Annotated in this window: 52 protein-coding genes and 3 pseudogenes (1 of these 55 only partly in view); 20 read left to right on the forward strand and 35 right to left on the reverse strand. The window is 56.6% G+C overall.

Features of this window, described 5'->3' with window-relative positions; genetic code table 11:
* The first annotated feature begins 293 nt into the window (after positions 1-293).
* From L6D80_RS22990 to L6D80_RS23005, 4 genes and pseudogenes are all read left to right on the forward strand, one after another.
* Positions 294-812 carry a hypothetical protein gene (locus L6D80_RS22990; protein WP_173891255.1) on the forward strand — a complete coding sequence of 173 codons (519 nt, stop codon included), beginning with the start codon at positions 294-296 and terminating at the stop codon, positions 810-812.
* 116 nt (positions 813-928) lie between these two features.
* Positions 929-2,428: an IS21 family transposase gene (gene istA / locus L6D80_RS22995; RefSeq protein ID WP_166525001.1), complete on the forward strand. Its 1,500-nt coding sequence runs from the start codon at positions 929-931 to the stop codon at positions 2,426-2,428.
* Positions 2,421-3,221 (forward strand): IS21-like element helper ATPase IstB, encoded by an 801-nt coding sequence (gene istB, locus L6D80_RS23000; protein ID WP_064328547.1) that lies wholly within the window; start codon positions 2,421-2,423, stop codon positions 3,219-3,221. Before istA ends, istB begins: the two co-directional genes overlap by 8 nt.
* A 333-nt stretch (positions 3,222-3,554) precedes the next feature.
* Positions 3,555-3,674, forward strand: a pseudogene (locus L6D80_RS23005) (glutaminase); the annotation flags it as partial.
* A 105-nt stretch (positions 3,675-3,779) separates the two neighbouring features.
* Here the strand turns inward: L6D80_RS23005 and astE are convergent.
* The 13 genes from astE to L6D80_RS23070 all read right to left on the reverse strand — a co-directional run bounded on the left by astE (position 3,780) and on the right by L6D80_RS23070 (position 16,313).
* Complete coding sequence (gene astE, locus L6D80_RS23010; RefSeq protein WP_176516031.1) at positions 3,780-4,784, reverse strand: succinylglutamate desuccinylase; 1,005 nt, start codon at positions 4,782-4,784, stop codon at positions 3,780-3,782.
* Positions 4,785-4,952: 168 nt separating this feature from the next.
* Positions 4,953-6,416, reverse strand: coding sequence for a succinylglutamate-semialdehyde dehydrogenase (astD, locus tag L6D80_RS23015; RefSeq protein ID WP_176516029.1), 1,464 nt, complete (start codon positions 6,414-6,416; stop codon positions 4,953-4,955).
* A gap of 14 nt (positions 6,417-6,430) precedes the next feature.
* On the reverse strand, positions 6,431-7,453 hold the full coding sequence (gene astA, locus L6D80_RS23020) for an arginine N-succinyltransferase (RefSeq protein ID WP_176516027.1): 1,023 nt from the start codon (positions 7,451-7,453) through the stop codon (positions 6,431-6,433).
* Positions 7,450-8,487 carry an arginine/ornithine succinyltransferase subunit alpha gene (gene aruF, locus L6D80_RS23025; protein WP_176516024.1) on the reverse strand — a complete coding sequence of 346 codons (1,038 nt, stop codon included), beginning with the start codon at positions 8,485-8,487 and terminating at the stop codon, positions 7,450-7,452. The genes astA and aruF overlap by 4 nt, the downstream gene beginning before the upstream one ends.
* A complete protein-coding gene (locus L6D80_RS23030) occupies positions 8,481-9,713 on the reverse strand; it encodes an aspartate aminotransferase family protein (RefSeq protein ID WP_176516022.1) in 1,233 nt (410 codons plus the stop codon). The genes aruF and L6D80_RS23030 overlap by 7 nt, the downstream gene beginning before the upstream one ends.
* 176 nt (positions 9,714-9,889) lie before the next feature.
* Positions 9,890-10,720, reverse strand: coding sequence for an ABC transporter ATP-binding protein (locus tag L6D80_RS23035; protein WP_176516020.1), 831 nt, complete (start codon positions 10,718-10,720; stop codon positions 9,890-9,892).
* 97 nt (positions 10,721-10,817) lie between these two features.
* On the reverse strand, positions 10,818-11,171 hold the full coding sequence (locus L6D80_RS23040; RefSeq protein WP_176516018.1) for a RidA family protein: 354 nt from the start codon (positions 11,169-11,171) through the stop codon (positions 10,818-10,820).
* A gap of 21 nt (positions 11,172-11,192) precedes the next feature.
* Positions 11,193-12,569, reverse strand: coding sequence for an NAD(P)/FAD-dependent oxidoreductase (locus L6D80_RS23045; RefSeq protein ID WP_176516016.1), 1,377 nt, complete (start codon positions 12,567-12,569; stop codon positions 11,193-11,195).
* On the reverse strand, positions 12,562-12,876 hold the full coding sequence (locus L6D80_RS23050) for a (2Fe-2S)-binding protein (protein ID WP_176516014.1): 315 nt from the start codon (positions 12,874-12,876) through the stop codon (positions 12,562-12,564). The genes L6D80_RS23045 and L6D80_RS23050 overlap by 8 nt, the downstream gene beginning before the upstream one ends.
* Positions 12,866-13,993: an NAD(P)/FAD-dependent oxidoreductase gene (locus L6D80_RS23055; RefSeq protein ID WP_176516012.1), complete on the reverse strand. Its 1,128-nt coding sequence runs from the start codon at positions 13,991-13,993 to the stop codon at positions 12,866-12,868. Before L6D80_RS23055 ends, L6D80_RS23050 begins: the two co-directional genes overlap by 11 nt.
* A 37-nt stretch (positions 13,994-14,030) precedes the next feature.
* Entirely contained in the window at positions 14,031-14,873 is an 843-nt protein-coding gene (locus tag L6D80_RS23060) for a lysine/arginine/ornithine ABC transporter substrate-binding protein (RefSeq protein WP_176516011.1), read from the reverse strand.
* Positions 14,874-14,919: 46 nt separating this feature from the next.
* A complete protein-coding gene (locus L6D80_RS23065; RefSeq protein WP_176516009.1) occupies positions 14,920-15,603 on the reverse strand; it encodes an ABC transporter permease in 684 nt (227 codons plus the stop codon).
* The gene (locus L6D80_RS23070; RefSeq protein WP_219824824.1) at positions 15,603-16,313 is read right to left on the reverse strand and encodes an ABC transporter permease; all 711 of its coding nucleotides are present in this window, start codon (positions 16,311-16,313) and stop codon (positions 15,603-15,605) included. The genes L6D80_RS23065 and L6D80_RS23070 overlap by 1 nt, the downstream gene beginning before the upstream one ends.
* 186 nt (positions 16,314-16,499) lie before the next feature.
* Here L6D80_RS23070 and L6D80_RS23075 point away from each other — a divergent pair, with 186 nt between their 5' ends.
* Positions 16,500-17,462 carry a LysR substrate-binding domain-containing protein gene (locus L6D80_RS23075; RefSeq protein WP_236183070.1) on the forward strand — a complete coding sequence of 321 codons (963 nt, stop codon included), beginning with the start codon at positions 16,500-16,502 and terminating at the stop codon, positions 17,460-17,462.
* A gap of 528 nt (positions 17,463-17,990) precedes the next feature.
* Here the strand turns inward: L6D80_RS23075 and L6D80_RS23080 are convergent.
* The 3 genes from L6D80_RS23080 to L6D80_RS23090 all read right to left on the reverse strand — a co-directional run bounded on the left by L6D80_RS23080 (position 17,991) and on the right by L6D80_RS23090 (position 21,713).
* Positions 17,991-18,302, reverse strand: a complete 312-nt coding sequence (locus tag L6D80_RS23080; protein ID WP_223998009.1) for a hypothetical protein — start codon at positions 18,300-18,302, stop codon at positions 17,991-17,993.
* Between the two features lie 262 nt (positions 18,303-18,564).
* Entirely contained in the window at positions 18,565-20,412 is a 1,848-nt protein-coding gene (herA, locus tag L6D80_RS23085) for an anti-phage-associated helicase HerA (RefSeq protein ID WP_173891254.1), read from the reverse strand.
* On the reverse strand, positions 20,409-21,713 hold the full coding sequence (locus tag L6D80_RS23090; protein WP_173891253.1) for an SIR2 family anti-phage-associated protein: 1,305 nt from the start codon (positions 21,711-21,713) through the stop codon (positions 20,409-20,411). Before L6D80_RS23090 ends, herA begins: the two co-directional genes overlap by 4 nt.
* Before the next feature lie 461 nt (positions 21,714-22,174).
* On the opposite strand from L6D80_RS23090, the gene L6D80_RS23095 reads away from it, so the two are divergent.
* Entirely contained in the window at positions 22,175-22,510 is a 336-nt protein-coding gene (locus L6D80_RS23095; protein ID WP_176516007.1) for a P-loop NTPase family protein, read from the forward strand.
* Between the two features lie 134 nt (positions 22,511-22,644).
* Here the strand turns inward: L6D80_RS23095 and L6D80_RS23100 are convergent, their stop codons facing one another.
* Positions 22,645-23,625, reverse strand: coding sequence for an IS5-like element ISPa26 family transposase (locus tag L6D80_RS23100; protein ID WP_024086516.1), 981 nt, complete (start codon positions 23,623-23,625; stop codon positions 22,645-22,647).
* Here L6D80_RS23100 and L6D80_RS23105 point away from each other — a divergent pair.
* Complete coding sequence (locus L6D80_RS23105; RefSeq protein ID WP_236183071.1) at positions 23,567-25,576, forward strand: metallophosphoesterase family protein; 2,010 nt, start codon at positions 23,567-23,569, stop codon at positions 25,574-25,576. The two genes, L6D80_RS23100 and L6D80_RS23105, sit on opposite strands and share 59 nt — an antisense overlap.
* Positions 25,577-25,737: 161 nt before the next feature.
* Here L6D80_RS23105 and L6D80_RS23110 read toward each other — a convergent pair whose 3' ends face one another.
* The 6 genes and pseudogenes from L6D80_RS23110 to pncB all read right to left on the reverse strand — a co-directional run bounded on the left by L6D80_RS23110 (position 25,738) and on the right by pncB (position 33,902).
* The gene (locus L6D80_RS23110) at positions 25,738-26,241 is read right to left on the reverse strand and encodes a hypothetical protein (RefSeq protein WP_173891251.1); all 504 of its coding nucleotides are present in this window, start codon (positions 26,239-26,241) and stop codon (positions 25,738-25,740) included.
* Entirely contained in the window at positions 26,238-28,349 is a 2,112-nt protein-coding gene (locus tag L6D80_RS23115) for a site-specific integrase (RefSeq protein WP_173891250.1), read from the reverse strand. The genes L6D80_RS23110 and L6D80_RS23115 overlap by 4 nt, the downstream gene beginning before the upstream one ends.
* Entirely contained in the window at positions 28,349-30,775 is a 2,427-nt protein-coding gene (locus L6D80_RS23120) for a tyrosine-type recombinase/integrase (RefSeq protein WP_173891750.1), read from the reverse strand. The genes L6D80_RS23115 and L6D80_RS23120 overlap by 1 nt, the downstream gene beginning before the upstream one ends.
* Positions 30,776-30,777: 2 nt before the next feature.
* Positions 30,778-32,040, reverse strand: coding sequence for a tyrosine-type recombinase/integrase (locus L6D80_RS23125; protein ID WP_173891249.1), 1,263 nt, complete (start codon positions 32,038-32,040; stop codon positions 30,778-30,780).
* A 128-nt stretch (positions 32,041-32,168) separates the two neighbouring features.
* A pseudogene (gene nadE, locus L6D80_RS23130) lies at positions 32,169-32,693 on the reverse strand (NAD(+) synthase); the annotation flags it as partial.
* A gap of 3 nt (positions 32,694-32,696) precedes the next feature.
* The gene (pncB, locus tag L6D80_RS23135) at positions 32,697-33,902 is read right to left on the reverse strand and encodes a nicotinate phosphoribosyltransferase (protein ID WP_054900214.1); all 1,206 of its coding nucleotides are present in this window, start codon (positions 33,900-33,902) and stop codon (positions 32,697-32,699) included.
* Positions 33,903-34,370: 468 nt separating this feature from the next.
* Here pncB and L6D80_RS23140 point away from each other — a divergent pair, with 468 nt between their 5' ends.
* The 6 genes from L6D80_RS23140 (at position 34,371) to L6D80_RS23165 (ending at position 40,841) form a co-directional block, all read left to right on the forward strand.
* Positions 34,371-35,507 (forward strand): branched-chain amino acid ABC transporter substrate-binding protein, encoded by a 1,137-nt coding sequence (locus L6D80_RS23140; protein ID WP_176516003.1) that lies wholly within the window; start codon positions 34,371-34,373, stop codon positions 35,505-35,507.
* Between the two features lie 155 nt (positions 35,508-35,662).
* Complete coding sequence (locus tag L6D80_RS23145; RefSeq protein WP_054900212.1) at positions 35,663-36,577, forward strand: ABC transporter permease subunit; 915 nt, start codon at positions 35,663-35,665, stop codon at positions 36,575-36,577.
* Positions 36,578-36,579: 2 nt separating this feature from the next.
* The gene (gene livM, locus L6D80_RS23150; protein ID WP_054900211.1) at positions 36,580-37,881 is read left to right on the forward strand and encodes a high-affinity branched-chain amino acid ABC transporter permease LivM; all 1,302 of its coding nucleotides are present in this window, start codon (positions 36,580-36,582) and stop codon (positions 37,879-37,881) included.
* Positions 37,878-38,753: an ATP-binding cassette domain-containing protein gene (locus L6D80_RS23155; protein WP_054900210.1), complete on the forward strand. Its 876-nt coding sequence runs from the start codon at positions 37,878-37,880 to the stop codon at positions 38,751-38,753. The genes livM and L6D80_RS23155 overlap by 4 nt, the downstream gene beginning before the upstream one ends.
* On the forward strand, positions 38,750-39,466 hold the full coding sequence (locus L6D80_RS23160) for an ABC transporter ATP-binding protein (RefSeq protein WP_176516001.1): 717 nt from the start codon (positions 38,750-38,752) through the stop codon (positions 39,464-39,466). The genes L6D80_RS23155 and L6D80_RS23160 overlap by 4 nt, the downstream gene beginning before the upstream one ends.
* 607 nt (positions 39,467-40,073) lie before the next feature.
* The gene (locus L6D80_RS23165; protein ID WP_054900208.1) at positions 40,074-40,841 is read left to right on the forward strand and encodes an SDR family oxidoreductase; all 768 of its coding nucleotides are present in this window, start codon (positions 40,074-40,076) and stop codon (positions 40,839-40,841) included.
* Between the two features lie 36 nt (positions 40,842-40,877).
* On the opposite strand, the gene L6D80_RS23170 is transcribed toward L6D80_RS23165, so the two are convergent.
* From L6D80_RS23170 to L6D80_RS23180, 3 genes and pseudogenes are all read right to left on the reverse strand, one after another.
* Entirely contained in the window at positions 40,878-41,975 is a 1,098-nt protein-coding gene (locus L6D80_RS23170) for an AGE family epimerase/isomerase (RefSeq protein WP_176515999.1), read from the reverse strand.
* 107 nt (positions 41,976-42,082) lie between these two features.
* Positions 42,083-42,715, reverse strand: coding sequence for a TetR family transcriptional regulator (locus L6D80_RS23175; protein WP_054900206.1), 633 nt, complete (start codon positions 42,713-42,715; stop codon positions 42,083-42,085).
* Between the two features lie 134 nt (positions 42,716-42,849).
* Positions 42,850-43,110 (reverse strand): annotated as a pseudogene (locus L6D80_RS23180) (phage infection protein); the annotation flags it as partial.
* 342 nt (positions 43,111-43,452) lie between these two features.
* Here L6D80_RS23180 and L6D80_RS23185 point away from each other — a divergent pair.
* Positions 43,453-45,519, forward strand: coding sequence for an AsmA family protein (locus L6D80_RS23185; protein WP_176515995.1), 2,067 nt, complete (start codon positions 43,453-43,455; stop codon positions 45,517-45,519).
* A gap of 128 nt (positions 45,520-45,647) precedes the next feature.
* Here L6D80_RS23185 and L6D80_RS23190 read toward each other — a convergent pair whose 3' ends face one another.
* Positions 45,648-46,178 carry a ferritin-like domain-containing protein gene (locus L6D80_RS23190; protein ID WP_176516740.1) on the reverse strand — a complete coding sequence of 177 codons (531 nt, stop codon included), beginning with the start codon at positions 46,176-46,178 and terminating at the stop codon, positions 45,648-45,650.
* Positions 46,179-46,226: 48 nt separating this feature from the next.
* Complete coding sequence (gene osmE / locus L6D80_RS23195) at positions 46,227-46,568, reverse strand: osmotically-inducible lipoprotein OsmE (RefSeq protein WP_054900202.1); 342 nt, start codon at positions 46,566-46,568, stop codon at positions 46,227-46,229.
* Positions 46,569-46,692: 124 nt separating this feature from the next.
* Between osmE and L6D80_RS23200 the strand changes: the two genes are divergently transcribed.
* Entirely contained in the window at positions 46,693-47,583 is an 891-nt protein-coding gene (locus L6D80_RS23200; RefSeq protein ID WP_054900201.1) for an esterase/lipase family protein, read from the forward strand.
* On the opposite strand, the gene L6D80_RS23205 is transcribed toward L6D80_RS23200, so the two are convergent.
* Positions 47,564-48,457: a DMT family transporter gene (locus L6D80_RS23205; protein ID WP_176516738.1), complete on the reverse strand. Its 894-nt coding sequence runs from the start codon at positions 48,455-48,457 to the stop codon at positions 47,564-47,566. The two genes, L6D80_RS23200 and L6D80_RS23205, sit on opposite strands and share 20 nt — an antisense overlap.
* Before the next feature lie 126 nt (positions 48,458-48,583).
* On the opposite strand from L6D80_RS23205, the gene L6D80_RS23210 reads away from it, so the two are divergent.
* From L6D80_RS23210 to L6D80_RS23220, 3 genes are all read left to right on the forward strand, one after another.
* A complete protein-coding gene (locus L6D80_RS23210) occupies positions 48,584-49,372 on the forward strand; it encodes an AraC family transcriptional regulator (RefSeq protein ID WP_176516736.1) in 789 nt (262 codons plus the stop codon).
* A gap of 62 nt (positions 49,373-49,434) precedes the next feature.
* The gene (locus L6D80_RS23215) at positions 49,435-49,719 is read left to right on the forward strand and encodes a PsiF family protein (protein ID WP_054900198.1); all 285 of its coding nucleotides are present in this window, start codon (positions 49,435-49,437) and stop codon (positions 49,717-49,719) included.
* Between the two features lie 70 nt (positions 49,720-49,789).
* Positions 49,790-50,797 (forward strand): AI-2E family transporter, encoded by a 1,008-nt coding sequence (locus L6D80_RS23220; RefSeq protein ID WP_176516734.1) that lies wholly within the window; start codon positions 49,790-49,792, stop codon positions 50,795-50,797.
* A gap of 98 nt (positions 50,798-50,895) precedes the next feature.
* Here the strand turns inward: L6D80_RS23220 and L6D80_RS23225 are convergent, their stop codons facing one another.
* On the reverse strand, positions 50,896-52,167 hold the full coding sequence (locus L6D80_RS23225) for an Hsp70 family protein (RefSeq protein ID WP_176516732.1): 1,272 nt from the start codon (positions 52,165-52,167) through the stop codon (positions 50,896-50,898).
* Between the two features lie 163 nt (positions 52,168-52,330).
* Here L6D80_RS23225 and cbpA point away from each other — a divergent pair, with 163 nt between their 5' ends.
* Together cbpA and L6D80_RS23235 are read left to right on the forward strand one after the other, a co-directional pair.
* Positions 52,331-53,281: a curved DNA-binding protein gene (gene cbpA / locus L6D80_RS23230; protein WP_054900195.1), complete on the forward strand. Its 951-nt coding sequence runs from the start codon at positions 52,331-52,333 to the stop codon at positions 53,279-53,281.
* Positions 53,282-53,283: 2 nt separating this feature from the next.
* Positions 53,284-53,589, forward strand: a complete 306-nt coding sequence (locus L6D80_RS23235; protein ID WP_054900194.1) for a chaperone modulator CbpM — start codon at positions 53,284-53,286, stop codon at positions 53,587-53,589.
* Between the two features lie 84 nt (positions 53,590-53,673).
* On the opposite strand, the gene L6D80_RS23240 is transcribed toward L6D80_RS23235, so the two are convergent.
* The 5 genes from L6D80_RS23240 to urtB all read right to left on the reverse strand — a co-directional run.
* Positions 53,674-54,189: a GNAT family N-acetyltransferase gene (locus tag L6D80_RS23240; RefSeq protein WP_054900193.1), complete on the reverse strand. Its 516-nt coding sequence runs from the start codon at positions 54,187-54,189 to the stop codon at positions 53,674-53,676.
* Between the two features lie 31 nt (positions 54,190-54,220).
* Positions 54,221-54,919 (reverse strand): urea ABC transporter ATP-binding subunit UrtE, encoded by a 699-nt coding sequence (urtE, locus tag L6D80_RS23245; protein WP_176516730.1) that lies wholly within the window; start codon positions 54,917-54,919, stop codon positions 54,221-54,223.
* A gap of 63 nt (positions 54,920-54,982) precedes the next feature.
* Positions 54,983-55,840, reverse strand: coding sequence for an urea ABC transporter ATP-binding protein UrtD (urtD, locus tag L6D80_RS23250; RefSeq protein ID WP_156358064.1), 858 nt, complete (start codon positions 55,838-55,840; stop codon positions 54,983-54,985).
* Positions 55,837-56,916, reverse strand: coding sequence for an urea ABC transporter permease subunit UrtC (gene urtC / locus L6D80_RS23255; RefSeq protein WP_176516727.1), 1,080 nt, complete (start codon positions 56,914-56,916; stop codon positions 55,837-55,839). The genes urtD and urtC overlap by 4 nt, the downstream gene beginning before the upstream one ends.
* Positions 56,916-57,087, reverse strand: the end of a protein-coding gene (gene urtB, locus L6D80_RS23260; RefSeq protein ID WP_371263296.1) for an urea ABC transporter permease subunit UrtB. It continues 1,349 nt past the right edge of the window; only the last 172 of its 1,521 coding nucleotides appear in the window; its start codon lies beyond the right edge, outside the window — the gene reads right to left on this strand; its stop codon occupies positions 56,916-56,918. Before urtB ends, urtC begins: the two co-directional genes overlap by 1 nt.

Below are 57,087 nucleotides of genomic sequence, written 5' to 3' on the forward strand. Positions count from 1 at the left end.
AACACGGAGAACCGGTCGAAAAAGCTCTCCGTACATGATTTTTCGGTCACTTTTCGTCCAATGACGCTGTAGGTGCCTGGAAAATTGCAACTTGCCGCGGCTGCACGACAAGTTGATCGGAGCATCCCCAGACGCTGGCTTTTGTTGGGCCTTTGAAAGCATTAATTGCTTGGATGGGCAGCGCCCAATAGATATGACTACAGATCAACAGTTTGAAAAAGTAATACTTTACGTAAATGAACTTATTTCTAATCAGGCAGTAGCCAGTTCGTAATCCGCCATCAGGAGCAAGTATGCAAGCCCCCCAGTTGATTCTTGCAAATCACCAGGATGCGGTTAAAATCGCAGTGGACAGACTCAACAAGCTGTGGAAGGTGAGAGATCGATCGCCTCTGTTTATGCTTCGTAGTATTATTTCTTCGCCTAGGCTAGCTGACGTATACGTGAAGGGCTTTTGTCCTGATGGACTCCGGAGGGTTGCGGATAGCTACCTTTGTGATCATACCTTATTGGGGGATCTTCCCCAGGCAACCTTCGGCATTGAATTGAGTAGTTGGCGGAGTCTAAATTTGCCGACACTATTACCCAATGAAATTCGAAATCATCATACTGACATTATTCGGTTACAGATCTGGCCATTCGACCCCAACAGTTTAAGCGAAGAACAAATGCGTTTGGCGGTCGCTGTGAGCTTTACTGATCTTGAGTTTTTTGAAGAGTCAAGACTCTCCGGCTCGGTGGATTACCTCCTTGAGGCATTCAAAATCGACAGTGAGTTTAATTACAGGGCTCGCCGATCAGAGCTTGTCTGAGTGTTGCCGCTGACCGAAAACTGACCCAGTTTCGCCCATTGTGCTGACTGAAAACTGACCCAGGTGTTCCACTGTACCTGCTCAATTTTTGAGCAGGAGAACACAGGGTGATCAGCATGGAAATGATGGGCAAAATTCGGCGGATGTATTTCCGCGACAAGCTGTCGTTGCATGAGATAGCCAAGCGCACCGGCCTGTCGCGCAACACCATCCGAAAATGGGTCAGAGCGTCGGAGTCCAAGCAGCCGGTTTATCAGCGTCGAGCCGTGTTCAACAAGCTCAGTCCCTTTCACGAGATGTTGGAGCAGGCGCTGCGGGCTGATGCCTTGAGGGCCAAGCAACATCGTCGCAGTGCCAAGGCGCTGCTGGCCATGATCCGCGCTGAAGGCTATGACGGCGGCTACAGCCAGCTCACTGCCTTCGTTCGTCATTGGCGCGGAGAGCAAGGCAAGGCGGTACGGGCATTTGTGCCGTTGGCGTTCGCATTGGGCGAGGCCTTCCAGTTCGATTGGAGCGAGGAAGGCCTGCTGATTGGCGGTGTTTTCCGACGTGTCCAGGTCGCGCACATGAAGCTATGTGCCAGCCGAGCCTTCTGGCTAGTGGCCTATCCCAGCCAAGGGCATGAAATGCTGTTCGATGCCCATACCCGCTCATTCGCCGCCATGGGCGGCGTGCCGCGTCGCGGCATCTACGACAACATGAAAACGGCGGTCGACAAGGTCTCCAAGGGTAAAGGCCGCACGGTCAACGCTCGCTTCATGGTGATGTGCTCGCACTACCTGTTCGACCCGGACTTCTGCAACGTAGCGTCCGGCTGGGAAAAAGGTATCGTCGAAAAGAATGTCCAAGATAGTCGGCGCCGCATCTGGCTGTCTGCCTGCGACAATACTTTCCATAGCTTCGAAGAGTTGAATGCCTGGCTTGCCCAGCGCTGTCGGGCTCTGTGGCACGAGCTGATCCATCCGCAGTACAACGGCCTCACCGTTGCAGAAGTCTTAGAACTGGAGCGCGTCGAAATGATGCCGATGCCGACGCCTTTCGACGGTTATGTAGAGCGCACGGTTCGCGTTTCCAGCACCTGTCTGATCAACGTGGCCCGCAACCGCTATTCAGTACCCTGTGAGCGTGTTGGCCAGTGGGTCAGCAGTCGGCTCTATCCCTCGCGAATCGTCGTGATTGCCGATGATGGTGTGATTGCCAGCCACGAGCGCCTGTTTGATCGCGATCAGGTCAGCTACGACTGGCAACACTATATCCCCCTCATTGAGCGTAAACCGGGAGCCCTACGCAATGGTGCCCCGTTTGCCGACCTACCCAAGCCACTACGCCTGCTCAGGCGCGAGCTGCGGCGGCATCTACAGGGTGATCGGGTCATGACCCAGGTCTTGGCCGCCGTGCCCGTCGCTGGCCTGGATGCTGTCCTCGTAGCGGTTGAGCTGGTTTTGGAATCTGGCAGCCTGAGCGCTGACCACATCCTCAATATCGTGGCCCGTCTGACCGCCCGTGAAGCACCACCCTCGGTCGAAACCAACCTGCAACTGAAAGTTACCCCTATCGCCAATACCGCGCGCTATGACCGGTTGCGCAGCACAGATGAGGAGGTGCGCAATGCGTGATCTTACAGAGGAACTCAAAGACTTACGCCTGCACGGCATGGCCACTGCCTGGGCAGATCTGGCCGCACAAGGTGAATCCACCACCGCCTCATCGAAATGGCTGATCGAGCATCTCCTCGATCAGGAACACGCCGACCGGGCAGTGCGCTCGGTACATCATCAGATGAATATGGCGAAACTGCCCATGCACCGCGATCTGGCTGGCTTCGACTTCGGTGTATCCAGCGCTGATGCCCGGCTGATCAAGGAACTGTCCACTCTGACCTTCACCGACACAGCTCAAAATGTGGTGTTCATCGGCGGCCCTGGCACCGGTAAAACGCACCTCGCCACCGCCCTGGCGGTGGCCGGCATCACCCAACACAACAAGCGTGTACGCTTCCACTCCACGGTCGATCTGGTCAACCTGCTGGAGCGTGAGAAGCACGAGGGCAAGACAGGGCGTATCGCCCGAGGACTACTGCGTGCAGATCTGGTAATCCTTGATGAGCTTGGCTACCTACCTTTCAGCCAGAGCGGCGGGGCCTTGCTGTTCCACTTGCTCTCTAAGCTTTACGAGCACACCAGTGTGATCATCACCACCAACCTCAGCTTCGCCGAATGGTCGAGCGTATTTGGCGACGCCAAGATGACCACGGCCTTGCTCGACCGATTGACCCACCACTGCCACATCGTCGAGACGGGGAATGAATCGTACCGCCTGCAAAACAGCACCTTAGTGGCCAAGACCAAGATCCAGGCGAGGGAGCGCAGGCGACAGGATATCGAGGAGGCGGAGGACGACCCGTTTTGACCTCTTTGGGCTGGCCTTGCTGAGTGCAGGGTCAGCACTTTTACGACGCTGTCGACTGCTAGGCTTATCCACAATTGCCGGGGTCTAAATCGGCAAGCAGCCCTGGGTCATTTTTCAATCGGCAGGGTGGGTCAATTTTCAATCAGCGCCGACAGTCTGAGCATCCTAGCTACCAAGCTATTACCTGCCGGAGGTATGGTTCATCTACGTTCCTAGGCTTGCTCCAAGGTGATCTCCCCCGGCTTTTCATTCGCAGGTGTGATCTCTGTCTGTCAAGATTCGTCAAGAATGCTACCCCGAGCCGTCGTCTTTGGGCTGATAACAGGGCCTTACATGCAAACGCTGTTGAACGAGACTTTCGACGGAGTGCGTCCCTTGATTGGCAAGGGCAAAGCGGCTGACTACATACCTACGCTGGCTGACGTGCCAGCGAACCAGCTGGATATTGCAGTCGTCGCGCCATGATTGTCATCTGGGGATATTGTCTGAGAGCAATGTGTTCATCGCCTTACTAGCCGGATTACAGCTCAGCTACCCGAAGTGCATCCTCTGGATGCCTCAGCGCTCTTTATCGGCCTGGGGGATAATTATGAGTCCAGCCCTCAGCCCATTTTTGACATTTGGATTCGGGAAAATGATATGTGCGTTTTCTTCATCGATGACCCATCTTTCGCCATCAGCGTCTTCCGCCAGTACGTAGCCAATGGGCAGGTGGGTGAAGTTCTGCACTGAGTCCGCTAGGTTAAGCTTGAACTGGTCGCTCAGCTTGATGATCTCCCTAGAGACCTCAAATACCTTCAGAGGCTGGGCAGCGTCCGGTACATCGCAATAAGTACCGTCTACCAGCGAGCGTATTACGCTTTCTATCGTTGAAAGGTCCAAGCTTTGATTCTGGCCAAAAGGTCGAGCCTTGCCCAACTCTATGGTCAAGGATTCCGCTCCTAGAGAGTTGTATGTATATGAGCTGAAGGTGACTCCGACCTTGCGCTGAAGCAGGACAGCCTCGATTCCACAGCGGCTGAGTCTGCGTAGCTCCAGCGTGGACGGGGTCCTGCCTCTTGACCAAGGATAGAGTGCGAACTGCTCTATCTTTGAGCCGCGAATAGCCGTGTGCAGATCGTAGTGAAGCTTGGATCGCGTATTGTTTGTAAAGAAAGCCTCTGCGGTGCTTTTCAATAGCTTTGCACGCCGCGCCTCCGAGCTTTGGCTCGATGTGTCACCAGCGGTAAATAGGCGATTAACATCTTCTCCTACAAACCGAACACCCTGGCGCATTGCCTCGGGATTTCCGAACATTACTAACACTCGGTTTCTGGCTCTCAACTCACCGCAAGTAATTGACTTTACCAAACGGTCCAAAAGCTCAATTGGCGCAGTCTCGTTTCCATGAAGACCGGCAGATAAGAGTAGATCAAGGTTGTGGTCTCTGCCCTTTGGTGGGGTTATTTCAAGGATGCCTTCACCCAACCATCTCAGCTCAGTTCCATCCGAGGTCTGCTGTGTGACTTCGGTGGGCGTATCATCAGCCAGCGTTAGCTCCAGCAGGTTTCCAAGCGTTTCCACTCGCACCTCTCCTCGGCAATGGCTGGTATTGGCACATTGCCGCCTAAAACGGTTACGTGAACCGGGGGAATAAAGCCGTGTTTCAGGCGCGTTCAAAGTCTAATGACAGCCCACCATGGTTGTGGGGCGGGCCGACAAGAGCATCGAAGTTTTTCTCGAAGGCGGGCATCATAGGGTTACTCCAGGGGTGAGGTGTTCAGGCAGACCAAGACGCTCGCTTTCCAGCGAGGCAACGGGATAGGAGCAGTAATCAGCGGCGTAGTAAGCGCTCGCGCGATGGTTGCCGGAGGCACCAATACCTCCGAATGGGGCACTGCTTGCAGCGCCAGTTAGAGGCTTGTTCCAGTTCACAACTCCGGCGCGACTTTCCAGCAACAGACGCTCAAACTGTGTACGAGCGTCCGAAAGCAGCCCTACGGCTAGGCCATAGCGAGTTCGGTTAGCCTCCGCAATTGCAGCATCAAAGTCCTCATATCGCACCACTTGGAGCAGCGGGCCGAACAACTCTTCGTCCACGCGATTAGTCACGTCTGTGACATCCAAAATACCCGGCGATAGCAGTGCAGAGCCAACTTGCAATTGGCTCATCGGGAGTAAAGCACGCGCGCCGTTGGCCAACAGGTCGGATTGAGCTTTCAGCAGATTCTGCGCGACATTCAACGATACAACCGCACCCATGAAGGGGGACGGCTCCGCATCAAATCGACCTACCAAGAGTTGAGAGCTGACCGACACAAGGCGATCCAGCAGTGTATCTCCCCAAGCACCAACAGGTACCAACAGACGGCGCGCACAGGTGCAGCGTTGGCCTGCCGAAATAAATGCCGACTGTACGATTGTGTAAACCGCAGCCTCAACATCTTGTACGTGATCGACGATGAGCGGGTTGTTGCCCCCCATCTCCAGGGCAAGAATCTTCTGCGGCTGACCGGCGTACTGGCGGTGCAACAGGTTGCCCGTACCACTCGAACCGGTGAAAAATAGCCCGTCGATCCCGTCGTTTGCGGCCAGAGCAATTCCCGTGTCTCGACCGCCCTGAACCAGGTTGAGCACACCTGCTGGCAGGCCTGCGTCTTGCCATGCCAGAACCGTCAGCTCGGCAACCTTGGGGGTCAATTCGCTGGGTTTGAAAACCACGGTATTGCCTGCCAGCAGTGCTGGAACGATGTGGCCGTTGGGGAGGTGACCAGGGAAGTTATAGGGGCCGAACACGGCAACCACACCATGTGGCTTGTGCCTTAATACCGCTGAAGCGTCTGCGAGCTTGCCTGACTTTTCACCGGTACGTTCCCTGTAAGCCTGCACCGAAATAGCTATCTTATTGACCATACTGGTCACTTCGGTTTTCGCTTCCCATAGGGGCTTTCCGGTTTCCTCACCAATAGCAAAGGCGAGTTGATCCGAGCGCTCGGCAAGGATGCTTGCGAATTTCTCGAGCAGGCTTACTCGGACCTCAAATGGCTGCCTCGCCCATGATGGGAATGCCACACGAGCTGCGCTGACTGCATCGGCAACTTGATCCTGAGATGCTGATTTACCTTGCCACACGGTGGCTTGATTAACAGGATCAAGGGAAATTAGCTCTTCGCCCGCTCCGGCTAACCACTGCCCGGCAATGAAATGAGTGTTCATAGTCTGGTCTTCTCTCAACTGCGCTTGGGAGGATTAAGGGGAACTGCGCGGACCGAAGCGCCTGGTTTGAGTTGAAGGCGATCAGCAGTTTGTTGATTTACGATGAGTGATCCAGCGGCCACACGGGCTGGCGCCGCAGTAATGCGAGCCTTCTCACATTGGCGGTTGTGAATAAGAAATGGTTCAGTCTGGTCGCCAGGGGTACCAACCGCGAGGACCAGAACCTGGCTATCTGCGACAGCACGAATAGACTGCGTTGTCGCTTCGATAGTCGCGCCTCCATCGAAAATGTCGACATAACCTTGGTAGCTGAAACCTTCCTTTTTCAACATCGCGAGCGCTGGCTCAGTGTTCGGGTGTACCCTGCCGATCACACTACGCGCCTCTTCTGAAAGGAAGCAGGTGTAAACAGGAAAGCGGGGCATAAGCTCGGCAATGAAGGCCTTATTGCCAAGCCCTGTGAGGTAATCCGCGCGATCAAATTCCATCTGGAAAAAGCGACGCCCGAGATTTTCCCAAAAAGGCGAACGACCATCCTTATCGGATACACCTCGCATTTCGGCAATTATCTTTTCGCCAAAGAGTTCGCTGAACTCGGCCAAGAACAGGAATCGCGCTTTGGAAAGCAAGCGGCCATTCAATCCAACTCGGTGATCGGCGTGCAGGAATAGCGAGCAAAGCTCGGAATGCCCAGAGAGATCATTGGCCAAAAATAATGTGGGATTGCGTTTGTGGATACCCAACTCTTGAGAGGCGCTGACGGTCATCCCCACCCGATAGCTGTACCAGGGCTCACGCATGCCAATTGCCGCAGCAATCGCGCAGATGCCAACGACTTCTCCGCCGTCCCCTTCCATCACGAATAGGTAGTCTGCGTCCGCAGGTTCTGCTTCGCCGCGAAACGTCTTTATTGCCCAATTTACTCGATGCCCCAGGCGCACTTCGTTTGCGGGCAACGTTGTGAGTCCTGAGCCTGTGCTCTTCGCCAAACTGAGTAGTGCTGGAAGGTCAGATTCACGAACGGGACGAACAATCATGGTTGTACTCCAGTGCTCCAGAGCGGAACGACGCGCACCGAGGAACCCTCAGACACGGCGAGTGCGAGAGCAGCCTCTGGGGATAAAACTATTGGGGCGTCTGGCACCCATTCAACTTGCACAGTGATGGCCCGGAAGCCTCCAAGGCCAAGGTTGCTAATCAAATAGCTTGAAGTGCCTGAGGGTTGCTCGCTGATGGCTACAGTCGCCAGGTGACTATGTGCGACAGTCTGGATGGACGCTAAATCCGCTTTGAGAGTGGGTCCACCGTCGAAGATGTCGATGTACCTGTCGCTTTCAAATCCTTCACGTAGAAGCACGTCATGGCTGAGGGCTGCCTGAGGGTGTACAGCACCCATTACCTCTTGGGCATCGTCCGGGAGTAGCGAGACATATACGGGGTATGATGGCATCAACTCGGCAATAAAGGTGCGACTATGTAAGCTGCATAGGCGCTCTGCTTCGTCGTAGCTCACATCGAAGAAATGGCGCCCGATAGCATTCCAGAAAGGTGCCTCACCTGCTTCGTCGCTATGCCCAATAAGCTCGGCAACAACATGGCTGGCAAAACGTGCAGGATGGTTGGCCACAAACATTAGCCGAGCGCGCAGAAACCCTTCTCCTACTGCGCTATTCCTCAAACCAGGCTCGATATAGAAGCTAGTCAGTAACGTGTAGCCAGTAAGGTCGTGACACAGCGACAGGACGTGGGCCTTGCTGTGAATGCCGAATTCGCGAGAAGCATGCACAAAGGAATCATTTCGGTAGCTGTAAAACGGTTCAGAGAAGCCAGCCGAGGCTACGATCCCAGCACAACCATGTAATCGACCTGTGTCACTGTCCTCCAGCACGAAGAAATAGCTTTCTTCGCCATGAAAAACGACATCAGCCTCCAACGATGTCATTGAAGCGATGATTTTCTCGCGCAGCTTTGCCGTATCAGTAGGTAGAGAGGTCACCCCCACATGGCTCTGATCTGCCAAGCCACAAATCTGAGGCAAATCCGCAAGCGCTGCTGGTCTCACAACTAACATGCTGCTGAATCCTTGGTCAGAGCTGCCACTGTGGCCTCTAACCGATCCAGACCTTCATCGATTTCCTCATCGGTAATCACCAAGCTCGGTGTGAAACGAACCACATCCGGGCCTGCCTGCAACACCATCACACCGTGCTCTGCCGCAGCCGTAAGCACCTCCTTCGCTCGTCCCTTCCATGGTTCGGAGAGCACTGCACCGATGAGCAGTCCTACGCCTCGCACCTGGTCGAATATTCCGTAGCGTTGGCCGATTTTCTCCAGTCGACCTTTGAACCGCAGATGCTTGAGGATCACACCGGACAATACTTCGTCAGTGTTGATGACACCCAGTGCCGCGAGGGACACCGCGCACCCGAGAGGGTTACCGCCGTATGTTGTTCCGTGGGTACCTGGACTGAGATGGGAGGCGATGGCAGCAGTGGTCAGCATTGCACCAATCGGGAATCCACCGCCCAAGCCCTTGGCACTGGTAAGTATATCCGGCGTCACCCCATAGGCCTGATAGGCATAGAGATGACCTGTACGTCCGAAGCCGCTTTGGACTTCATCGAATATCAGCAGTGCATTATTGGTATCACATAGCTTACGTACGCCTTGGAGGTAATCTTTGCTAGCGGGAACGACACCGCTCTCACCCTGGATGGGCTCAATGATGACTGCGCAAGTCCTCTCGGAAATGGCCGCCTTCAGCGCGTCCAGGTCGTTGAACTGGACATGGGTAATGCCCTTGATTTTGGGTCCGAACCCATCGGAGTACTTAGGTTGGCCACCGACGTTGACGGTAAACAGCGTTCGGCCATGGAAGCTGTTTACCATCGAGATGATTTCGAATTTCTCGGGGCCATACAGATCGTGCGCATAACGCCTCGCGAGCTTGAGGGCAGCTTCGTTTGCCTCTGCGCCGGAGTTGGCAAAGAACACTCGATCTGCGAATGTCGCTCCAACCAGTGCCTTTGCAAGCTTTAGCGCAGGCTCGTTGGTAAGCGCGTTAGAAACATGCCAGAGCTTGTCCGCTTGCTCCTTGAGCGCGTTCACCAAAACAGGATGAGTGTGCCCTAGTGCATTGACTGCTATACCGCCTGCAAAATCGATTCGCTCTACGCCTTGCTGATCCCATACCCGAGCGCCGATACCTGTTACAGGAATATATGAAGCGGGAGAGTAGCTGGGAACTAAATAGTTATCAAAATCGGCGCGACGCACGTATTCAGTGACATTAGTCATGACTTTTTCCAGGCATAAGCCAAACTTGGGTAGCTATCTTGTAGCGACCAAATATTTAAACGCTGCGTGTGCAGCCATGCATTTATGAATACTGGCACTACATCTTGCAGTTGCCATTGCTAACAGAACTAGCAGCCTGCTTGAATCAGCTACTTATCGGTCTATGGTCCAAGGAGTTATTTTAGGCAGTTAGATAGGAACTTTTTAAGTCGCTCGCTCTTTGGTTGGTCCAGAATAGACGGCCCGCCTTCCTCTTCGATTAGTCCCTGATGCAAGAAGACAACTTTGCTGGAAACCTGACGAGCAAACTCCATTTCATGCGTAACCATCAACATGGTTCGTCCTTCCTCGGCGAGTGATTTGATGACCTTCAGTACCTCTCCGACAAGCTCTGGGTCCAGCGCTGAGGTTGGCTCGTCGAACAGAAGGACTTCGGGCTCCATTGCCAAGGCCCGAGCAATAGCAACCCTCTGCTGCTGGCCTCCTGATAGGAAGGATGGATATTGCTGTGCCGTTCTGGCTGGCAGGCCCACTTTCTCAAGATACCTCTCAGCGCGGGCGACAGCTTCCTGGCGGCTTATGCCTAAGACCTTCTGGGGGCCGAGGCAGACGTTGTCCAGGACAGTCATGTGGTTCCAGAGGTTGAAATGCTGGAAAACCATACCTAGCCGAGAACGCAATTTTTCCAGTTCTTTAGCTTTGGGCATATTAGGATGGTTGCCCGTACCGATATCTAGGCAGTAATCATCTAACTGAATCCGACCGGCATCTGGCTGCTCCAGAAAATTTACACACCTAAGGAGCGTGCTTTTACCCGAGCCACTAGCGCCGATGAGCGAGATAACGTCTCCTTTGACAGCATTGAGGGAGACCCCTCGCAATACCTGATGCTCGCCATAATGCTTGCACAGTCCGGAGATAATGAGTTTTGCGGCCACCGGGCTTTTGATATTTTCTACTTTCCGCCCGTCATCCTTGTGGGTCGCAGCTTCTGAAGGTATGGACATAAATTACCCTTTCTATTATCTCCGCGCCCGTGACTTCTATCAGGCGCCGATCAGGCTATAAATGAAGGCCTTGGAAAAGTTATAAGGCTAGGAGAAATTAATTACTTACAGCTGCCGTTACAATGACTTCGATCAGTAGATCTGGATCGTCGAATGCGACCTGGCAAGTTGCGCGGGCTGGCCGACCATCAGTCCCGAGCCATTCGGCCCAAATAGCGTTCATTGCATCAAAGTCCCGCACAATGTTCGCCAACCATATCTGCACAGAGAGAGCATTCGCTTTATCACTACCAGCCTGGAGCAAGCGATCCTGAATAGTCGCCAAGACCTGCCGAGTCTGGCCTTCAATATCCTGAGAGCAATCAGAGGCAGTGATACCGGCCAGGTATACCGTTCCGTTGTGCACCACGGCACGACTCAGGCGGGCGTTACTATCAATACGTTCAATCATTGTCACTTTGAGTTCCTCCACTCATTCTTCACGTGCCAGCTCAGCCAACGTAATTGGCTTCAGCGGCGGTCTGATTCTGTAGTACCCGACCTCAGCCGGAGATACGCCTCGTGCACCAGCAAGGACCTGCGTGACGGCCAAGCCGCACTGCCGCCCTTGGCATGGCCCCATTCCACAGCGGCCAAAGGCTTTGGTCTGATTTGGTCCGAGGCAGCCCAGCGCTGCGTATTGGCGTACGGCTCCTGCCGTAACTTCTTCGCAGCGACAAATAATCGTTTCATCCGAGGGTAGCTGAAGCTCAACCACTGGACGATACAAGCGCTCAAGCATGGGCCGGATACAGTGGAATTTCTTCCAAGCCTGCCGCACAGCACTGGCTCGTTTTGCAGCTGCGTCCGCAGTTAGACCACCAATTGAATGGGCAATACCTGTGGCAGCCAAGCGCCCCTGCAAGGCAGCTGCTTCGGCACCATTCACCCCAGCACCATCGCCAGCGATGAAGAAGCCAGGGACGCTCAGCTCGCCCCAATGATCCTGCTTTGCAATCCAGCACAATTGCCCCTCATCCCAACGGTGCTCAGCGCCGATAGCGAAGGTTGGATGAGTGTTAGGCACGATGCCTTGATGGAGCAGTACCAATGAGCAATCCACATGGTGCTCAATTCCATTGCTGGTGAAACTGATCCCCTCAGCCTGGGATGTTCCTTGGATAGCGATGTTCGAAACGCCTTGGTACCACTCAATGCCTGCACGCCGGATACGTGCCATGAGCAAGATACCTTTGAGCAACTGTCGCCATGCAGGAAGCGCGGCGGGCAGATAGCGTGCGGCCTTGAAAGTGTCGGAGCGCTTGCTTGTGTCCACGAGCGCTTTAATCCTCACACCAGCTTGTAGGTACTGAACTGCCAAGAGGTAAAGGAGCGGGCCGGTACCTGCTAGCACCACTGGCCCGTTGGGCACAGTGGCTCCGGTCTTAAGTAGGATTTGGCCTGCTCCGGCTGTCATGACCCCTGGCAATGTCCAACCCGGTACGGGCATCGGACGCTCATAGGCGCCGCTACAGAACAGGACCCGATCCGCCGTTACAGCCCTTGTCTCACCAGCCACGCGGTAGTGGATTTCCCGCTCAGGGCTCACGAACCAAACGGATGCGCCAGGGACATAATCAATCCCGCTGCGCAGGAAGTCGGTAACGAGCTGAGCACCAGCCGCATATTCTTTGCCGAGCATCGCTTTGCGCTTGGAGGATGCCAAACTCACCTCGCGGTAAATCTGACCGCCAGGCGTAGCCTGCTCATCCAGTACGCGAACGCTGATGCCGTCAGCATGGAGCTGAAGGGCAGCGGAAAGGCCAGCTGGGCCTGCGCCAAGGATTACAACCTGTACGTGCTCAGACATTGGACTCACCATCAGCCGAACGAGAAAAATGAGTCTCCACTTTCAATCCCGATTCCGTCCGTACTTGGCAGGCCTGGCGAGTGACACCATTGATCTGAACCAGGCATTCAAAGCAGACGCCCATCATGCAATACGCGGATCTCGGAGCACCGCTCACTGGCGTGCGCCGGGTGCTGGTAACTCCAGCTTCAAGAAGAGCTGCGGCAAGATTGACGTTGTTCGGGACTTCTAGGCGTTTACCATCGAACTCGATCTCAACCAGGGTGTTATGGTCATCCAGCGCTCGAAACAGTGGATCAGTGCGCATGGTTGTATACCTCGCGGACAGGATTGAGGAATCGCTGGCTGTTAAAGGCTTCAAGCTCCAAGGGAGCCGGACCACCACAAATCCAAGGTGCCACTTCGTAGGCATGAACAGCTGCAAGCGTCACACCGCTATGGCAGGTCAATGCATAAACCCCAGGGAAGGACTTGGATTGTTCGTAGATAGGAAAGCCATCCGGCGTGAGCACGCGAAGTGCTCCCCAAGCCCGAACCAATTGCACATTCGCCAGATGTGGAAAGCACGCGACCGCTTTGCTCGCGATACTAGACATGATTGGAGTGCTGACCCCGTCATTTAGACCTGTAGCTTCCCCTGAGTAACCCAGTTGTACAGTGCCCTCACCGGTTTGCCGCACATAGTTGGTGGGGTAGTCCAGAAAGGACGGAACACGCTCTGTGATTAGGATTTGACCTCGGTTGGGCTCAAGGCCGAGAGAAATTCCCACCTGTTCAGCCAACGACTGATTGCCAAGCCCTGCCGCCAGAACCACTCGATCACAGCTCCAGGACTTACCCGCACCGACCAACCGATAGCATGATCCGTCACGCTCGATTGCAGAGATGTCACAACCTGTTTCCAGCATCACACCACGTTTCTGAACCGCAATGGTCAGCGCCCGTAGTAACAGCAACGGATTAGCATGACCATCGGCTGGACAATAGAGAGCCCCAACGACATCAGTACCTACGGATGGCAGGCGACGACGCAATTCGGAAGGATCAAGCTCCTCGAAGAGATAATCACCGCCTAACGCTTCGCGAAGCCAATGAAGGATTCGAGTTTCTTCGGCCATCTCCTCATCGCTGAGGCAAAGGGTAAAACCTCCAGGCTGCCGCAAATGAACATCAATGCCGGTCTCACTGAGTAAGTCATGAGCGAAGCTTGGCCAGCCTGCCGCAGAGCGCATGGTCAGTCGTGCGTACGCAGGAAGGCCATAGCCTTTTCCTTGCACCCAAACCAGGCCGAAGTTTCCACGGGCTGCTCGCAATGCGACATCGCCCTGATCCAACAGCCGTACAGATACGCCTGCGCGCGCTAAGCCATAGGCGGTCGCCAAACCGACCAAGCCTCCGCCAACTACGATTGTTTCGCTACTCATCACATCCTGCTCCGGTCAGCCTGGAAGCCGCACGTACTTATTCCGATGGGGTTACGTCGACCGAGAACCATTTTTCCGAGAGCTTCTTGATCGTGCCGTCCTTAACCGCAGCGGTAATCGCTGCATCGAATTTGGCTTTCAAAGCTGAATCAGACTTACGCAGTCCAACGCCAATGCCAGGGCCAAACACACCGCCCGAGAACGTAGGCCCCACCATTTTCGCGCCTTGCATTGACGGCTCTTTCATGGACTGTTTCAGAACCACCGCATTGGCCAACACCGCGTCAATACGCCCGCTCATCAAGTCCATATTGTGCGCATCGACGGTCTTGTATTCTCGAACCTCAACCACGTTGGCCAGGTACTTTTCGGCAAATGCAGAGGCTGTAGTCGACCCCTGCACGCCCAGTACTTTGCCCTTCAGTAGTGGGGAAATTTGTTTCACGAGCGCTTGGGCAGCGGCCTCATCGGTGTCCAGATTGATGCTCTGGCCTGCACCAGGAAGCGAGGCAAGGCCGCTGTCACCGGGGACCAGCAAGCTATTGATGGGGGCGGCATACGTACGGCTGAAACCGATGACTTCTTGCCGCTTCGCAGTGATGCTCATGCCTGCCACGATGGCGTCGGTTTGGCCTGCATTCAGGGAAGGAATCAGACTGTCCCAATCGTGTGCTGTGATTTCGCAACGGACCTTCATGCGGTCGCAGAGATCTTTTGCGAGATCAATCTCGAATCCATCGAGTTGGCCATCCGGCTTCACGAAGTTCCAAGGGGCATAACCACCTTCAGTGGTGATTCTGACCACGTCTTCTGCATGTGCAATACTCGCGCAAGTAGAAGCGACTATGATGGTACTCATCATCAATTTCTTGAATGTCATCTCGGGTTTCCTCATTTGTGATTTTGGCAGATGCACGACTATCGAGTTAGCGCCGTAGTCCCCGTGTAATCCGGGTTTCAATAAGCTGTACGATGCGGGTTACCACAAAATTAAAAATCAGATACAGGACGCCTGCGCATATAAAAACCTCTATGGGTCTGTAGGTTTGAGATACAAGCTTTGCTGCGACTCCTGTTACCTCCATGAGCGTTACGATTGACGCCAGAGATGTCGATTTGATTTGCAAGATGATCTCGTTGCCATAAGCAGGAAGCATTTGGCGCCAGGCTTGAGGGATGATGATATTCGTCCATACCTGGTCTTTGCGAAGTCCTACTGATAATGCAGACTCGATTTGCCCTCGTTGAACAGACTTAATTCCGCCACGCAGAATTTCGCAGGTATACGCTGCTGTATTGAGAGCGAGCGCTAGCAAAACACACCAGTATGCCTCTCGGAGATAAGGCCACAAGAAGCTATCGCGAACGATATGGAACTGGCCTAGTCCGTAATAGATAACAAACAACTGCACAAGCAGCGGGGTGCCACGGAAAATGCCTATGAATGTACGCGCGGGGTAGTCCAGCCAGGTATTATTTGAAAGCCGCATTGCACAGAGTAATGAGGCCAGTACCAATCCGGCAGCGCATGAAAATACCGAAAGACTCAGAGTCAGGGGGACTCCTGCCAATAGCTGCTTGAAGCAATCAAGCATAAATGCGAAATCCATTATGCTCTCCTCATTGGCTTGTCGAGCTTATGTTCGAGTCGACCGATCATGTGGCTGCTGATAGCGCTGATCAGGAAATAAAGCGCCGCTGCTGTGCAGTAGAACAAGAAAGGTTGATGGGTTGCGCCAGCCCCCATTTGCGATTGGCGCATGAGTTCTACTAGTCCTACAACACTTATGAGTGCGGAGTCTTTAAGCACTAAAAGCCAAACATTGCCAAGCCCAGGAAGAGCAAGTCTAAGAGCCTGAGGGGCGATAATGAATGCAAAGAGCTTGAGTTTTGGAAGACCAAGTGATTTCCCGGCTTCAATGCTTCCAGTAGGAACATTAATAACCGCTCCGCGAAGCACCTCTAGTTGATAGGCTCCACTGATTACAGAAATGGCTACAACGCCGACTAAGAATCCAGGAAACCCGACGAAGCCGTTAAAGCCAAAATATTGAGCAACTTGGGTTAGCACCATGCTGCTGCCAAAGTAGAACATATAGATGATCAACAGGTCGGGTATGCCACGGAGTACAGTCGTGTAGATATCCGCCAGCCACCGAAGGACTGCATATCTGGAAAGCTTCGCCCAGCAGCCTAGGCAACCAATGACAGATCCGCCAAGGAAACCGGAGACTGATATTGCACAGGTCATAAGGGCTGCGAGCAACATATCTGCCGCCCAACCCTGTTCACCAAAGCTCATGATTTGGAGGGGATTCAAGGTTCTACTCCACAAGCGGCATGCGCTTATAGCTGATGAATTTCGGGGGCAGGTGTTTCGAAGGGGCGCTAGGCTGGTGCATTTTTATTGTTCTGTTTTGGTTTTGTTGCAATTTCGCACAGCGGAGGCATAATTCAAAATCAAGATTCACCCTGTCCAGTATGTCAAAATGTTATAGGAGGTCTCATGCGGATCAACCAGCGGCAGGTTGAAGCCTTTCACGCGGTTATGCGTACGGGATCGATGACAGGTGCCGCGAACCTGATGTCAGTTACCCAACCCGCTGTAACGCGTCTAGTCCGAGACTTTGAGGAAGCAATCGGGCTGCCACTATTCGAGCGTAAAGGAAGTCAGCTCATTCCGACCCCTCAAGCGGTCGCATTGATTCCTGAGGTTGAGCGGTCTTTCATTGGGCTAGACCGCATAGGTCGACTGGCCGCCGGGATTCGTGAGCACACCGCAGGATCGCTAAGGATTGCGGCGATGCCTGCCGTTGCTAACACGCTGCTACCTCGATTCTTGTCTCAATTCCTACCGGATCGACCAAATTTGCAGATCAGCATCCTCGGTGTTCCATCGCACCAGGTTGTTGAGATGGTATCCGCAGGTCAGGTTGACATTGGCTACGCAGAAGGGCCCTTGAACCCTCACGGTGTAGAGATGGAGGCCGTGGAAATGGATGCGGTTGCTGTAATGCCCACCGGCCATCCAATGACCAAATTGGAAGTAGTGAGCCCATCAGACTTTGCAGGAGAGCGATTTATCTCCATGCGGCCAGGGTCCTTGTTCTCATCGGGGGTGCAATTGGCTCTTGCCCAAGTGCCAAGGGTGGCCCGCCTTGAAGCGAGCTTGACACACACGGCATGCGCTCTTGTGTCGCAGGGTTTGGGGGTCAGCATCGTTGACCCGCCAACGGCTATAGACTTTGCAGGAAAAGGACTGGAGGCTCGACCTTTGTCCGTAAAAATTGACACGGGCTTCCTTGTGATCAGATCCAGCAACTCAGCTCAGCAGAGCCTTACCCAGGAATTTTCTGACCAGTTCCTCAAATTTTATAGAAGTACAGACATGCTGGATCTAGAGGGATCAACGAGCGCTAGGGATTCTCCGATCAAGTCAGCACAGGCCGTTCGGCCTGTGCTGAAATAGCCCTCCGTTCAACCCCCCACAAGCCTTTTCCATGAGCCAGATGAGCTTTTCCGATTCCGAGTACGCCGGTAATCGCAAGCAAACCTGCCGTGAGCGTTTCCTTGCCTAGATAGAGCAGGTCCTACTGTAGAGCGGTTTGGTGGCAATGATCGAGCCGCATTACCCAAAGGCCGGTGGCGTTCGCAAGCCGTAGTCATGACTTGCGTGTGTAAATGTCAGTAATCACCGCCTGCGACTGATGCAGTAAAGTTTTGCAGTCGTGAGGAAATTTTTGTCCGTGGACGAATGAGGGGCGAGAGACATCTCGTTCAAAGCGGACTTTTAGCGAAAGCCCTGCCCTTCATAAATGGTACGCGGGGCTTTTTGCTTCAGTCCTAGAAATATGGACTTAACCTCTGTAGTGGGTGTTGATGTGTAAGCGGCCAGCCAAGTCATCTTCCGAACTCCAGCATTAAGGGAGATGGTTTCCGCGTATCTTCAAGCGGACGCGATCATCTTTATCATCAGGATTTCCATGCGCCAACGAAGCTATCGGCCCCCGGCGTCACCGAAATAATCATCCTTTGCGACTAGACCGAGATTATCGGTGAGATCCTGGTCGTCCTCGCTGAACAGATGTTGAGTTCGCCGTTCCTGCCTTAGGTAAGCCAATGTTTGGAAGAAGCAATTCTCGCAAAGGTGTAGTTCGTAACGCTGCCCATCATGGGCAGTGTCATAGCCCCAATGTGCTTGTAGGGTGCCGAACTGATGCCCGCCAGTATCCAAGCGGGTGGAGCAAAGGCATACATCGCACACGACGTCTGTAACGGCCTCGACTTCGACTCTTCCGGTTATTTTCATAGCTGACTCCTACAAACGCCTCTCACCTTCACTTTCAGCATACATCCTCTAGGTCGGAGCGTAGGCTAGCCATTGTAGTATCCACTGTGTGAATCCCTAGCCGATCTCTACCGGTCATGCTCATGAAATGTGGTGGTCAATTCCATGCCAATGGCTAGTCAGATCGAATGCAATTGGATGGTCGAGTCTGCGCAATACCCCAACCACGCAAGTGAGTTGGCGGAACGCTTACGTTGATGTCGCTGATGTCGTCCAGCACCTCCTAAAAGGGCACATCATCGTCAAAAGCGGGTGCTGTTAATGCATTCCATGGCGGTGGTGTCGGAACTGGATGAGTTGGTGGGGGCGCAGCGGGAGGTGGCGGTTCGTCAGGTCTTTGGGTTGCCCAGCCACTGAAGTCAGCATCACCCGAATGCGGAGTTGGTGACGCATCAGCAGCACGAATCAGCGTTGGCATGGAGATGCTCCCACCAAAAACGATTGCCGTCTGCCGGGGCAAGCCCGCTATACGGCGGATTTCTCGCCGATCGGCCCACTCACTGGCTGACTGGATCGCCGCAAGGTCCTTTTCAGAGGTCAGTCTGAAGGACACCCAGTTATTGCATTGAGAAAGAACGGTCGGGGAAATTTCAGAGGGTCGTTGTGTGCTCAGCCACAGCGCAAGGCCGAACTTCCTGCCTTCTTTGGCGAGTCGTTCGTAGGCCAGTGAGTTTTCACCTGCATCGTCACCAGAACCGATGGGGCGCAGGTAATGGTGTGCCTCTTCCAGAACGAGGAGGGTTGGGATTTTGTTTTCCTGTCCTCTGCGGAAAAGCTCGTAAGCGTAAAGCTCCAATAGCGACCCCAGGATAAATGGGGTTAGATCATGTGATAAATGACGGAGGTTAATGATGTGCACCCGCCATGGCACATCCCGGCCACCAAAGATCTGTTCAACCAGGTTAGTGGATTCTTGCGCCCAATCGAGCGTTGTCCCGGTCCCCCTACCACCCTCTACATCAACTACGGCGCGGAACATGGGATCTTCAGCGAAGCGATTGATTCGTGTGATGAGTGGTGAGACGTTCGAGTAACTGAAGGCGTTTCGTTCTGGGCCCCTGGCAGTGGGTTGAATCCCGTGACTTTCTGCTACCAGCGCAGCGAGGGCGGCCATATTGGGCCACTCCGTAGCTGTGCCCGCTTGGCCACTGCGGATCTGCTGAATCCGGCCATCAGCATCAGCGGCGCCTCCTTGACGGCAATCATCGAAGAGATAGGGCACCGTGTCGCTCGCTAAACCTGCCCCTTTGAGTTGGGGAAACCAGCGTACTTGGTGGAGGTGTTCCAGAGCGAAAGTTAGCGCTGGTCTCTGCGTTTTTTCGCTAGGAATTAGCAACCTATTGAGGCCATGGCGCCCCAGTGCGTAATAGGGGATTTTGAAGGCGTCTGCCCCTGGCCCACCGATGGTTGTACATCTAACGGAGCCTTCTGGAAGCTCAGGAATGTCGAGAGCAGCTTCGTACTCACCGTTGATGTCGAAGACAACGATCCTCGCACTGGGTAGGTTGACGATCTGCTGGAGTACTGCCGCTGTGAAGCAGCTCTTACCTTGGCCAGAGCTGCCCAGAACTGCGACATGCCTGGAGATCAAGTTTTTGAGCCCCACATTCAAGCTCCCGCCGCCACGTAGGTCATCACCAAGCTTAATCGGAATGTCGTCTTGGTCGTCACAGCACAGGATTGCTGCTAACTCTTCAGTACTTAAAGGGAAGGCTTCAGCTCCGAGTGGAGGGGTGGCGAGTGAGTCGCTGGTGAAGCGCGCCTTGCCTTGCTCTCTGGAGAGGCGCCCAACAACTGCGCCTGAAATGTTGCGCAAAGGTTCGGTTTGATGAGTGCTAGAACCTATCCCCAACCGATGCGCCTCACGAGGCTCATCAAAGCTGAGAGATACGACCTTCATCACCAAAGCGCGACTACCTGCATCCAGCACCAACAGACTACCGACCTCAGTCACTGACGATATGCCTTGAGCATGCGACGCTAATTGGCCTCGGTGCATATCGAGTAAATTAAGTGTGACATCTGAGCCTTCAATCCGGACCACATACCCAACAGGAAGGCGCCCTCTCATAGCTCCCCCCTCTGTGCAGTTACCTGCTCTTGAGGCTCTCGCTCGTCCCTAAGGGCTTTCTCAAACTTGCGCATGTCCTCGTCGTAGATGAGAGGGTCGGGGAGATGGCGTGCCAAGGAATCGATATACGCGAAGTCCGCACCACCGCCCACCACGGTGATACGTGGATTCTTAAGGGAAAGTAATTTCCGCAATGCCGGGGGCAGACGCTCATCAGTTGGATCACCATTAAATCCGGATGAGTAAATAACCAATTGGAGCGTGGGGTTGAGAAGCGCCGACCGAATCAGCCGGTTGATATGCTCATCTCCGAACCCATAGCCACACAAGATCAAGCAACTCTGTGGCTTGGACATAAACTCCGCAAACCTGCGGAAAAGCTCGCCCAGGACGTAGCCAATGGTGTCCATGTACTTCGCGGCTCTTGGCATTACCATCAGGCCGAGGTCCGAGCCATCTCGTTCGTTCATGAACGCTGCAATGCGTTGATGAGCAAGGGGCGCAGACACCTCAAAGACTTGGCCACTTTCCTCCTTCCAGGTCAGTGAACCATGCAATTTGGCGAGATAAACGTTGTAGACGCCGAATCTAGCCTCGCCCCTAGCTTGGGTGTTTCGAAAGCCTAGGTCGAAGCTCTGCGGAGAGAAGCGCCTGGTGTGCGTACCTAGGAAGCCATTTGAGACCTGAAGATCAATGGACTCAGCTGCCCACTCGATAGCCAGGTCGTAATTTGTGGTGAACACCCAAGGGGACGATTGACCCGGTTGCCGAGCTGAAACTAGCTTCTGGAGAATCGTGCGCTGGCTTGCGAGACCCTCGTCGTTTGACTCAACCCCACTAGGAGAGAGCCACCACTCCCGGTGGAGCAAGGCCGCGCTGACGACAGATCTGAAGAGCGCTGCTTTTACGTTCTTAAGCCTACTGAGTTTGCCCTCCAACTCTTGCTCACCCGGTTCGTAGTCAATTGGATTATCTCCGAACATACCCATCTGCCTGGTCCAATCGGACAGGGCGATTTCGAGGCTATCGATCAGGTGCTCGAAGTTAGGTGTGGCGGGCTTAGGAAGGGCGGTAGCATTCTCAGTGATGAATCCATGCTCAACCATCCAGGCTGCTTCTTCAGGCGATGTCCTGATGAAGTCAGCCCATAGCGCGATCATCGTGAGACCGCCAGCGGCTACTGATGATCCTGCGCCTAGAAGCAGGCCGACGTTTTCTAGCCTGAGAAGCGAGGCCAGATATGCCTCAAGTTCAGTTTCATCCGATAGAGCAGTACCACCACGAATTGCGGCAAACGGCATCCTGACCTCCGAAAAAACGCTGGACCAGTCCCTTTGCGCCCCATGCAGCCCGGGGCGTGGAAGGCTTCATGGAGGCTACTGAATTGCCATCACACTGTCCACATCGCTATCGGTATGTATGAAACCGGCTTCGCCGAATTATCCGAGGGTCTATTTACTGTAGCTGCTATGCGTGTTCGACCCTCACCCTCAATGAACAGCTTCATGATCGACCCGCCACGATCTCGACGATCAGAAGGTTAGACAATCGCAGGTGTTCTCACAGCGGCTGGGTTGAAGGCAGCCTCGGACGACAGACCGCTCTCAGAGTATGGTCGTCCACGACAAGGCCTGATGCCATCCAATTTGGCTCCTAGAGGTATAAAAAAGATTCGGGGATTCGAGACTAGCTGGAAGAGCTTGATGCTAGATGGCAAAATGCCGCCAGACCATCAGAATCAAAGACAAGGACGCTTCAAAAAATGGCAGTTGCGATCAAAAACATCTTGGAGGCATTTCAACCTGCTAAAGAGATTTCTGACCCAGAAAGGTTCTCAGGTAGAAAAAAACAACTAGAGCAGGGTGCGGAGCTATTGCTTTCCTGCGACCATATTTTCATCCATGGGAACCGGGGTATTGGTAAGTCCTCTCTGGCAAGGCAATTGGCAATAATTGCCTCAGGGAAAAATGACTTACTAAAATCTATCGAATCTGATTTGGTTAATGAAACATTTGACTTCGTCACATGCTTTTTTGTCCGGGACTCATCTGTTCGAAACATCAACCAGCTACTCTACAGATTGTTAAGGATGGTCTGAAGTAGCCCCTGTTTTCCGGCTACTTCGCCATCGACACTTTCAAAAAACGGTAGCCGCTCAAATCCCGGTCAAACCTGCCGTCTATTTCAGCCTTTTTTGCCGCTGCAAGCACCTCGCAGCAGTCACTTCACTCTTCACGGACGCACCTCTCCTGCATTGGAGAGCAAATGTCGACGCGCCATCCAAATGTTCGACAGGGCGAACAGCGTCACCATCTGAGCAGTGTTTTTCACCAAGCCTCGGAAGCGCACTTTCGTATAACCAAACTGGCGCTTGATCACCCGAAATGGATGCTCAACCTTGGAGCGAACCTGGGCCTTGGCTCTTTCGATCTTACGTATCGCTTTGTATAACGCGCTGCGGTTACCGTGCTTTTTGTAAGTGCTGCGCCGGGCTGCAATCTGCCAGATGACTTGGCGCCCCTCATGCTCTTCACGCTTCTCTACACCGGTATAGCCCGCATCAGCGCAGACCACGTTCTCACCACCGTGCAGCAGTTTGTCGACTTGGGTTACGTCCGCGACGTTGGCCGCAGTGACCACCACGCTGTGCACAAGCCCGGACTCATCGTCGACACCAATGTGAGCCTTGGCACCGAAGTAATACTGGTTGCCCTTCTTGGTCTGATGCATTTCCGGGTCGCGTTTGCCGTCCTTGTTCTTGGTCGAACTGGGCGCATGAATCAGAGTGGCATCGACGATGGTGCCTTGTCGCAGTGACAAGCCACGGTCGCCCAAATAGCCATTGATCACGCCGAGAATACCGGTGGCCAACTCATGCTTTTCCAGCAGGCGACGGAAGTTGAGGATGGTGGTTTCATCCGGGATTCGCTCCAGGCTCAGACCGGAAAACTGGCGCAGGATCGTCGTCTCGTACAGCGCCTCTTCCATCGCCGGATCGCTGTAACCGAACCAGTTCTGCATTAGATGAATCCGCAGCATCGCCATCAGCGGATAGGCTGGACGGCCCCCTTCGCCCTTTGGGTAATGAGGTTTGATCAGAGCAATCAAACCCTCCCAGGGTACGACCCGATCCATCTCTATCAGGAACAGCTCCTTGCGGGTCTGCTTGCGCTTACCGGCGTACTCGGCATCGGCGAAGGTCATTTGTTTCATCATCGAAAAGCTCGGCGATTGGTGTCCGGGGATTTTGCCAAATCAGGAAGTCTTTTTCAGGATTTCCTTAATTGATGAGTCGGCGCTGGCCCAGTGGTCTGGCTTGCTTGGCCTCGACGAAGTGGGCGTGTATGAACTAGAAGGTGAATTGAATCCCAAGTTGGTTTCTGATTTCTGGCAGCGCGTCTCGCTAATTTCTGCGCTCACCGAAAATGGATTGGCAATTTTTATCGATGAATTTGAGTTGATTGATGACCATTCCGGGTTCGCATCGCTCATCAAAGCAAATCCTGCAAAATGTGTATTTGTTGTTACAGGGATTGGTAAAACCGAGCAGGAATTGGTTAGAGATCATGAGTCAATCAAGAGGCAGCTCAGTACTGGTACTCTTCGAGTGCCAAATATGACTGAAGAAGAGTTGTCTATAATTATATCAAAGGCTCAAGACTACTTATCGAACGAAATAACTTTTGAAATTGAAGCAGTCCAAAATCTTGTTAAGCTAGTTAGTGGCCATCCATACCTGCTCCATCTTATTGGGAAGCAAGCATTAAGAGTTGCATTTCAAAAAAAGAAGTCATCAATTTCGCAGGACTTGATTGATGAGGCCCTCCAGCAGATTGTCACAGAAAGCATTGATAGCTCATTGGAGTCCAGGTATCTAAAAACAATTGGTAGTTCGAGGGTGCGCGAGAGGTTTCTTCGAATTATTGCCCTTCAGAAAGATGATGTGGTTAGTACGGGAACCATCTATCCTGAAGCAGAAGCCCAAGGTATTGATAATCCTCCATACTGGCTTGGCGAACTTCAAAAAGAAGCATATGGATCTGAGTTGGAAAAGGTCTCCGATCAGTACTATAAAATTACCGACCCTCTTTTCAAAGCTTACATATCTGCGACACCCGCAAGGCTTGAGGCGGTGACAGAGGCGGAGCCTGAAGAAATTTCAGATATGAGGTTGTCACTCGTTCATGTCTCTGATTTGCATTTTGGCGCCAATCACTACTTTGATAGCCTACCAATTGCCGGTGATCATGTTCCAGAAGCGGACAAACCTTCGCTTCAAAAGTATCTGATAGATTCGTTAGCGCAAAGTTATGGACCTGCGGACTTCCTGGCGGTCACAGGGGATCTCACTCAGATGGCACTCACATCGGAATTCAGAAAAGCTTCAGCGTGTATCACCAGCGTGGCACAGAGCCTTAGCGGCGGTGTCAGTAATTGGTCAAAAAATATCGCGATAATTCCAGGCAACCATGATGTTAACTGGGACATGAAGCGAGCCGACCCCGAAGCTCGTTACGCTGGATTCACCCCATATATTAGATTCAGGAACAGTTTGGGGTATAGTATTGACAATCAAGTTGAGCCTGAACGACTTTATGAGGTTCATGATCTTGTCGAGAAATGGAACTGCGTCATTGTTGGCTTTAACTCATGCGTTTTGGAAGGGCCAGACGATCATCGAGGATATATCGGGGAAAGTCAGTTCCAAAACGCTTTAGAGGAAGTCAATGCATTGTGCAAGGGTACTAAGCCTCTAAAAATAGCGATGCTGCACCATCATCTTATTCCAGTTGATTCTCTAGAGGCAAACATCAAAAGGCCGGAGTACATACTGCAAGATGCGGGATATATAAAGTCAGAGCTTCTCCGAAATGGATTCAATATAGTTCTGCACGGACACAGGCACCATGGTCACGAGGAGTTAATTAACCAACAAGGAGATGGTGGTGGGCAGCTATTGATTGTAGGCTGCGGTAGCACTGGAGTTAATATTAATGAGCGTGGATCACAGGCGATTCAATACAATAGATTGAGCATTCGACGAAAAAAAGGTACTGATAACGTAGTGGTGTCAGTTGCACGGTACATTTTTGACTCTAACCGCCGAAAATTCTACCAGTCAGAAGATCACAAGGTGAAGACTTTTTCGCTTGCTCTATTGTAGTTAAGCAGAAAGCTAGGCTTGGTACGAAAAGAGATGTCGCAAAAGCCGCATGGTGCAAGCTAGTGAGACCAAAGCGGCATTTCTTTTCGCGGGCTTATGAAGCCGAAGGTTAAGGGAGGTTCGATCACAGCGGTAGGTTATCAGGATAGTCAGTTGAGGATTTAATCTCGACTTTGGAGCTTCATGATTTCATCCTCAAGTACTGCTATTGTGCTTTGGAGTCTTGAGATGTCGCCTTTTAGGCTGTTGATAACTTCCCTGTTGTTGATAGCCTCGCGCATGTAATAGTCGCGGGAGGATGCTGTCTGTTTGTTGGTGGCCATAAGGGACTTATTACTTGCTCTAGCATCTTCTAGCTGAGTGAACCAGTAGAGGATCTCCATTTTGCTAAGCTCTAAAAGCTCATCGGGCGACTTTATACTGGCTCTGTCAGTTATTTGACTCTTTTCGGCCTGTTCTCTTGCTGCTTTTATGCGATCTAGCTCGTTCCTTGGCCATTCTCGCTGATAAATTGTATTTCGGTGAACATTTGCCAGTTTTGCCAGTGTTGCAACCTTGGCGGGTAGTGAAAAGTCCTTTTCTATTCGCACCAGCGCCTCGTTTAAGCGGAAGGTCACAGCGTCGAAATTTTCAGAGTTTTTGTTATCGTAAGGTGCTGAACTCATATAGATACCTCCCTGCCAAGCTTTCTCAGTACACCTTCAGCTTCAGAGATTGCAAGTTTTAATTGTGCAATTGAGTCTGCTACTTCACCAGAAGCTCTCAAATCAGGGTAAGGTTCAGTTGAATCACCTTCGATTTTTTTTAGTGCAAGTGAGTTCTGAATGTAAACTTCAAGCCACTTGGGAGCATTCGCCTCGGTGACAACCGCGTTCTTACATCGATTCGGATTGCACCGTAGCGAGCCAATGCAAGGAAGTGAAGCATCATGCTCTTCCGACGCACCGCCGTAACAGTAACCTTGGCCAACATTGATAACCGCAAAATTCATTTCAGCCATTCGATCAAAGATTTCATCTTTTGAGTAGCCAGCCTCTAAATAACCTTTGAAATAGGCTGCCAAGCGACTGCGGTGCGCATCTGCGTTATCGCCAGCATATCCGCCATCTGGATCGCATGCATTGACGATGAACTCTCTCTCTGCATCAAAGCGTGCAGGTGCGTCTCTGCCTCCCCCCGAGACCAATGCATCACCGATACCGCCGTAGTCGACTGTAACCGTCTTACGGTGACGCTGTTCCACCTTGCTAACCAAGTGACCAAAATGCTTTAGCTGGTAGGAAATGAAGGGTAGTCCCACCGCCGCTCTGAACATCTGATTTGCTAGTGAGTGCCGCAACGTATAGGGCGAGAAATCGAGGCTTTCAAATTCTTCGAGTGTCAGAACCTTCATTAGAAATGCTTGGAGTTGGTGCCCCAGGCCACAACCACTAACCGAATTAGCTTCTTCTTGCTTAGAAGGTTTGATTGTGTTCATGTTCGTGATTAGAAACGGATTCTGCTTGAATCTGTTTAGAATACGTAAGGCCTTCACAGCGTCAAGAACAGCGGGAATTGCCACCCACTTGTCCTCGAACAGATTACCGTACGCCTCTCGACCCTTAAAGACAGTACTAACAATAAGCCAATGACCAAATACGTCCCTTGTCAGGCAATCCTCCGCAAGACAACCCGCAAGTTCTGACGGGCGCATGCCAGTGTACTGGGTGATTGTATAAATGGCGCTATTGTTGATGTGTGTTATGTACTCGTAAAATTCGTTGTTAAGCTGAGTGTTTGTAAGTTTAGTGATGGCTTCCTTGTCTTTAAATTGACCTGGCATGAGCGGGGACCAGTAATTTTGATCCATTTTATAAAGGAATGGAATTATCTGCCTGCCACTGTATCCGCGTGACCCCATCCGTACTGAGACGTAAATGTCATAGGATCTTCTCGTGAGTTTAACTTTTTTTGCTTCTTCGTAACTGGTAAGGTTAACGCGGTTCAGAGTTTCAGTGTCGGCAATATTCTCTTGTAATGCCTTCAAGAAATCCACTACTGCAAAGGATGCTGCACGAGTACATTTTTCAAATACTTTATTTGGAAGCCATTTTAGCTTTTTTCTGGTTTCCTTGTTGTTCAGTCGATTGCTTTGCCAGCTTAAACTTTCCAGTTCGACATGAGCTAACGGGCCCGCAAGTACGTTTTCGAGCATGAAGTCAGAGCGGAGAATATTAAACCCCTGCATTGTGGCGCTGCGAAAAGAGCGTTTGAATAGCCTGGCCTCTATTTCATAATCATTTTCTGTGAAATCTGAAAGGCTAAAGTATGAGTTTTCGAAAAAATCCTCCCCTTGCTCCAAGCGCTTGCGCTCTGACATTTGGTCAAAGAATGGAATGGTGGATTTAAATATATCAAGAATAGTGTGCGGCTTGTAAGATTTAGGGGAGGCCCTGATTCGTAGAGCGCCAGGTATTTCTAAGACGCATAGCATGGCCATTTTTATTTCGAAAAGAATGGTAGCGTTGAGGCTGGTGTATGCCGCAAAGTCAATTCTGGATTTTGCGCCTTGGATATCTCTGGCTAGGGCGGTGGTCCCGTCGTCAAAATCCCAAACAGAATCCTTTACTCGACTCTTTTTACTGACTGGAAGGTCCATCAGCGCCTTCATCAAGCTCAGGGCATTTAAGCCACTTTCGGAATGATCTACGGTTGTGATGATCTCACTGCCCAGATGCCGAAGAAAGTGATGTCGCACGGACTTAATTTTACGAACTAAGGTCTCAAAATTCATCAGAGTATTACCCCTTCAATTAAGGGGCTGGTGATGACGTGCTCTGACAGACGCTCTGCTTCATCAAGCTGTTCTGCACTAAAACCCTGCTCTGAGGGTGTAAGGATACTATCCAATATCTCAAGGTTTTCTTTGATAATCGCGCCGTAAGGAGTCTGTGCAATCGTGCTTGTTGCCATCATGGACTGATACTCCAGACGCATTGCGAAAAGTTCCGGCAGGTGTGACGATGTAATAATCGAGTTGCTGCACGAAAGGCACTTATTCAATAGTGAACAGGCACTCCCTTTTTTGTAAGTGGGAAGTTTTTTGATTTCGTCAGGGGGGTCATATACATTTCGACATTTAATCAGTCCATTGCTAATGGCGATTGAAGTGCTTAGGTTGTCTGCCGAAGAGGTTTCGTTCGAAGGCTGCTTTTTCGGTGGCTCTTGGGAAACAGCCTCTTTGTGTATTTTTGCAAGCGCAGTCTCAAGAATGTCTCGCGCAGTCTTGCTAAATTCGAGCTTGTCGAGATACTGTATGGTAGTAGACAGGGACTTATGGCCGAGAATAACTTGAATCTCTCGTAGAGAAACTCCTTGTTCAATAAGTTCGGCGACCAAGCTTGGCCTAAGTCGAGACGCTGATATGTTCAGGTCGCTGCCATCTTCATTTTTTAGTTCGTTGTCGCGTGCAAACTGATTCATTGCTAAATTAATAACAGTGGAGTTCTCGAAGGACTTTATTGTGCCTTGCTCATTCTGTTTTCTGGATTCATAAATGAATAGTTTGCTTTTAGTGTTTTTGTCTGCGCGGCTCCGGATGTTGCGTGTCAGAAAAATAACTTCCGCGAAGATTTCTTTTACTTCTTTGCATTGATTGACAGTCAGCCAAGTCATGTCCGCTTCAATTAAGTCTAAGTGCAGCAGTTTTTCTCCGTCGGAGCGCTCTTTCCAGTAACGAAGATACGGTCTTTGGGTCAGCTCATGACGTTCTACAAAGTCTTCAACGTTCAATGATTTTAGGGAGTCGGCATTGAGGCCTGTAATCTGAGCAAGCCGAGTAATGTACGGAGCCATGTGTCGAGATGTGACTTGATAGATTACACCCCAGCTCTCATATGTTCCGACTACGCCTAAGCCTATATACTGCATAATTCTTATAAAGCATTTTTCGTATTTGTTGTTGCGGCTCGCAGCTCCAGGACCGATTATCTGACAGCTGAGTTTATTTTCGAAGATCCAGCGAGCGTTTTCTAGAGATACAAACCCCCTCTTTAGCTCCCCATCGTCACCGACCGGGTCACACCCTCCGCCGAAGGGAACATAATCCTTTGCAAGATTGTTGAGCTTTACTCGCTCGTTGTTGCACGCCTGCTTAATTTGATTGCGTAATGAGGAAGGGTAGGGGCTGTATTCTTCTGTCTTACGATGCGTCTTGAACCCTTCGATATCAATGAAGGTCGTCAGCCCGAGTCCTTTGATTTTGATTGCACGCTTGTACATTGAGCGCACAGCAGAGAGCAATGAGTCGGCAGTGCCTGTAGAGAGACCGCTATTTTCTATTTTGCCAACAAGGAATTTTCGAAAACTAATAAGGTAGTTGGCGCGAAAATACTCACGTGTGTCCTCGCTCCCTGTAAGTCCATTTTCTTTAAGGTGTTCTATAGTATATCTAAATCCCTCACTATAGTTAAATTTTGTGGAGTCCGATCCGCTTTTCATGGAAGCAGCTGAAAATATATGAAGTAGTTTCTTGAACGGAAAATCAGGGGCGTCTGCAATCAGGTCTTCGTAGGAAGATACAGGGATATCTCTTAGCTCAAGCAGTAGCTTTCTATAGGATAGTTTTTTCGGCGAAACTAGCTTTTTTTGTTTAGCTTCAGTTTCTCTGTCGGCAACAGTTTTATAATCAGTTTTTATTACACCTAGGCTTTTTAGGTCAGCAATTATCCAATCGTAGGTCTCAGCGACCAATGGGAAATTCGCACGTGCCCATTTCAGGTTTTTCATCCCTTCCATCTTGTAAAGGCTGGCTTTGGAGGCAATAATCTGGCCAAAGATTGGGATCTCTTTTTTCTCTGTTTCAGAAAGCCCCTCATACCAAAGCAGCAGTTTGCGACGCCACTCGTTAGCTATAGAAGGATGACCGAGAACCACGATGTTCTCATCTATCATTTTTTGGAGAACAGTGTTGATGATATCGGCCCGTGACCGGTACACATTTTCCTCACAGCCTAACTCTCGTTTGAGATAGGTATACGCTAAGCAGGGAGGCCCTTTCTGACCAAGCTGAACAGTAAGTAATGACTGCCGACTTTTTCTGACTTTCTCTGCCCAAGACTCAATCGACAGAGTGATGACGTCGATATCACGCTTAGCTTGCTTGGATACGTCCACTTGTGGAGTTATATCCAATGAGTTTAGGCCGGGTTCGGACAGCATCTTCACTTCTTATCACTCGTGTTTATACGCTTTGTGGTTCTCTCGCGGAGCAGCTTCATCTCGCCAGCCTTTGTCTTCAGCTCAGTGCCTGGCTTACGTAGCTTCTGGTAGATGTCGTGGGGTATCTGAGTATAACCCTCGGACGTCGTTTTACTGTTGTGACCAAAAGCCTTGGAGAGCAATTCGAGCCTCTCCTCGTAGTTTCCTCCAAGATCCGGGCTGCCAAGCATTAGATAGGCTCCGCCATGACGGAATTTATGCGGTGATATCATCCGCTTTATCTTTCCCGAACTTTGGGCACGCTTGCTCACACGCTCAAGTAGCTTTTCCACGCTTTTCGTCTTGTACGGCATGCCTTCTGCATTGAAGAATGCTGGGGTCTCTGACGGGCTTTTGTAGCGACGAGCGCAGCGACGATAGAGTGGCGTCTGGTGGTACTTCTCGATGCGCTCTAAGGACGTCCTGCTCATCAAGGTTAACCGGGGCTTGATGTGATTCTTCCTACCCTTACTACCTTTGATATTCAAAGGTGAGTAATCAGCGTTGATAGGCATGTTCGTTTCTGGGGAGACGAGGTGCAGGGTCTGATGAGCAAGGGCGTCGCGAACGTCTTGGAGCGTAATCCGTGGGACTTCTGAAACGCGAATGCCAGAGTCATACATAGCTTGCAGCAAGCACCGCTCCCGCTCCGAATGGGCGCTAAGGATTACTGCTTCTAGCTCTGCCATGCTGGTTGGTTGAACAATGCCTCGCGTATTAGCGCTGCCTGGGCGTAGCACCCCACCTTCATAGGGATTGTCTGCCCGAATAGCTGGTGAATCACCGAAACGCTTGCATAGGTAGGTAGAGAAGAGGTGGCTGTAGGCAGCGTCTCTCCCTTGCACCGTCTTAGGTGCTAGGCCTTCAGCGTCGAGTTTGGCGAGATAGCTCTCCAGATGGCCTAGGCCGACCGTCAGCAATGCATCGTCTCGATCACAGGTTTCGTATTCGGGTCTGACCTTTAGGTCGGCCAGTAGATAGGAAATTCGTCGCCCATAGGAAACGACGGTTGGATCGGCAAGAAGGGTGTTTCTGTAGTTACGGCTTAGGTAGGAGGAGACTAAAGGAAAAAGGCGTCCGTCATCATCGAGCAGCGCGCTGCCTGTTACCTCAACTACTGGCTGGGCACCCTCTGGCTGAGCGAGAAACCGCTCCCGAAGTGGCCCATGTGCAAGTACTGACTCGCTGAGATCTAACTCCGCACCTCGAACTGCTATCACCTTCATTTCTAGTCGTGTCCTACACATCGGCTGAACAGCTACTGATGTGCATTCTCCGCTAAATGGAAATTCTTGGAAAGCACCTGGGGCGGGGGGATTAGGGCTGGTTGTGCACTTTAGTGTAGGGGGGGAGAAATCACTGCCTCGGCGGCGTGGTCAGTACCGATCACCAGGCCGGCACGGGCGCCAGCGATGGTGTACTGGGCGACCATCCGGGTACGTGCCTTGACGTTGCCAACCACGAAGTCCACCAACGTCGGCGAGCCGTTCTTCAACGCCTCCACTTCCGCCGCCAATGCCCGGACTGCCGGGGCGATATCCACAGTGTGTACTTCGTCGGGCTTGATCACTTCCAGGCACGCCTGGGCGTCATGCTCGTCATGCTGCACCTGGTACGGCAGGCGCACGGCGATAAAACGGTAGGCCGGGTCGCTTGTTTCGGCGCGCAGCTCGTTGATGGCGCGCTGGGCGAGTAAGGCGGCGGTCAGCGAATCGACACCACCGCTGATGCCTAGCACCAGCGTCTTGAGCCGGGCGTTGGCCAGGCAGTCCTTGATGAACGCCACACGCCGGGCGACTTCGGCCTCAAGCGCTGCAGCGTCCGCGAACGGCGGCTGTACCTTCAGCGCCTGGGCAATCTCTTGCTGAACCGCTTGCATGGGTTACTCCTTGCTGGGGACTTTGAATACGTGACGCATGTAGGCGACGAAATTGTCGTCGCGGCACTGGGTCTTGGCGGCTTCGTCAGAGATTTTTGCCACTGGCGAGCCGTTGCAGTCGGTCATTTTAAGCACGATGTTCATCGGCGCCACACCCGGAATGTCGCAGGTCAGGTTGGTGCCGATACCGAAACTCACATTGATGCGGCCGCGCAGCGCACGGAAGATCTCCAGTGAGCGGGTAAGGTTCAGGCCGTCGGAAAACACCAGGGTCTTGGTCATGGGGTCGATACCCAGCTTCTGGTAATGGGCGATGGCCTTCTCCGCCCAGGCCACCGGTTCGCCCGAGTCATGGCGCAGGCCGTCGAACAGCTTGGCGAAGTACAGGTCGAAATCGCTCAGGAAAGCGTCCATGGTGATGCAGTCGGTCAGGGCGATACCGAGCAGGCCGCGGTACTCGCGTACCCAGCAGTCGAGGGCGGCGATCTGGCTGTCGATCAACCGCGGGCCGAGCTGCTGGTGGGCCATGATCCATTCGTGGGCCATGGTGCCCAGTGGCCTGATATCCAGTTTCCATGCCAGGTCGACGTTGCTGGTGCCCACGAAACGGGCCGGAAAGTCGTCGCGCAGTACGCGCACGACTTCTTCCTGCACCCGGCCGGAAAAGCGCCGGCGGGTGCCGAAGTCGGCCACCTGCAACTCGGCCAGCTCGTCGTCGCTGGCATGGGCGCGCAACCAGTCGAATTTGCGGTACAGCTGGTCGCGGGCTTCGGCCAGGCGCATGTGGGGGTGCAGGTGGCGGTTGCGCACTTCGCTGATGATCGCCAGCAGCGGGACTTCGAAGAGGATCACATGCAACCAGGGGCCACGCAGGCGCAGGGCCAACTGATCGTTTTCGATGCCCAGGCGCACATAACGCAAGTTGAAGCGGAACAGGCGCAAAAAGCGCAGAAAGTCTGGCTTGAGGAAGCTGATGCGTTCGAGGAAGGCCAGCTGGCCATCATCCAGGGTAAGGTCGCTGAGCCGCTCGAGCTGGTTGCGAATCTCGCCCAGGTAGGGGCGCAGGTCTTCGCCATTGCGGCAACGGAACTCCCATTCCACGTCGGCGTCCGGGTAGTTGTGCAGTACCCCCTGCATCATGGTGAGCTTGTAAAAGTCGGTGTCGAGCAGGTTGTGCACGATGTGCTCGGCGAAAGCGCTCTCGCTCATCAGGGGCTCCAAAGCGGCGAATGGCGGACATTGTGCCAGCCTTTTCATCGTTGTTGTGTCAGTACCGGCCTCATCCCCGGCAAGCCAGCTGGCCGGCGACAGGGGCATAACGGGCAAAACAGGTGTTTTTTCGTGCACCAGCTAGCCTTGAAACAGTGCCGCCTGTAGCAGTCGCGCACCAGCGGTGTGCAATTCGGTGACGGTGTGCGGTTACAGGCTGGTTGCACGTAAACACTTGCCAGGGTTGCAATGATGGCACCGAACGGTTGCTCCTTGTCTGTACGAGTGGTGGCGCCTGCCGCATGGCAGACGGTTGCACGCTCAATAAAGAAAAGGCCGCCGGTCGCCTGCCTGCCGCCCGCCCAGTGTGTTTTCCCGGAAGACAAAACCAATGGCACGGCCCTTGCTCAGAGCACAGGGCTGAGAAGTTGTAGTGCCAACCAAAAAAAACTCTAGGAGCACCACCTCATGTCGCAGACGTTTTACAAGAAAGGTTTCCTGGCACTGGCCGTGGCTACGGCACTGGGTGTTTCTTCGTATGTTCAGGCCGACGTCAAGATCGGCGTCGCGGGCCCCATGACGGGTGCCAACGCAGCGTTTGGCGAGCAGTACATGAAGGGTGCCAAGGCGGCTGCCGACAAGATCAACGCGGCCGGGGGTATCAACGGTGAAAAGATCGTGCTGGTCGCCGGTGACGATGCCTGCGAACCGAAGCAGGCCGTGGCCGTGGCAAACCGCCTGGCCGATCAGGACAAGGTGATCGGGGTGGTGGGCCACTTCTGCTCATCCAACACCATCCCGGCGTCCGAGGTGTACGACGAAGCGGGCATCATCGCCATCACCCCAGGCTCCACCAACCCTCAAGTGACCGAGCGCGGGCTCAGCGCCATGTTCCGCATGTGCGGCCGTGATGACCAGCAGGGCATCGTTGCCGGTGACTACATCGTCGACGTGCTCAAGGGCAAGAAGGTGGCGGTACTGCACGACAAGGACACCTACGGCCAGGGCCTGGCCGATGCGACCAAGGCGCAGCTCGAGAAACGCGGCGTCAAGCCGGTACTTTACGAAGGCCTGACCCGCGGTGAGAAAGACTTCAGCGCCGTGGTCACCAAAATCCGCTCCACCGGCGCCGACGTGGTCTATTTCGGCGGCCTGCACCCGGAAGCCGGCCCACTGGTTCGCCAGCTGCGCGAGCAGGGCCTGAAGGACGTCAAGTTCATGTCCGATGATGGCATCGTCACCGACGAGCTGGTCGCTACCGCCGGCGGCGCGCAGTACGTCGACGGCGTGTACATGACCTTCGGCGCCGACCCACGGCTGCTGCCAGACAGCAAGGCGGTAGTGGAAGAGTTCCGCAAGGCCGGCACCGAGCCGGAAGGCTACACCCTGTACGCCTACGCCTCGCTGCAAGCCCTGGCTGCGGCCTTCAATGGCGCCAAATCGAACAAGGGCGAGGACGCTGCCAAGTGGCTCAAGGCCAACCCGGTGCAGACTGTCATGGGCGAGAAGAAGTGGGACAGCAAGGGTGACCTGACCGTCTCCGACTACGTGGTCTACCAGTGGGATGCCCAAGGCAAGTACCACCAGCTGGAAAAACAAAAATAACAACGGCTAACGGCCCGGGCGCGCAAAGCCCCGGGCCGCAGCCCCGCGGTACCTGTCTTTATCCGTAGATCTGCACAGTTCTGCGCTGCGAGGGCCGCTGCACCCAGCCCGCCGTGGTCGGCGCTCGTGCAATCTCAATCAGGTGAGATTGCGTTATGGATGGTATTTTCCTGCAGCAACTGGTCAACGGCCTGACCCTAGGGTCGGTCTATGGCCTGATCGCCATCGGCTACACAATGGTCTATGGCATTATCGGCATGATCAACTTCGCGCACGGCGAGGTGTACATGATCTCCGCTTACCTGGCGGCGATCAGCCTGGCATTGCTGGCTTATTTCGGTATCGAGTCGTTCCCCCTGCTGATGTTGGGCACCTTGTTGTTCACCGTCGTCGTGACAGGCGTCTATGGCTTCACCATCGAACGCATCGCTTACAAACCGCTACGCAACTCCACCCGCCTGGCACCACTGATCAGTGCCATCGGCATCTCGCTGATCCTGCAGAACTACGCGCAGATCAGCCAGGGCGCCCGTCAGCAAGGGGTTCCCACCCTGCTTGAAGGGGCCTGGCGTGTCGAAGTGGGCACCGGCTTCGTGCAACTGACCTACACCAAGATCTTCATCCTGGTGGCCGCCTTCGTGGGCATGGGGCTGCTGACCTACGTCATCAAGTACACCAAGCTCGGCCGCATGTGCCGTGCCACCCAGCAAGACCGCAAGATGGCTTCGATCCTGGGGATCAACACCGACCGGGTGATTTCCTACGTGTTCGTCATCGGTGCGGTGATGGCTGCGCTGGCGGGCGTGCTGATCACCATGAACTACGGCACCTTCGACTTCTATGCAGGCTTCATCATCGGCATCAAGGCGTTCACCGCTGCAGTGCTCGGCGGCATCGGCTCGCTACCCGGCGCCATGCTTGGTGGGATCATTCTCGGTATTTCCGAATCGCTGTTCTCCGGCCTGATCAACTCCGACTACAAGGACGTGTTCAGTTTCTCGCTGCTGGTGATGATCCTTATCTTCCGCCCACAAGGCCTGCTGGGTCGCCCGCTCGTGGCTAAGGTGTGAACATGTCCACTGCCAAAACTGCCCCTGTTTCCGAAACCAAGGGTTTCGATCTCAAACGCAGCCTGCTGGAGACCCTTGTCGCCGGCCTGCTGGCGCTCATTGTCTTTGGCCCGGTCGTCGGCGTGGTGCTTGACGGCTACAGCTTCAATGCAGAACCCCGCCGTGTGGCGTGGCTGGTGGGTGGGGTGATGGTCGGGCGCTTCCTGCTCAGCCTCTACCTGCAGACTGCCACGGGGCAGCGCATGCTCCAGGGCTTCGACAGCGGAGGCTCGGGGGTGCACGTAAACGCCCCCGACTACAAGTCGCGGCTGCGCTACATCATCCCGGCGCTGGTGGTGATCGCCATCATCTTCCCGATCTTCGCCAACAAGTACCTGTTGACGGTGGTGATCCTCGGTCTGATCTACGTCTTGCTGGGCCTGGGCCTTAACATCGTGGTCGGCCTGGCGGGCCTGCTCGACCTGGGTTACGTGGCGTTCTACGCCATCGGCGCCTACGGCTTGGCGCTGGGCTACCAGTACCTGGGCCTGGGTTTCTGGAGCGTGCTGCCCTTGGCGGCCATCGCTGCGGCGTTGGCGGGGTGTATTCTCGGATTCCCAGTGTTGCGCATGCACGGTGACTACCTGGCGATCGTGACCCTGGGCTTTGGTGAAATCATCCGCCTGGTGCTGAACAACTGGCTGTCGTTCACTGGCGGCCCGAACGGCATGCCGGCGCCGTCCCCCACCTTCTTCGGCCTGGAGTTCGGCCGCAGGGCCAAGGACGGAGGGGTGCCGATTCACGAGTTCCTCGGCATCGACTACAACGCCAACCTGAAGTTCGTCTTCATCTACGCTGTGCTGTTCCTGGTCGTGCTGGCGGTGCTGTACATCAAGCACCGGTTGACCCGCATGCCGGTCGGCCGCGCCTGGGAAGCGCTGCGTGAAGACGAGATCGCCTGCCGCTCGATGGGCCTGAACCACGTGCTGGTAAAGCTCTCGGCCTTTACCCTGGGCGCCTCCACTGCAGGCCTGGCAGGGGTCTTCTTCGCCACCTACCAGGGCTTCGTCAACCCGTCCTCGTTTACCTTCTTCGAGTCGGCGCTCATCCTCGCCATTGTCGTGCTCGGCGGCATGGGGTCGACCGTTGGCGTGGTGATTGCGGCCTTCGTGCTCACCGTGGCACCGGAGCTGCTGCGCAGCTTCTCCGAATACCGGGTGCTGCTGTTCGGCGTGCTGATGGTGCTGATGATGATCTGGCGACCGCGAGGGCTGATCCGCATCAGCCGCACGGGTGTGGTTCCGCGTAAAGGAGTGGCGCCATGAGCGACGAAATCATTCTTTCGGTCGACAACCTGATGATGCAGTTCGGTGGCATCAAAGCGCTCAGCGATGTCAGCCTCAAGGTCAAGCGCAACCAGATCTTCGCCCTGATCGGCCCCAACGGCGCCGGCAAGACCACCGTGTTCAACTGCCTGACCGGGTTCTACAAGGCCAGTGGCGGGCGTATCGAGCTGAACGTGCGGGGCAGCCACACCAACGTCATCCAGTTGCTGGGTGAGCGCTTCCAGGCGGCGGACTTCGTCTCGCCGGCGCGCTTTGCCAACCGCCTGTACTACAAGATGTTCGGCGGCACCCACCTGGTCAACCGCGCAGGCCTGGCGCGCACGTTCCAGAACATTCGCCTGTTCAAGGAAATGTCCGTGGTGGAAAACCTGCTGGTGGCCCAGCACATGTGGGTGAACCGCAACCTGCTGGCCGGCGTGCTCAATACCAAGGCTTACCGCAAGGCCGAGAGCGATGCCCTGGACCACGCCTTCTATTGGCTGGAGGTGGTCGACCTGGTCGATTGCGCCAACCGCCTGGCCGGCGAGTTGTCGTATGGCCAGCAGCGCCGGCTGGAGATCGCCCGGGCCATGTGCACGCGGCCAAAGATCATCTGCCTGGACGAACCGGCCGCCGGCCTCAACCCGCAGGAGACCGAGGCGCTGAGCCGCATGATCCGTGTGCTGCGCGACGAGCACGACATCACCGTGGTGCTGATCGAACACGACATGGGCATGGTCATGAGCATTTCCGACCATATTGTCGTGCTTGACCACGGCAACGTGATTGCCGAAGGCGCGCCGCAGGATATCCGCCACAACCCGACGGTGATTGCCGCCTACCTGGGTGCCGACGAAGAGGAACTGGTATGAGTGCACCCATTCTCGAGCTTAAAGACCTGGATGTGTTCTATGGGCCGATCCAGGCACTGAAGAAGGTCTCGATGTACATCAACGAAGGCGAGACGGTCAGCCTGATCGGCGCCAACGGTGCCGGCAAGTCGACCCTGCTGATGTCGATCTTCGGCCAACCCCGTGCGGCGGCCGGGCACATCGTGTACCGCGGCACCGACATCACCCGCAAGTCGTCGCACTACATCGCCTCCAATGGCATTGCCCAATCGCCGGAAGGGCGGCGGGTGTTCCCCGACATGACCGTCGAGGAGAACCTGATGATGGGCACCATCCCCATCGGTGACAAATATGCCAGCGAGGACATGCAGCGCATGTTCGAGTTGTTTCCCCGGCTCAAGGAGCGCCGTAACCAGCGCGCCATGACCATGTCTGGCGGTGAGCAGCAGATGCTGGCCATCGCCCGGGCGCTGATGAGCCGGCCGAAACTGCTGCTGCTGGACGAGCCTTCGCTGGGGCTGGCGCCGATTGTGGTCAAGCAGATCTTCGCCACCCTGCGCGAGCTGGCCAAGACCGGGATGACCATCTTCTTGGTGGAGCAAAACGCCAACCATGCGCTGAAGCTGTCGGACCGGGCCTATGTGATGGTCAACGGGCAGATTCGCATGACCGGGACGGGGCAGGAGTTGCTGGTGAATGAAGAGGTGCGCAATGCCTATCTAGGCGGGCACTGAATTGTAAGCTGGGGTCGCACAGCGGCCCCAGCCTGCGCTGAAGCGGATGTGGACAACTTGTCGCATCGCGTTCCAGAACCCTCCTATGATCCCCTCGCAAGCCCTTGTTTCCACAGGCTGTTTGTTTTCCACGGATAATGTGGAACCGCCTGTGGAAAACATGGTGGCATCTCGCTGAAACCCTTTGGCTTCAAGGCCTGCAGGGCGCTGGTCATATTTTGATCACATGCCCTTTGTGGATGATTTTTCAGGCATTTTTGTGCACAGGGTTGCTACCTGGCAGCGCAGCCAAAGGCTGTGGGTAACTCTGTGAAAAACCCTTGGACAGACCGCTGCAAGCGGCATGGTTGAAAGCGTTGCGCCATCATCGGAGCGCTGTCCGCAGCGGTAATGCGCTGAAAGGGTTCTGCGCGGTAACTGACTTGCCCCCAATCCGTGGGGAAAGCCCTGTGGATAACATGCGCATAGCTGGCGCCGAGCGCTCTGGCACGGGCCTTTGCAGCAAGTGTTCAAAAAATAACCAGGTGTTTGAATGGCTTGCTGACAGCGCGCGGCAAGGGCATGCTGCAAACCCTGCCGACGACAACCCATCTACGAGGAACAGAGCATGACCTCCACCGTATTCATCACTGGCGCAACTTCCGGTTTTGGCGAGGCCACCGCACGCCGTTTCGCCGACGCGGGCTGGAAGCTGGTCCTGACCGGCCGTCGCAAGGAGCGCCTGGATGCCCTGTGCGCCGAACTGTCGGCCAAGACCGAAGTGCACGGCCTGGTGCTGGATGTGCGTGACCGCAAGGCCATGGAGCACGCCATCGCCAACCTGCCGTCCGGCTTCGACAAGCTGCGTGGGCTGGTCAACAATGCCGGCCTGGCGCTGGGTGTCGATGCGGCACAGAACTGCAGCCTGGACGACTGGGAAACCATGGTCGACACCAACATCAAGGGGTTGATCTACACCACCCGCTTGCTGCTGCCACGCCTGATCGCACACGGCCGGGGCGCGTCGATTCTCAACGTGGGGTCGGTGGCGGGCAATTACCCGTACCCAGGCAGCAACGTGTATGGCGGCACCAAGGCATTCGTCGGCCAGTTTTCGCTGAGCCTGCGCTGTGACCTGCGCGGCACTGGCGTGCGTGTCAGCAACATCGAGCCGGGGCTGTGCGAGAGCGAATTCTCGCTGGTGCGTTTCGGTGGTGACCAGGCCAAGTACGACGCCACGTACGCAGGCGCCGAACCGATCCAGCCGCAGGACATCGCCGAGACCATCTTCTGGATCCTCAACCAGCCGGCGCACATCAACATCAACAGCCTGGAACTGATGCCGGTGAGCCAGGACTGGGCAGGGTTCTCGATCGACCGTTCGGCCAAGGGCTGAACCCGAGACCTCTTCGCGAGCGTACTCGCGAAGAGGTCAGCTCAGGCGCTGCAAACCTTCCAGGCAGGTCGCCAGGTGATAGGGCGTTGTCGAGGGCATGTCGTGCCGGCTGACAGCCCCTTCGCCATCCCGGCACTCGTACCAGCCGCCGTCATGCAAAAACCGCTGTTCCATCGCTTTCAATTGCGCAAGCAGCTTCACCTCACTCCCCGAGCGCAATACCAGCGCCCGTAGATACTCCGCCTGCGCCCAGATCCGCTGGGTCGCATCGAGTACCTCGCCGTCCACATTCAGCATCGCCAGTACAGCGGCATCTTTTACCCCGTACTGTTCTGCATAGTCGAAAGCCCGGGCGATCGAGCCATGCAAGGGCGTGCCGCGCAGCAGCGGTGAAGTCGCCAGCAGATAGAACCACTCGAACTGATGCCCCGGCTCGAACCAGTTATCCACAGCGCCATGGGGTTTTTCCAGCATCAATCCGTGCTGTGGCTCGATGAAGTGCGCCTGCAGGGCGTCGCACAGCTGCAGCAACGCGTGCTGCACGCCTTCATCTTCTCGCACGGCAAGCACTTGCAGGAAGGCTTCGGCCAAGTGCATCAGCGGGTTCTGCAGCGGGCCACTGCCCAAGTCGGACCAGTCCTCGCCGAGGCTGGCTTCGTACAGCCCGTCGTCACGCGCGAACTGCCCGGCGACGATTTCCAGGGCGGCATCGAGCGCAGATTCCACCAGGGGTTCGCGCACTTGGCCCCAATAATGAGCGCAGGCGAAGACGATGAAGGCATGGGTGTAGAGGTCCTTGCGCCGATCCAGTGGCTTACCTTGGGCATCGATGCTGTAGAACCAGCCGCCGTGCTCGGCGTCGTGGAAATGCCGCTGCAACGAACGGAACAGCGCTGCGGCCCGCTCCGCCGCGCCCGGTTGCTCGATACGGCTGCTGAACAGGTACAGCTGGCGAGCACAGGCCATTGCCCGGTAGCGCTGGGCAGGCAACGGGTGGTGCTGGGCATCCAGGGCTTCGTAGGGCAGTGCCATCTCGGCGTTCCAGCCTGGGCCTTGCCACAGCGGCACGATACGTTCGGCAACGTGCTGGGTGAAGCGGGCCAGTTCGGGCAGGGTGGGGCGGGGGTCGGACATGAATGCGCTCGTCACAATCGGGCAGTGCGCCATGGTAGCAGAAGTGGGGTTTCGGGTTGTCTGGGCAGGCCAGGTTTACCCGCGAAGTGGCCCGCGCCGCCAGCCGATCAGCCTGGGCTACCCAGCCCCTGCCAATGCCGCGCACCGACGAAAATGAAGCGCAACTGCTGGGTGATCTTTTCCTGCGCAGTCAATGCCTGTGGATAACCTGGCTGCGGGTTGTCGATGAGCTCTGGTAGGGTGGCGAACACGGTCTTCACCACCAGGTCAGCCATCACGGCCAGCGCCGCGCCGTCCAGGTGCTGCCAGCGTTTCATGCGCGCAAGGTCCGTGGCCAGGTCGTTGCTGATGCCTTGGCGAAGGCCGGCGATGGCCTGGCGTACCGCCTGTGCGCCACCGTACTGCTCGCGGGCCAGAAACAGGAATTGGGCGCGGTGCGCGGCTACCACGTCGAGGAAGATGCGCACCGAGGCGTCGGTGATGCCGCCGAGCTCGAACTCGTTCTGCCGCACCAGGCGAATGGTCTGGCGGAAGGTGGCATCGACCTCGGCGACCAGCGCCAGGCCCAAGGCGTCCATGTCCGGGAAGTGGCGGTAGAAACCGGTGGGCACGATGCCGGCGGCCTTGGCCACCTCGCGCAAGCTGATGCTGCCGAAGCCACGGCCGCTCTCCATAAGCTGGCAGGCCGCATCGAGCAAGGCCTGGCGAGTCAGTAGCTTCTGTTCGGCGCGCGGCAGCATGGTGCAGGCTTCTGTGAAGGTGAGGCTGGGCACTCTAGATAAAAAAACGAAGCCCGGTCAATGGACCGGGCTTGGAGGGGAGCAGGCACTGTGCTGTGGATTGTTCTTTTCGGCCATGTCAGTCAGCTCACATGGCTGATTTCGACCAGGCGATCCGCGCCGCCTTCGGCCACACGGCCGGAGCGCTCGATCAGGCGGTCCGAGCCACCTTCGGCCACACGGCCGGAGCGCTCGATCAACCGATCCGAACCCCCTTCGGCTACGGTTTTCAACGGCTGGGCAACTTCAGTGGCGCTGGAGCGCGATTCGGCGGTCAGGTGCTGGTCGGCAGCGGGCAGGGCAAAGGCGTTGGCAGCAAGAATCGACAGGGTCAGGGTCAGCAGGTGGCGTTTCATGGTTTCGGTGCTCCTCTAGGGGGCTGGAAAGTGGGTACGAAGCCAATGCTACGCCCGGTAACGCCAGAAAGAAGTTCATACGGATAATGGTAACAATCGACGGTATTGATAGGGCTTGGAGACCCCTCTGGCACGCCTGTTTCAAGGCGATATGCGGCCGTTAGCCAGTAGGTGTTCCGCATGGCTCGCCTCGTGGTGGGCGACCAAAAGCTGAGCAAGAAGCCAGGAAAAACTTCGCTATGATGAAGGACTTCGATAAAACCCAGGCGGTTTTCATCAGTCCGAGCTATTAAGTGCCATCGTTGCGCCCGTTTTGCGCCATGTCGTCAGGAGAATCACGCAATGACGCGTCCCACCAGAATCCTCGTCTGGACCCTTACCACCCTGCTGACCCTACTGGCGATATTGGTGGTTGTGATCGCCACCTTCGACTGGAACCGCGTCAAGCCGCTGTTGAACGAGAAGGTTTCCGCAGCGCTGCACCGGCCCTTCGCAATCAATGGCAACCTCGCGGTGCACTGGCGCACCGAGCCGCAGGAGGGTGGCTGGCGCGCTTGGGTGCCGTGGCCGCACTTCACGGCTGAAGACCTCACCCTGGGCAACCCTGACTGGCTCAAAGAGCCGAAGATGGTCGGGCTTGAACGCGTGGAGTTTCGCCTGGCACTGTTGCCGCTGGTGTTCCAGCAGGTCGTCATCCCGCGCATCGACCTGGTCAAACCGACAGCCAGCTTGACGCGCCTGGCCGATGGCCGCGCCAACTGGAACTTCGACCTGGGTCCTAAGGATGAGAACGAGCCCCCTTCCAAATGGCAGTTGGACATCGGCGCCATCGGGTTTGACCAAGGCAATGTCAGCTTCGACGACCAGACCCTGAAAACCACCATGAAGGTGCAGATCGACCCACTGGGCAAGCCTATCCCGTTCAGCGATATCGTGGGCAAGGCGCGTGCGGAAAAGGCTGGCGGCGCGCAGGATTATGCATTCGGGCTCAAGGCCCAGGGCCGTTACAAAGACCAGCCGGTATCCGGCACCGGCAAGATCGGCGGCTTGCTGGCATTGCAGGACGCCAGCCAGCCCTTCCCGCTGCAGGCCGACGTGCGCATCGCCGATACCCACGTGGTGCTTGCCGGCACCCTCACTGACCCACGTAACCTCGGCGCCCTTGACCTGCGCCTGCGCCTGTCCGGGGCCAGCCTGGGCAACCTCTACCCGCTGACGGGAGTGACGCTGCCGGATACACCTGCCTACGAAACCGACGGCCACCTGACTGCCAACCTGCATGCAGCGCAGGGCGCAACCTTCAATTACCAGGGCTTCAACGGCAAGATCGGTGACAGCGACATCCATGGCGACCTGGCCTTTGTCGCCAGCCAGCCGCGGCCCAAGCTCTCCGGCAAGCTGGTCTCCAACCAGCTGTTGTTCAAGGACCTGGCGCCGCTGATCGGTGCCGACTCCAACGCTGAACAGAAGGCTCGCGGCGGTGCCAGCAAGCAGCCGACGGACAAGGTGCTGCCGGTGGAAGAGTTCCGTACCGAACGCTGGCGCGCCATGGACGCCGACGTCGAGTTCGCCGGCAAGCGCATCGTCCACAGTGAGCAGTTGCCGTTCAACGACCTTGCGGCGCACGTGATCCTCGACGATGGCCTGCTGCGTCTGGAGCCGCTGCGCTTTGGCGTCGCCGGTGGCAACCTCGCTTCCAAGATCCGTCTGGATGGCCGCAGCGTACCTCTGCAGGGGCGCGCTCAACTGACCGCGCGTGGCTTCAAGCTCAAGCAGCTGTTCCCCACCTTTGCGCCCATGCAGACCAGCTTTGGCGAGCTCAACGGCGATGCTGATATTAGCGGCCGTGGCAACTCGGTGGCGGCGTTGCTGGGCACCGCCAATGGCGACCTGCGCATGTTGATCAACGATGGTGCCGTCAGCCGAAGCCTGATGGAGATCGCCGGGTTGAACGTGGGCAACTACGTGATTGGCAAGCTGTTCGGCGACGAAGATGTACAGATCAACTGCGCCGCCGCCGACGTCGGTATCAAGGATGGCCTCGCTACTACCCGGTTGTTCATCTTCGATACTGAGAACGCGATCATCTACATCAATGGCACTGCCAACTTTGCCAGTGAACAGCTTGATCTGAAGATCACCCCGGAGTCGAAAGGCTTGCGGCTGTTCTCGCTGCGCTCGCCGCTGTATGTGCGTGGTGCGTTTGCCAAGCCCAGCGCCGGCGTACAGGCGGTACCGCTGGCGTTGCGCGGTGCGGGCATGGTCGCATTGGGTGTAGTGGCGGGGCCTGCGGCAGGGTTGCTGGCGCTCGTGGCGCCGAGCAGTGGTGATGAGCCTAACCAGTGCACGCCGCTGCTGCAGCAGATGAAAGCCGGCAAGGCGCCGGCTGCGGTGAAGGGCAAGAAGTGAATGCAGGGGCGGCTTCGCGGCCCCTTCGCGGCACAAGGCCGCTCCCACATGAACGCCGCACAACCTGAGCTGTGCGGCGTTCATGTGGGAGCGGCCTTGTGCCGCGAAGGCGCAGCGCGCCCTCAGCCTTACAAGCCCTGCAGCAAGTCGGACATATCGTCCGCGTGCTCTTCTTCCTGGGCCAGAATGTCCTCGAAGATGCGCCGAGTGGTCGGGTCCTTGTCACCGATGTACTGGATGATTTCGCGGTAGCTGTCGATCGCGATGCGCTCGGCCACCAGGTCTTCCAGCACCATTTCCTTCAGCGAATTGCCCGCCACGTACTGGGCATGGGAATTCTTGGTCAGGTTGTCGGGGTTGAAGTCCGGCTCACCGCCCAGCTGCACGATACGCTCGGCCAGCTTGTCGGCATGTTTGGCTTCCTGGTTGGCATGCTCGAGAAACTCCTCGGCCGCGACGCTGGCCTTGATGCCGCTGGCCATGAAGTAGTGGCGCTTGTAGCGCAGCACGCAGACCAGTTCGGTGGCCAGCGACTCGTTGAGCAGGCGCAGGATTTCTTGGCGGTCGGCATGGTAACCCTCGGTCACCGCACCTTGCTCGACGTGCTGGCGGGCTCGCTGGCGCAGGGTTTGCACATCGGTCAGTTCAACGTTGCTCATGGTTCTCTCCAAACAGATCAGGACGGTTGGTCAAGGTGAAGGGTAGGCTCACGCGCCGGGTACGGCTTTGCTGTCCTCTTCTCGTTGCTTGCAAGTCTTGAAACCCTTGGCATCGACATGGCCGGTGGCGTCGAAGCGCACGTAGTACGGTTGCTGGTGGCCATCACGGTTGAGGATGTAGTCGTTGCAGGTGCCCCCATGTGGCAGGTCGATGACAGTAGAGGGGCTGCCGCCGATGGCGATGACCTTTTGCATGGTCATGCCGTTTTCCACCTGCTTGACCAGCGGCTCTTCGCGGAAGGTGACGTAATCGACCGGGTTTTCCGGGCGGCTGCCACAGGCGGCGAGGGTTGCGCTTGCCAGAAGGATTGCCAGGGTCTGCTTGTACATGGTCCCGCTCCTTGCTCAAGGGTCTGTTCTGGTTTGGAACCGCGCGGCGCGCCAGGAGTTCGATTGCGATGGTCATCTAGGGCGCTGTAGTGTTGGCCGGTCGTCCACGCAAAGGGGCAGGTCCATGCAACGGGAATTGGCCACGCGATACCCATTGGTGCTGGTGCCGGGCATGCTTGGCTTCGTGCGGGTGCTGCTTTATCCGTACTGGTTCGGCATCCCGAAAGCCTTGCGCAAAGGCGGGGCAAAGGTCTTTGCAGTGCAGGTTTCGCCGCTGCACTCCAGCGAGGTGCGTGGGGAGCAGTTGCTGGCGATCATCGAGGACATCTGCCAGCGCACGGGCGCCGACAAGGTCAACCTCATCGGCCACAGCCAAGGTGCGCTGAGTGCGCGCTATGCCGCTGCCCGGCGGCCTGATCGGGTGGCGTCGGTCACTTCGGTGGCCGGCCCCAACCAGGGTTCCGAACTGGCCGACCACCTGGAGCGCACTGCGCCCGGTGACTCACCCCAGGGGCGGGTGCTCAAGGCCGTGCTGCATGGGCTGGCGGTACTGCTGGTGTGGCTGGAAACCGGCTGGCGCCGTGACCCGTTGCCGATCGATGTGCACGCATCGCACCAGTCGCTGACCAGTGCCGGCGTGGCGCTGTTCAACCAGGCTTATCCACAGGGCCTGCCCAGCACCTGGGGTGGAGAAGGGCCGGGCGAGGTCAACGGCGTGCGCTACTACTCCTGGTCAGGCACGCTGCAGCCTGGGTTGACTGACCAGGGCCGCAACCGTTTTGATGGCAGCAACCGCTTCTGCCGCCTGTTCGCGCGCAGCTTCGTCAAGGAAAAGGGCCACTGCGACGGTATGGTCGGGCGCTTCAGCTCGCACCTGGGGCAGGTGATCGGTGATGACTATCCGCTCGACCACCTGGATATCGTCAACCAGTCGCTCGGCGCAGTGGGCAAGGGCGCCGAGCCTGTGCGCCTGTTCACCGAGCATGCTGCCCGCCTCAAAGCCGCTGGGTTGTAGCGCTGCGGCGCACGGGCGCGGTCCAGCGTTCGGCAAGGATGACCCCGGCCAGGGTCAGCAGGCCGCCCACCAGGTGGTAGCTGGCCAATTGTTCGTTCAGCACCACGGCAGCGATCAGCGCGGTGATCACCGGCAGCAGGTTGAAGAACAGCGTGGTGCGGCTTGGCCCCAGGCGGTGCACGGCCTGCATCCACACCAACGGTGCAATCATCGAGGCCAGCACACAGGCGTACAGCACCAGGCCGACGTTGTGCCTGTTCAGCCCGGTCTTGTCCGAAAGCAGGAACAGCGGCAACAACACAATAATCGCCACCAGCACTTGCAGGTACAGCAACTGCAAGGGCGGCAGGCGCAGTTGCCACTTCTTCAGCAGGAAGCTGTACAGCGCGTAAGCCAGGGTGGCCACGAGCATCAGCAGATCACCGCTGTTCAGGCCCTGCTCGAGCAGGGCTGCGGGGTGTCCGGCCGACACCACCTCGAGTACGCCGACGAACGACACCAGCGCGCCCAGCAAGGCGCCGTAGCTCAAGCGCTGGCCCAGCCAGGCGATGGACAGCGCCAGTGACATCAGCGGCATCAACGACAGGATGATGCCCATGTTGGTGGCGCTGGTGATGCCTGCCGCGAAGTAGGCCAGGCTTTGGTACATGGCCATGCCCAGCACGCCGAGGACGAAGATTTTGCCCAGGTGCGGGCGGATCGCCCCGCGATTGCGCCACACGGCAGGCAGCAGGAACGGGGTGAACAGCAGGCCGGCCAGCAACCAGCGGTAGAAACCGATCTCGGCGGGGTGGATGGCCCCGGCGGACATCTTGGTGACTACGGTATTGCCGGCCCAGATGAGGATGGCGGTAAGGGGGAAAAGATAGTTCATGTAACTGTGATTCTCTGAGGTGTCGCGAAAGGGCAGCAGGACGGCCCCCGATAGGCGCTCATTATCCTTTGTCTGTCCATAAGCCTATACTCCTATCCAGACAACCTGCCCTTTGAAGCAGACAGCATGCCCCGTAAATATCTCGATATCCCCCGGTTCGACGCGCTGCCGGCACCCGTTTACTTTCGCTACGACGAATTTGGCGCCGACACCCACAGTGCCCCGCATCGCCATGCCTGGGGCCAACTCAACTACACCGCCAACGGCGTGATGCACCTGGACGTCGATGGCCAGCGCTTCCTCTCGCCCCCGCATTACGCGGTGTGGGTGCCGCCAGGTACCGAACACGGTTGCTACAACCCCCAGGCCATCGTCTACCGTTCGGTCTATCTGGACCGTCAGCTGTGCGCCAACCTGCCGCAACAACCGTGCAGCCTGGTCATCAGCGATATCCTCAAGGCCATCCTCGGCGACTTCGCCCGCCGTGACCTCAAGGTCGCACAGGACGAGCGCGACCAGCGCCTGGTGCAGGTGCTGCTCGACCAGTTGCTGCTGGCGCCGACCCAGACCTGCTACCTGCCCTTCGCCCGTAGCGAGGGCCTGCGGCAGGTGCTTGAGGCCCTCGGTGCCGAGCCCGGGGACAATCGCCCGCTTGCCCACTGGGCTGCCCTGGTCCATGTCAGCGAGCGTACCCTGGCCCGGCAGTTTCTGCGCGAGCTGGGCATCAGCTTCGGCGAGTGGCGGCTGCGGCTGCGCTTTCTGCGGGCCATCGAAGCGCTGGAAGCGGGCCAGCCCATCCAGGCCATCGCCTTCGACCTTGGCTACAGCAGTGCCTCGGCCTTCATCGCCATGTTCCAGCGCCAGGCCCACAGCACGCCTGAACAGTACCGGCGGCAGTCGCGGGCGAAGATGTAAAAATTCTTGTCTACACTGATCTGCACCACCGTGCATCGGGCGCGGAGACAGGAGACCACTCCATGAAAATGCTGCAAATGCCGTTGCTGGTGTTGGCTGTGTTGTTCAGTGCGCAAGGATTCGCTGCCACCGCGCAACAGCAAAAAATGACCTCGTGCAATGCCGATGCCACCGCCAAGGCCCTCAAGGGGGATGAACGCAAGGCGTTCATGAGCACCTGCCTGAAGAAGAGCACACCCGCCACCCAGCAGGAAAAGATGAAGACCTGCAACGCCGACGCCACCACCAAGGCGCTCAAGGGTGACGAGCGCAAGGCCTACATGAGCGACTGCCTGAAGAAGAAATGACCTGCGCCTATGCCTGTGGCTTCAAGGCTGGCAGACTGCGGGTCTTTCCGCTGTCTGCCGCCGAGGCTGTATGACCTTCACCCCCCGCCAGATCACCCTTGCCAGCCTGATCATCGTCATGGCCGGTCTGCTGCTGGCCCTGCCCCTGAAGTTGCTGCCCAGCCTGCTGGCCGGCCTGTTGGTATTCGAGCTGGTCAACATGCTCACCCCGCGGCTGCAACCGTTGATCGCAGGCCAACGTGCACGCTGGCTGGCAGTAGCGTTGCTAGGCACGCTGGTGGTCATCAGCCTGGCGCTCCTGATCGCCGGTGCCTTCAGTTTTCTGTTGCATGAGGCCGAGAACCCCGGCGCCTCGCTGGACAAGTTCATGGGCCTGGTCGAGCGTGCCCGCGGCCAGCTGCCGCCGTTCATCGAAGGTTACCTGCCGGCCAGCGCGGCCGAGTTCAAGGTGGCCATCGGTGACTGGATCAAGAGCCACCTGAGCGACCTGCAACTGGTGGGCAAGGGTATGGCGCACATGTTCGTGACGCTGCTGATCGGCATGATTCTGGGGGCGATCATTGCCCTGCAGCGCATCCCCGACATCTCCCGGCGCAAACCATTGGCTGCCGCGCTGTTCGAGCGCTTGAGCCTGCTGGTTCAGGCGTTTCGCAACATTGTCTTCGCGCAGATCAAGATTTCGCTGCTCAATACGGCATTCACCGGCATTTTCCTCGCGGTGGTGCTGCCACTGTTCGGCGTACACCTGCCGCTGACCAAGACCCTGATCGTGCTGACGTTCCTGCTTGGGCTGTTGCCAGTGATTGGCAACCTGATGTCCAACACCTTGATCACCATCGTCGGCATGTCGTTGTCGATCTGGGTGGCGGCGGCGGCGTTGGGCTACCTGATCGTCATCCACAAGGTCGAGTACTTCCTCAACGCGCGTATCGTGGGTGGGCAGATCAGCGCCAAAGCCTGGGAGCTGTTGCTGGCGATGCTGGTGTTCGAGGCGGCATTCGGCTTGCCGGGGGTGGTGGCAGGCCCCGTCTACTATGCCTACCTGAAGAGTGAGCTGCGGCGGGCAGAGCTGGTTTGAAACAAGCGGCCTCTTCGACGCCACAGGGATAGCACAGCCTTGCGGGCGGTGTCATTCCTGTGGGAGCCGGTTTGGCGGCGATAACGCTGACGCCGATATCAGATTGAGCCGTAGCGCTTGCGTGCCTCGATCGCCAGCCCGCTACCAATGCTGCCGAAAATGTTGCCTTCCACATGCCGGGCGTTGGGTAGCATCGCCGCCACGCTGTTGCGCAGGGCCGGAATGCCGCTGGACCCCCCGGTGAAGAACACGGTGTCCACCTGGCTTTCGCCTACACCGGCCTTGGCCAGTAGCTCGCTCACACTACCGCGTACCCGCTCGAGCAGGCCCTCGATAGCGGCCTCGAATACCGCACGGGTCAAGTCCACGCCCAGGGCTTGCTCGACACGGCCAAGGTCGATACGGCGGCTTGGCTGGTCGGTAAGTTCGATCTTGCTGGCTTCCACTTCCATCGCCAGCCAGTGCCCGGCACGCTGCTCGATCAACTTGAACAGGCGGTCGATACCCAGCGTGTCTTCGATGTCATAGCGCATGCTGCCCAAGGCCAGCTGCGACTTCTGCGAGTACAGGGCGTTGATGGTGTGCCAGGTGGCCAGGTTGAGGTGGTAGCTGGTGGGCATCAGCGCGCCACTCTTCATTCGGCTGCCGTAGCCGAACAACGGCATCACGCCTTGCAGGCTCAACTGCTTGTCGAAGTCGGTACCGCCGATGTGTACGCCACCGGTGGCGAGGATGTCGCTTTGGCGCTCGGCCACCTGGTGGCGCTCGGGTGACAGGCGAATCAGGGTAAAGTCCGAGGTACCGCCGCCGATATCGACGATGAGCACCAACTCTTCTCGGCTGATGCCCGACTCGTAGTCGAACGCCGCCGCAATCGGTTCGTACTGGAACGACACGTCCTTGAAGCCGATCTTGCGCGCCACGTCGGCCAGGGTGTCTTCGGCTTCCTGGTCGGCGGCCGGGTCTTCGTCGACGAAGAACACCGGGCGGCCCAGTACCACCTGGTCGAAGCTGCGGTCGGCGGAGGCTTCGGCACGCTTTTTCAGTTCGCCGATGAACATGCCCAGCAGGTCCTTGAACGGCAGGGCGCTGCCCAGCACGCTGGTATCGTGCTTGATCAGCTTGGAGCCGAGCAGGCTCTTGAGCGAGCGCATCAGGCGGCCTTCGTAGCCTTCCAGGTACTCGTGCAGCGCCAGGCGGCCATATACCGGACGACGCTCTTCGATGTTGAAGAAGACCACCGAGGGCAGGGTGATCTTGCCGTCTTCCAGGGCAATCAGCGATTCGACGCCAGGGCGGTGCCAGCCGATCGTGGAGTTGGAGGTACCAAAGTCGATGCCAAGGGCGCGGGCCGGGGATACGTCGGACATGGGAAAGGGCTTCCGGAGGCAAAACGGCCGCGCAGTTTATGCCAGTTGGCTACAGAATCAAGACCGGTCGTCTGCCTTGCAGCAACACCAAGCGAACCTTGAAAGGCTATGCTTGACCCTTATCTTCAGATGCAACACGAAAATTCACATTGGTGATCCGTAGATGGACTTCAAAGACTATTACAAGATACTCGGCGTAGAGCCCACGGCGGACGAGAAGGCGATCAAGGCCGCTTACCGCAAGCTGGCGCGCAAGTATCACCCTGATGTCAGCAAGGAGCGCGACGCCGAGGAGAAATTCAAGGAGGCCAACGAGGCCTACGAGGTGCTCGGCGATGCCCAGAAACGCGCTGAGTTCGACGAGATTCGCAAGTACGGCGGCCAGCATGGTCGGCCGTTCCAGGCGCCGCCAGGCTGGGAAAGCCGTGGTGGTGGAGGCGGTTTCGAGGGCGGTGACTTCTCCGACTTCTTCAGCTCGATCTTCGGCGCACGGGGCGGCAATCCTTTTGGTGGCGCCCGCCAACAACGTAGCGCCGGCAGGCGAGGGCAGGATGTGGAACTGGAACTGGCGATCTTCCTCGAAGAGACCTTGAGCAAGGAATCGAAGCAGATCAGCTTCCAGGTGCCGCAGACCAATGCTGCGGGCCAGCGTACCGGGTTCACTACCAAGACCCTGAACGTGAAGATCCCGGCTGGGGTGGCTGACGGTGAACGTATCCGTCTCAAAGGCCAAGGCGCGCCGGGCAGCGGCGGTGGGGCCAATGGCGACCTGTTCCTGACCATCCGCATGGCGCCGCACCCGCTGTTCGATGTCGAAGGCCATGACCTGATCATCACCGTGCCGCTGGCACCGTGGGAGGCCGCGCTGGGGACCAAAGTGGCGGTGCCGACCCTGGACGGCAAGATCAACCTGACCATCCGCCCCGACAGCCAGAGCGGCCAACGCCTGCGCGTGCCGGGCAAGGGCCTGGCGAACAAGCACGGCGAGCGCGGCAACCTGTATGCCCAGCTCAAGGTGGTCATGCCGCCGACATCCGACGCGTCTACCCGCGAACTGTGGGCCCAGCTTTCCGAGAAGGCTGCGTTCAATCCGAGGACACAATGGAGTAAGTGATCATGAGCAGCACCCTGATCGTTCAACTGGACATGCGTACCCTCTGCCAGGAGGCCGACATCACCAAGGATTACGTGATCGAGATCGTTGAACACGGCATCGTTGAACCTTCGGGGCGAACGCCGGAGGACTGGTTGTTCGATGATCAGGCGCCGCTGCTGGCCAGGCGTGCGGTGAAGCTGCACAACGATCTGGAGCTGGAGTGGGAAGGGGTGGCGCTGGCGCTGGAGTTACTGCAGGAAGTGCAACAGCTGCGCAGTGAGAACAGTATGCTCAAGCAGCGGCTGGGGCGGTTTACCCAGATGTGATGTGGCCTGCATTGGCCCCAAGGCTCCCACTGCGCTTATGGTCGGCGTGGGAGCCGGCTTGCCGCGAGAGGGGGCTCGTTGTACTCAGCTCGGCTCAGCCCCTGGGGTCAGCACCCGTTGCATGAAGGTCAGGTCCAGCCAGCGACCGAACTTCACCCCCACCTGTGGCATCTGCCCGGTCACCGCGAACCCCAGCCGCTCGTGCAGGCGCACCGAGGCTGTATTGCCACTCTCGATGGCGGCGACCATCACATGCTTGCCGCACGCGCGCGCCCGCTCGATCAGCACCGCCATCAACTGCGGCCCCAGACCCTTGCCGCGCTGGTCGCCACGGATGTACACCGAATGCTCGACGGTATGGCGAAAGCCCTCGAACGGCCGCCAGTCGCCAAACGAGGCATAGCCGAGCACGCCCGTGTCATCCACCGCCACCAGAATCGGGTAGCCCTGTTGTGCACGGGCTTCGAACCAGGCCTGGCGGTTGCCCAGGTCGACCGGGGTTTCGTTCCAGATCGCCGTGGTGTTGCGCACCGCGTCGTTGTAGATGTCGAGGATACCCGCTACATCGGTGGGCAGGGCATCGCGGATTTCATGGCTCATTGCAGCGTCTCACAAGGTCGATGGCAGCAGATTAAATGGTTACCAACCCGCGCACACCTTCGGCCTGCATGTTTTCCCCTCGGCCGCGCTGGATGATCTCGCCGCGGGCCATGACCAGGTACTGGTCGGCCAGCGCCTCGGCGAAGTCGTAGAACTGCTCGACCAGCAGGATAGCCATGTCGCCGCGCTCAGCCAGGCGCCGGATGACAGCACCGATCTCCTTGATGACCGAGGGTTGAATGCCCTCGGTGGGTTCGTCGAGAATCAATAGCCGTGGGCGGCTGGCCAGGGCACGGCCGATGGCCAGCTGTTGCTGCTGGCCCCCGGACAGGTCGCCGCCGCGCCGTTGTTTCATCTGCTCCAGCACCGGGAACAGTTCGTAGATGAACGGCGGTACTTCCCGTGCTTCACGGGCGCGGAAACGCGACAGGCCCATCAGCAGGTTTTCCTCGACGCTCAGGCGCGGGAAGATTTCGCGGCCTTGCGGCACGTAGGCGATGCCGGCCTGCACCCGTTGCTGCGGCTTGAGTGTGGTGATGGGTTTGCCCTCCCATTCGACGCTGCCTTCGCGGGCCGGTACCAGGCCCATCAGGCAGCGCAGCAGGGTGGTCTTGCCCACGCCATTGCGCCCGAGCAGGCAGGTGACTTCGCCGACCTTGGCTTCGAAGGACAGGCCACGCAGGATGTGGCTGCCGCCGTAATACTGGTGCAGGGTGTCGATCTTGAGCATGTGAGAGTTCCTGAATGGGTTGCGGTGCCAGTCCTGGCCTCTTCGCAGGGCAGGCTTCAATGTCTAGCGGCCCAGATACACCTCGACCACCCGCTCATCCGCCTGCACCTGCTCCAGTGACCCTTCTGCCAGCACGCTGCCCTGGTGCAGCACGGTCACATGGTCGGCAATGCTGCCGACGAAGCCCATGTCATGCTCCACCACCATCAGCGAATGCTTACCAGCCAGGCCCTTGAACAGCTCGGCGGTGAACTCGGTCTCGGCATCGGTCATGCCCGCCACCGGTTCGTCGAGCAGCAGTAACTGCGGCTCCTGCACCAGCAACATGCCGATTTCCAGGAACTGCTTCTGCCCATGCGACAGCAAGCCGGCCTGGCGCTGGGCCAGGGGCAGCAGGCGCAATGTGTTCAACACGTCTTCGATGCGCTGCTGTTGCTCGCCATTCAGGCGTGCCGCCAGGCTAGCCCACACCGATTTGTCGGTCTTGAGCGCCAGTTCGAGGTTCTCGAACACCGTCAGCGCCTCGAACACCGTGGGCTTCTGGAATTTGCGGCCGATGCCGGCCTGGGCGATCTGGTACTCGCTCATGCGGGTCAGGTCGAGGGTGTCGCCGAAGTACGCGCTGCCCGTGTCGGGGCGGGTCTTGCCGGTGATCACGTCCATCATCGTGGTCTTGCCGGCGCCGTTGGGGCCGATGATGCAGCGCAACTCGCCCACGCCGATGTACAGGTTGAGCGCGTTGAGGGCCTTGAACCCATCGAAGCTGACGCTGATGTCTTCCAGGCTCAGTACCGTGCCGTGGCGCGTGTCCAGGCCTGCCTGGCGGCGTGTACCCAGGCCGATGGCTTCACGGCCGGCACCGAGGTGGTCGAATACGGGCTCGAGCATGAATTCCGGATGCACGGGGGGCACGCCTCTCATGGCTGGCTCCTTTTCTTCAGCAGGCCGACCACACCCTTGGGCAGGTAGAGAGTGACGAGGATGAACAACGCCCCGAGGAAGAACAGCCAGAACTCCGGGAAGGCCACGGTGAACCAGCTCTTCATGCCGTTGACCAGGCCGGCACCGAGCAGCGGACCGATCAGTGTGCCACGCCCGCCAAGGGCGACCCAGACGGCAGCTTCGATGGAGTTGGTCGGCGACATTTCACTGGGGTTGATGATGCCCACCTGCGGCACGTACAGCGCCCCGGCCAAGCCGCACAGCACAGCGCTGAGCACCCATACCAGCAGCTTGAACCCGCGTGGGTCATAGCCGCAGAACATCAGGCGGTTCTCGGCATCGCGCACTGCGGTCAGCAGGCGGCCGAACTTGCTCTGGGTCAGGCGCCAGCACAAGTACAGGCTGGCCAGCAGCAGGCCGACGGTGAGCAGGAACAGCACGGCGCGGGTGCCTTGGGCGGCAATGTCGAAACCGAGAATGGTGCGGAAGCTGGTAAAGCCGTTGTTGCCGCCGAACCCCGTCTCGTTGCGAAAGAACAGCAGCATGCCCGCGAAGGTCAGGGCCTGGGTCATGATCGAGAAGTACACGCCCTTGATCCGTGAGCGGAAAGCGAACCAGCCGAATACCAGTGCCAGCAGGCCGGGCGCCAGCACCACCAGGCACAGCGCCCAGGCGAAGTGCTGGGTGCCAGCCCAGTACCAGGGCAGTTCACTCCACGACAGGAAGGTCATGAAGCCCGGCAGGCCGTCGCCCGCCGCCTGCCGCATCAGGTACATGCCCATGGCATAGCCGCCGAGGGCAAAGAACAGGCCATGACCGAGCGACAGCAGCCCGGCGTAGCCCCAGACCAGGTCCAGGGCCAGTGCGACGATGGCGTAGCACAGGATCTTGCCGACCAGGGTCAGGGTGTAGGCCGAAACCTGCAATGCATGGCCCGCCGGCAGCAACGACAGCAGCGCCAGGGCCAGCAACAGCAGGACGACAACAGCACCGATGGCCAGCGACAGGCGCGGCCCGGCCTTTTGCGAAGCGGTGACAAGCAGTGGCTGGTTCATCAGTCGATTACCCGTCCCTTGAGGGCGAACAGGCCTTGCGGACGCTTCTGGATGAACAGAATGATCAACGCAAGGATGAGGATCTTGCCAAGCACCGCGCCGATCTGCGGCTCCAGCAGCTTGTTGGCTATACCCAGGCCAAAGGCGGCCCAGAGGCTGCCGGCCAGTTGC

This window comes from Pseudomonas ceruminis, from assembly GCF_021602025.1.
Lineage (GTDB): Bacteria > Pseudomonadota > Gammaproteobacteria > Pseudomonadales > Pseudomonadaceae > Aquipseudomonas > Aquipseudomonas ceruminis.

Coding starts and splice junctions, on each gene's coding strand:
- L6D80_RS23185 (WP_176515995.1), top strand. CDS start 43,453: ATGACGCGTCCCACCAGAATCCTCGTCTGGACCCTTACCACCCTGCTG.
- L6D80_RS23225 (WP_176516732.1), bottom strand. CDS start 52,167: ATGTCCGACGTATCCCCGGCCCGCGCCCTTGGCATCGACTTTGGTACC.
- L6D80_RS23235 (WP_054900194.1), top strand. CDS start 53,284: ATGAGCAGCACCCTGATCGTTCAACTGGACATGCGTACCCTCTGCCAG.
- L6D80_RS23125 (WP_173891249.1), bottom strand. CDS start 32,040: ATGAAGGTGATAGCAGTTCGAGGTGCGGAGTTAGATCTCAGCGAGTCA.
- L6D80_RS23100 (WP_024086516.1), bottom strand. CDS start 23,625: ATGAAACAAATGACCTTCGCCGATGCCGAGTACGCCGGTAAGCGCAAG.
- L6D80_RS23120 (WP_173891750.1), bottom strand. CDS start 30,775: ATGCTGTCCGAACCCGGCCTAAACTCATTGGATATAACTCCACAAGTG.
- L6D80_RS23175 (WP_054900206.1), bottom strand. CDS start 42,715: ATGCTGCCGCGCGCCGAACAGAAGCTACTGACTCGCCAGGCCTTGCTC.
- L6D80_RS23055 (WP_176516012.1), bottom strand. CDS start 13,993: ATGAGTAGCGAAACAATCGTAGTTGGCGGAGGCTTGGTCGGTTTGGCG.
- cbpA (WP_054900195.1), top strand. CDS start 52,331: ATGGACTTCAAAGACTATTACAAGATACTCGGCGTAGAGCCCACGGCG.
- L6D80_RS23205 (WP_176516738.1), bottom strand. CDS start 48,457: ATGAACTATCTTTTCCCCCTTACCGCCATCCTCATCTGGGCCGGCAAT.
- L6D80_RS23145 (WP_054900212.1), top strand. CDS start 35,663: ATGGATGGTATTTTCCTGCAGCAACTGGTCAACGGCCTGACCCTAGGG.
- L6D80_RS23165 (WP_054900208.1), top strand. CDS start 40,074: ATGACCTCCACCGTATTCATCACTGGCGCAACTTCCGGTTTTGGCGAG.
- L6D80_RS23140 (WP_176516003.1), top strand. CDS start 34,371: ATGTCGCAGACGTTTTACAAGAAAGGTTTCCTGGCACTGGCCGTGGCT.
- osmE (WP_054900202.1), bottom strand. CDS start 46,568: ATGTACAAGCAGACCCTGGCAATCCTTCTGGCAAGCGCAACCCTCGCC.
- L6D80_RS22990 (WP_173891255.1), top strand. CDS start 294: ATGCAAGCCCCCCAGTTGATTCTTGCAAATCACCAGGATGCGGTTAAA.
- L6D80_RS23110 (WP_173891251.1), bottom strand. CDS start 26,241: ATGAGTTCAGCACCTTACGATAACAAAAACTCTGAAAATTTCGACGCT.
- urtE (WP_176516730.1), bottom strand. CDS start 54,919: ATGCTCAAGATCGACACCCTGCACCAGTATTACGGCGGCAGCCACATC.
- livM (WP_054900211.1), top strand. CDS start 36,580: ATGTCCACTGCCAAAACTGCCCCTGTTTCCGAAACCAAGGGTTTCGAT.
- L6D80_RS23040 (WP_176516018.1), bottom strand. CDS start 11,171: ATGATTGAACGTATTGATAGTAACGCCCGCCTGAGTCGTGCCGTGGTG.
- aruF (WP_176516024.1), bottom strand. CDS start 8,487: ATGTTAGTTGTGAGACCAGCAGCGCTTGCGGATTTGCCTCAGATTTGT.
- L6D80_RS23050 (WP_176516014.1), bottom strand. CDS start 12,876: ATGCGCACTGATCCACTGTTTCGAGCGCTGGATGACCATAACACCCTG.
- herA (WP_173891254.1), bottom strand. CDS start 20,412: ATGAGAGGGCGCCTTCCTGTTGGGTATGTGGTCCGGATTGAAGGCTCA.
- L6D80_RS23090 (WP_173891253.1), bottom strand. CDS start 21,713: ATGCCGTTTGCCGCAATTCGTGGTGGTACTGCTCTATCGGATGAAACT.
- L6D80_RS23220 (WP_176516734.1), top strand. CDS start 49,790: ATGACCTTCACCCCCCGCCAGATCACCCTTGCCAGCCTGATCATCGTC.
- L6D80_RS23095 (WP_176516007.1), top strand. CDS start 22,175: ATGGCAGTTGCGATCAAAAACATCTTGGAGGCATTTCAACCTGCTAAA.
- pncB (WP_054900214.1), bottom strand. CDS start 33,902: ATGAGCGAGAGCGCTTTCGCCGAGCACATCGTGCACAACCTGCTCGAC.
- L6D80_RS23160 (WP_176516001.1), top strand. CDS start 38,750: ATGAGTGCACCCATTCTCGAGCTTAAAGACCTGGATGTGTTCTATGGG.
- istA (WP_166525001.1), top strand. CDS start 929: ATGGAAATGATGGGCAAAATTCGGCGGATGTATTTCCGCGACAAGCTG.
- L6D80_RS23030 (WP_176516022.1), bottom strand. CDS start 9,713: ATGACTAATGTCACTGAATACGTGCGTCGCGCCGATTTTGATAACTAT.
- L6D80_RS23115 (WP_173891250.1), bottom strand. CDS start 28,349: ATGAATTTTGAGACCTTAGTTCGTAAAATTAAGTCCGTGCGACATCAC.
- L6D80_RS23240 (WP_054900193.1), bottom strand. CDS start 54,189: ATGAGCCATGAAATCCGCGATGCCCTGCCCACCGATGTAGCGGGTATC.
- astD (WP_176516029.1), bottom strand. CDS start 6,416: ATGAACACTCATTTCATTGCCGGGCAGTGGTTAGCCGGAGCGGGCGAA.
- L6D80_RS23080 (WP_223998009.1), bottom strand. CDS start 18,302: ATGAAAATAACCGGAAGAGTCGAAGTCGAGGCCGTTACAGACGTCGTG.
- urtC (WP_176516727.1), bottom strand. CDS start 56,916: ATGAACCAGCCACTGCTTGTCACCGCTTCGCAAAAGGCCGGGCCGCGC.
- astA (WP_176516027.1), bottom strand. CDS start 7,453: ATGATTGTTCGTCCCGTTCGTGAATCTGACCTTCCAGCACTACTCAGT.
- L6D80_RS23215 (WP_054900198.1), top strand. CDS start 49,435: ATGAAAATGCTGCAAATGCCGTTGCTGGTGTTGGCTGTGTTGTTCAGT.
- L6D80_RS23075 (WP_236183070.1), top strand. CDS start 16,500: ATGCGGATCAACCAGCGGCAGGTTGAAGCCTTTCACGCGGTTATGCGT.
- urtD (WP_156358064.1), bottom strand. CDS start 55,840: ATGAGAGGCGTGCCCCCCGTGCATCCGGAATTCATGCTCGAGCCCGTA.
- L6D80_RS23155 (WP_054900210.1), top strand. CDS start 37,878: ATGAGCGACGAAATCATTCTTTCGGTCGACAACCTGATGATGCAGTTC.
- L6D80_RS23210 (WP_176516736.1), top strand. CDS start 48,584: ATGCCCCGTAAATATCTCGATATCCCCCGGTTCGACGCGCTGCCGGCA.
- L6D80_RS23190 (WP_176516740.1), bottom strand. CDS start 46,178: ATGAGCAACGTTGAACTGACCGATGTGCAAACCCTGCGCCAGCGAGCC.
- L6D80_RS23045 (WP_176516016.1), bottom strand. CDS start 12,569: ATGTCTGAGCACGTACAGGTTGTAATCCTTGGCGCAGGCCCAGCTGGC.
- L6D80_RS23200 (WP_054900201.1), top strand. CDS start 46,693: ATGCAACGGGAATTGGCCACGCGATACCCATTGGTGCTGGTGCCGGGC.
- L6D80_RS23060 (WP_176516011.1), bottom strand. CDS start 14,873: ATGACATTCAAGAAATTGATGATGAGTACCATCATAGTCGCTTCTACT.
- L6D80_RS23065 (WP_176516009.1), bottom strand. CDS start 15,603: ATGGATTTCGCATTTATGCTTGATTGCTTCAAGCAGCTATTGGCAGGA.
- istB (WP_064328547.1), top strand. CDS start 2,421: ATGCGTGATCTTACAGAGGAACTCAAAGACTTACGCCTGCACGGCATG.
- L6D80_RS23170 (WP_176515999.1), bottom strand. CDS start 41,975: ATGTCCGACCCCCGCCCCACCCTGCCCGAACTGGCCCGCTTCACCCAG.
- L6D80_RS23035 (WP_176516020.1), bottom strand. CDS start 10,720: ATGTCCATACCTTCAGAAGCTGCGACCCACAAGGATGACGGGCGGAAA.